Annotated in this window: 59 protein-coding genes, 3 tRNA genes and 2 pseudogenes (1 of these 64 running past the window's edge); 31 read left to right on the forward strand and 33 right to left on the reverse strand. The window is 61.6% G+C overall.

What is annotated here, in order from left to right; all coding sequences use genetic code 11:
- Positions 1-366: 366 nt before the first annotated feature.
- The 5 genes from J6497_RS21395 to J6497_RS21415 form a co-directional block, all read right to left on the reverse strand.
- Positions 367-948 carry an Hpt domain-containing protein gene (locus tag J6497_RS21395; protein ID WP_225706259.1) on the reverse strand — a complete coding sequence of 194 codons (582 nt, stop codon included), beginning with the start codon at positions 946-948 and terminating at the stop codon, positions 367-369.
- A 19-nt stretch (positions 949-967) separates the two neighbouring features.
- Entirely contained in the window at positions 968-1513 is a 546-nt protein-coding gene (locus J6497_RS21400) for a response regulator (protein ID WP_130228218.1), read from the reverse strand.
- A 93-nt stretch (positions 1514-1606) separates the two neighbouring features.
- Positions 1607-2386, reverse strand: coding sequence for an NAD kinase (locus J6497_RS21405; protein WP_225706260.1), 780 nt, complete (start codon positions 2384-2386; stop codon positions 1607-1609).
- Positions 2387-2569: 183 nt separating this feature from the next.
- Positions 2570-4774 carry an adenylate/guanylate cyclase domain-containing protein gene (locus J6497_RS21410; RefSeq protein ID WP_225706261.1) on the reverse strand — a complete coding sequence of 735 codons (2205 nt, stop codon included), beginning with the start codon at positions 4772-4774 and terminating at the stop codon, positions 2570-2572.
- Positions 4775-4960: 186 nt separating this feature from the next.
- A complete protein-coding gene (locus tag J6497_RS21415; protein WP_225706262.1) occupies positions 4961-5629 on the reverse strand; it encodes a hypothetical protein in 669 nt (222 codons plus the stop codon).
- 296 nt (positions 5630-5925) lie between these two features.
- On the opposite strand from J6497_RS21415, the gene J6497_RS21420 reads away from it, so the two are divergent.
- Positions 5926-7515: a S10 family peptidase gene (locus tag J6497_RS21420; protein ID WP_225706263.1), complete on the forward strand. Its 1590-nt coding sequence runs from the start codon at positions 5926-5928 to the stop codon at positions 7513-7515.
- Positions 7516-8548: 1033 nt separating this feature from the next.
- On the opposite strand, the gene J6497_RS21425 is transcribed toward J6497_RS21420, so the two are convergent.
- Positions 8549-9088: a tetratricopeptide repeat protein gene (locus tag J6497_RS21425; protein ID WP_225706264.1), complete on the reverse strand. Its 540-nt coding sequence runs from the start codon at positions 9086-9088 to the stop codon at positions 8549-8551.
- Positions 9089-9368: 280 nt separating this feature from the next.
- Between J6497_RS21425 and J6497_RS21430 the strand changes: the two genes are divergently transcribed.
- The 4 genes from J6497_RS21430 (at position 9369) to J6497_RS21445 (ending at position 11638) form a co-directional block, all read left to right on the forward strand.
- On the forward strand, positions 9369-9644 hold the full coding sequence (locus tag J6497_RS21430; RefSeq protein ID WP_225706265.1) for a His-rich protein BRANT: 276 nt from the start codon (positions 9369-9371) through the stop codon (positions 9642-9644).
- A gap of 216 nt (positions 9645-9860) precedes the next feature.
- Complete coding sequence (locus J6497_RS21435; RefSeq protein WP_225706266.1) at positions 9861-10286, forward strand: hypothetical protein; 426 nt, start codon at positions 9861-9863, stop codon at positions 10284-10286.
- Positions 10287-10551: 265 nt separating this feature from the next.
- Positions 10552-11265: an outer membrane protein gene (locus tag J6497_RS21440; RefSeq protein WP_225706267.1), complete on the forward strand. Its 714-nt coding sequence runs from the start codon at positions 10552-10554 to the stop codon at positions 11263-11265.
- Between the two features lie 133 nt (positions 11266-11398).
- Complete coding sequence (locus tag J6497_RS21445; RefSeq protein ID WP_225706268.1) at positions 11399-11638, forward strand: hypothetical protein; 240 nt, start codon at positions 11399-11401, stop codon at positions 11636-11638.
- On the opposite strand, the gene J6497_RS21450 is transcribed toward J6497_RS21445, so the two are convergent.
- The 7 genes from J6497_RS21450 to J6497_RS21475 form a co-directional block, all read right to left on the reverse strand.
- On the reverse strand, positions 11615-11920 hold the full coding sequence (locus J6497_RS21450) for a hypothetical protein (protein WP_225706269.1): 306 nt from the start codon (positions 11918-11920) through the stop codon (positions 11615-11617). The two genes, J6497_RS21445 and J6497_RS21450, sit on opposite strands and share 24 nt — an antisense overlap.
- 323 nt (positions 11921-12243) lie before the next feature.
- A complete protein-coding gene (locus tag J6497_RS21455; protein WP_225706270.1) occupies positions 12244-12666 on the reverse strand; it encodes a hypothetical protein in 423 nt (140 codons plus the stop codon).
- A 422-nt stretch (positions 12667-13088) separates the two neighbouring features.
- Positions 13089-13262 carry a hypothetical protein gene (locus J6497_RS21460; protein ID WP_225706271.1) on the reverse strand — a complete coding sequence of 58 codons (174 nt, stop codon included), beginning with the start codon at positions 13260-13262 and terminating at the stop codon, positions 13089-13091.
- A gap of 92 nt (positions 13263-13354) precedes the next feature.
- Positions 13355-13483 carry a hypothetical protein gene (locus J6497_RS41270; protein ID WP_283844700.1) on the reverse strand — a complete coding sequence of 43 codons (129 nt, stop codon included), beginning with the start codon at positions 13481-13483 and terminating at the stop codon, positions 13355-13357.
- A 91-nt stretch (positions 13484-13574) separates the two neighbouring features.
- On the reverse strand, positions 13575-13727 hold the full coding sequence (locus J6497_RS21465; protein WP_225706272.1) for a hypothetical protein: 153 nt from the start codon (positions 13725-13727) through the stop codon (positions 13575-13577).
- Between the two features lie 102 nt (positions 13728-13829).
- Positions 13830-13904, reverse strand: a tRNA-Thr gene (locus J6497_RS21470).
- 120 nt (positions 13905-14024) lie between these two features.
- Positions 14025-14480 (reverse strand): hypothetical protein, encoded by a 456-nt coding sequence (locus J6497_RS21475; RefSeq protein ID WP_225706273.1) that lies wholly within the window; start codon positions 14478-14480, stop codon positions 14025-14027.
- Positions 14481-14698: 218 nt separating this feature from the next.
- Between J6497_RS21475 and J6497_RS21480 the strand changes: the two genes are divergently transcribed.
- From J6497_RS21480 to J6497_RS21490, 3 genes are all read left to right on the forward strand, one after another.
- A complete protein-coding gene (locus tag J6497_RS21480) occupies positions 14699-15394 on the forward strand; it encodes a HoxN/HupN/NixA family nickel/cobalt transporter (RefSeq protein WP_225706274.1) in 696 nt (231 codons plus the stop codon).
- A 160-nt stretch (positions 15395-15554) separates the two neighbouring features.
- A complete protein-coding gene (locus J6497_RS21485; RefSeq protein WP_225706275.1) occupies positions 15555-16028 on the forward strand; it encodes a hypothetical protein in 474 nt (157 codons plus the stop codon).
- Between the two features lie 32 nt (positions 16029-16060).
- Entirely contained in the window at positions 16061-16492 is a 432-nt protein-coding gene (locus J6497_RS21490; RefSeq protein ID WP_225706276.1) for a hypothetical protein, read from the forward strand.
- Positions 16493-16563: 71 nt separating this feature from the next.
- Here the strand turns inward: J6497_RS21490 and rlmB are convergent, their stop codons facing one another.
- Entirely contained in the window at positions 16564-17388 is an 825-nt protein-coding gene (gene rlmB, locus J6497_RS21495) for a 23S rRNA (guanosine(2251)-2'-O)-methyltransferase RlmB (protein WP_225706277.1), read from the reverse strand.
- A gap of 204 nt (positions 17389-17592) precedes the next feature.
- Here rlmB and J6497_RS21500 point away from each other — a divergent pair.
- Positions 17593-17678 (forward strand) — tRNA-Tyr (locus tag J6497_RS21500).
- A gap of 263 nt (positions 17679-17941) precedes the next feature.
- Here the strand turns inward: J6497_RS21500 and J6497_RS21505 are convergent.
- A complete protein-coding gene (locus tag J6497_RS21505; RefSeq protein ID WP_225706278.1) occupies positions 17942-18988 on the reverse strand; it encodes an LLM class flavin-dependent oxidoreductase in 1047 nt (348 codons plus the stop codon).
- Positions 18989-19277: 289 nt separating this feature from the next.
- On the reverse strand, positions 19278-20021 hold the full coding sequence (locus tag J6497_RS21510) for an IclR family transcriptional regulator (RefSeq protein WP_225706279.1): 744 nt from the start codon (positions 20019-20021) through the stop codon (positions 19278-19280).
- Positions 20022-20305: 284 nt separating this feature from the next.
- Between J6497_RS21510 and J6497_RS21515 the strand changes: the two genes are divergently transcribed.
- From J6497_RS21515 to J6497_RS21530, 4 genes are all read left to right on the forward strand, one after another.
- Complete coding sequence (locus tag J6497_RS21515) at positions 20306-21526, forward strand: ABC transporter substrate-binding protein (RefSeq protein WP_225706280.1); 1221 nt, start codon at positions 20306-20308, stop codon at positions 21524-21526.
- A 123-nt stretch (positions 21527-21649) separates the two neighbouring features.
- Positions 21650-22081, forward strand: coding sequence for an aldehyde dehydrogenase family protein (locus J6497_RS21520; protein ID WP_225706281.1), 432 nt, complete (start codon positions 21650-21652; stop codon positions 22079-22081).
- Complete coding sequence (locus tag J6497_RS21525; protein WP_225706282.1) at positions 22078-22632, forward strand: SDR family NAD(P)-dependent oxidoreductase; 555 nt, start codon at positions 22078-22080, stop codon at positions 22630-22632. The genes J6497_RS21520 and J6497_RS21525 overlap by 4 nt, the downstream gene beginning before the upstream one ends.
- Positions 22633-22804: 172 nt before the next feature.
- Positions 22805-24088 (forward strand): cystathionine gamma-synthase family protein, encoded by a 1284-nt coding sequence (locus J6497_RS21530; RefSeq protein WP_376708252.1) that lies wholly within the window; start codon positions 22805-22807, stop codon positions 24086-24088.
- Positions 24089-24213: 125 nt separating this feature from the next.
- Here J6497_RS21530 and J6497_RS21535 read toward each other — a convergent pair whose 3' ends face one another.
- The 8 genes from J6497_RS21535 to J6497_RS21570 form a co-directional block, all read right to left on the reverse strand.
- A complete protein-coding gene (locus J6497_RS21535; protein ID WP_312010345.1) occupies positions 24214-25530 on the reverse strand; it encodes a CapA family protein in 1317 nt (438 codons plus the stop codon).
- A 218-nt stretch (positions 25531-25748) separates the two neighbouring features.
- A complete protein-coding gene (locus J6497_RS21540) occupies positions 25749-26576 on the reverse strand; it encodes an SDR family NAD(P)-dependent oxidoreductase (protein WP_225706284.1) in 828 nt (275 codons plus the stop codon).
- A 206-nt stretch (positions 26577-26782) separates the two neighbouring features.
- A complete protein-coding gene (locus J6497_RS21545; protein ID WP_225706285.1) occupies positions 26783-27739 on the reverse strand; it encodes an MBL fold metallo-hydrolase in 957 nt (318 codons plus the stop codon).
- A 90-nt stretch (positions 27740-27829) separates the two neighbouring features.
- Positions 27830-29035: an NAD(P)/FAD-dependent oxidoreductase gene (locus J6497_RS21550; RefSeq protein ID WP_225706286.1), complete on the reverse strand. Its 1206-nt coding sequence runs from the start codon at positions 29033-29035 to the stop codon at positions 27830-27832.
- A gap of 560 nt (positions 29036-29595) precedes the next feature.
- The gene (locus J6497_RS21555; RefSeq protein WP_225706287.1) at positions 29596-30549 is read right to left on the reverse strand and encodes a helix-turn-helix domain-containing protein; all 954 of its coding nucleotides are present in this window, start codon (positions 30547-30549) and stop codon (positions 29596-29598) included.
- Between the two features lie 245 nt (positions 30550-30794).
- Positions 30795-32114: a sensor histidine kinase gene (locus J6497_RS21560; protein ID WP_225706288.1), complete on the reverse strand. Its 1320-nt coding sequence runs from the start codon at positions 32112-32114 to the stop codon at positions 30795-30797.
- Positions 32115-32128: 14 nt separating this feature from the next.
- Positions 32129-32545: a response regulator transcription factor gene (locus tag J6497_RS21565; RefSeq protein ID WP_225706289.1), complete on the reverse strand. Its 417-nt coding sequence runs from the start codon at positions 32543-32545 to the stop codon at positions 32129-32131.
- A 46-nt stretch (positions 32546-32591) separates the two neighbouring features.
- Positions 32592-33293 carry a response regulator transcription factor gene (locus tag J6497_RS21570; RefSeq protein WP_376708253.1) on the reverse strand — a complete coding sequence of 234 codons (702 nt, stop codon included), beginning with the start codon at positions 33291-33293 and terminating at the stop codon, positions 32592-32594.
- Between the two features lie 584 nt (positions 33294-33877).
- Here J6497_RS21570 and J6497_RS21575 point away from each other — a divergent pair.
- On the forward strand, positions 33878-34807 hold the full coding sequence (locus tag J6497_RS21575; protein ID WP_225706290.1) for a helix-turn-helix domain-containing protein: 930 nt from the start codon (positions 33878-33880) through the stop codon (positions 34805-34807).
- A 75-nt stretch (positions 34808-34882) separates the two neighbouring features.
- On the opposite strand, the gene J6497_RS21580 is transcribed toward J6497_RS21575, so the two are convergent.
- On the reverse strand, positions 34883-35809 hold the full coding sequence (locus J6497_RS21580) for a catalase family peroxidase (RefSeq protein ID WP_225706291.1): 927 nt from the start codon (positions 35807-35809) through the stop codon (positions 34883-34885).
- 399 nt (positions 35810-36208) lie between these two features.
- Between J6497_RS21580 and J6497_RS21585 the strand changes: the two are divergent.
- The 5 genes and pseudogenes from J6497_RS21585 to J6497_RS21605 all read left to right on the forward strand — a co-directional run bounded on the left by J6497_RS21585 (position 36209) and on the right by J6497_RS21605 (position 39040).
- Positions 36209-36818, forward strand: a pseudogene (locus J6497_RS21585) (sigma-70 family RNA polymerase sigma factor).
- Between the two features lie 138 nt (positions 36819-36956).
- The gene (locus J6497_RS21590; protein WP_225706292.1) at positions 36957-37907 is read left to right on the forward strand and encodes a c-type cytochrome; all 951 of its coding nucleotides are present in this window, start codon (positions 36957-36959) and stop codon (positions 37905-37907) included.
- A 109-nt stretch (positions 37908-38016) separates the two neighbouring features.
- Positions 38017-38184, forward strand: a complete 168-nt coding sequence (locus J6497_RS21595; protein ID WP_225706293.1) for a hypothetical protein — start codon at positions 38017-38019, stop codon at positions 38182-38184.
- 168 nt (positions 38185-38352) lie between these two features.
- Positions 38353-38811 (forward strand): host attachment protein, encoded by a 459-nt coding sequence (locus J6497_RS21600; protein ID WP_225706294.1) that lies wholly within the window; start codon positions 38353-38355, stop codon positions 38809-38811.
- A gap of 55 nt (positions 38812-38866) precedes the next feature.
- Entirely contained in the window at positions 38867-39040 is a 174-nt protein-coding gene (locus J6497_RS21605; RefSeq protein WP_225706295.1) for a hypothetical protein, read from the forward strand.
- A 39-nt stretch (positions 39041-39079) separates the two neighbouring features.
- Here J6497_RS21605 and J6497_RS21610 read toward each other — a convergent pair.
- Positions 39080-39277 (reverse strand): annotated as a pseudogene (locus J6497_RS21610) (MBL fold metallo-hydrolase); the annotation flags it as partial.
- Positions 39278-39461: 184 nt separating this feature from the next.
- Between J6497_RS21610 and J6497_RS21615 the strand changes: the two are divergent.
- Positions 39462-39674, forward strand: a complete 213-nt coding sequence (locus tag J6497_RS21615; RefSeq protein WP_225706296.1) for a hypothetical protein — start codon at positions 39462-39464, stop codon at positions 39672-39674.
- Positions 39675-39828: 154 nt separating this feature from the next.
- Here the strand turns inward: J6497_RS21615 and J6497_RS21620 are convergent, their stop codons facing one another.
- Together J6497_RS21620 and J6497_RS21625 are read right to left on the reverse strand one after the other, a co-directional pair.
- Complete coding sequence (locus tag J6497_RS21620) at positions 39829-40200, reverse strand: BA14K family protein (RefSeq protein WP_225706297.1); 372 nt, start codon at positions 40198-40200, stop codon at positions 39829-39831.
- A 443-nt stretch (positions 40201-40643) separates the two neighbouring features.
- On the reverse strand, positions 40644-41039 hold the full coding sequence (locus tag J6497_RS21625; protein WP_225706298.1) for a YciI family protein: 396 nt from the start codon (positions 41037-41039) through the stop codon (positions 40644-40646).
- 217 nt (positions 41040-41256) lie between these two features.
- Here J6497_RS21625 and J6497_RS21630 point away from each other — a divergent pair, with 217 nt between their 5' ends.
- Complete coding sequence (locus tag J6497_RS21630; protein ID WP_376708254.1) at positions 41257-41577, forward strand: addiction module antidote protein; 321 nt, start codon at positions 41257-41259, stop codon at positions 41575-41577.
- Between the two features lie 239 nt (positions 41578-41816).
- Here the strand turns inward: J6497_RS21630 and J6497_RS21635 are convergent, their stop codons facing one another.
- The 4 genes from J6497_RS21635 to J6497_RS21650 all read right to left on the reverse strand — a co-directional run bounded on the left by J6497_RS21635 (position 41817) and on the right by J6497_RS21650 (position 45351).
- The gene (locus tag J6497_RS21635; RefSeq protein WP_225706300.1) at positions 41817-42944 is read right to left on the reverse strand and encodes a hypothetical protein; all 1128 of its coding nucleotides are present in this window, start codon (positions 42942-42944) and stop codon (positions 41817-41819) included.
- Between the two features lie 625 nt (positions 42945-43569).
- Positions 43570-43643 (reverse strand) — tRNA-Gly (locus J6497_RS21640).
- A 782-nt stretch (positions 43644-44425) separates the two neighbouring features.
- Positions 44426-44863 carry a hypothetical protein gene (locus J6497_RS21645; RefSeq protein WP_225706301.1) on the reverse strand — a complete coding sequence of 146 codons (438 nt, stop codon included), beginning with the start codon at positions 44861-44863 and terminating at the stop codon, positions 44426-44428.
- 98 nt (positions 44864-44961) lie between these two features.
- Positions 44962-45351 carry a hypothetical protein gene (locus J6497_RS21650; protein ID WP_225706302.1) on the reverse strand — a complete coding sequence of 130 codons (390 nt, stop codon included), beginning with the start codon at positions 45349-45351 and terminating at the stop codon, positions 44962-44964.
- Between the two features lie 69 nt (positions 45352-45420).
- Between J6497_RS21650 and J6497_RS21655 the strand changes: the two genes are divergently transcribed.
- From J6497_RS21655 to J6497_RS21690, 8 genes are all read left to right on the forward strand, one after another.
- Positions 45421-46494, forward strand: coding sequence for a sensor histidine kinase (locus J6497_RS21655; protein ID WP_225706303.1), 1074 nt, complete (start codon positions 45421-45423; stop codon positions 46492-46494).
- Positions 46495-46550: 56 nt separating this feature from the next.
- Entirely contained in the window at positions 46551-47204 is a 654-nt protein-coding gene (locus J6497_RS21660; protein WP_225706304.1) for a response regulator transcription factor, read from the forward strand.
- Positions 47205-47362: 158 nt separating this feature from the next.
- A complete protein-coding gene (locus J6497_RS21665; protein WP_225706305.1) occupies positions 47363-47728 on the forward strand; it encodes a hypothetical protein in 366 nt (121 codons plus the stop codon).
- Position 47729: 1 nt separating this feature from the next.
- Positions 47730-49457, forward strand: a complete 1728-nt coding sequence (locus J6497_RS21670) for an OmpA family protein (RefSeq protein WP_225706306.1) — start codon at positions 47730-47732, stop codon at positions 49455-49457.
- Positions 49457-49963 (forward strand): ADP-ribosylation factor-like protein, encoded by a 507-nt coding sequence (locus J6497_RS21675; RefSeq protein WP_225706307.1) that lies wholly within the window; start codon positions 49457-49459, stop codon positions 49961-49963. Before J6497_RS21670 ends, J6497_RS21675 begins: the two co-directional genes overlap by 1 nt.
- A gap of 201 nt (positions 49964-50164) precedes the next feature.
- A complete protein-coding gene (locus J6497_RS21680; RefSeq protein ID WP_225706308.1) occupies positions 50165-50440 on the forward strand; it encodes an MscL family protein in 276 nt (91 codons plus the stop codon).
- 17 nt (positions 50441-50457) lie between these two features.
- Complete coding sequence (locus J6497_RS21685) at positions 50458-50718, forward strand: hypothetical protein (protein WP_225706309.1); 261 nt, start codon at positions 50458-50460, stop codon at positions 50716-50718.
- Positions 50719-50919: 201 nt separating this feature from the next.
- On the forward strand, positions 50920-52242 hold the full coding sequence (locus tag J6497_RS21690; protein ID WP_225706310.1) for a glycosyltransferase: 1323 nt from the start codon (positions 50920-50922) through the stop codon (positions 52240-52242).
- Between the two features lie 64 nt (positions 52243-52306).
- Here the strand turns inward: J6497_RS21690 and J6497_RS21695 are convergent, their stop codons facing one another.
- On the reverse strand, positions 52307-53077 hold the full coding sequence (locus J6497_RS21695; RefSeq protein ID WP_225706311.1) for an IclR family transcriptional regulator domain-containing protein: 771 nt from the start codon (positions 53075-53077) through the stop codon (positions 52307-52309).
- 106 nt (positions 53078-53183) lie between these two features.
- Here J6497_RS21695 and J6497_RS21700 point away from each other — a divergent pair, with 106 nt between their 5' ends.
- On the forward strand, positions 53184-53675 hold the full coding sequence (locus J6497_RS21700) for a MaoC family dehydratase (RefSeq protein ID WP_225706312.1): 492 nt from the start codon (positions 53184-53186) through the stop codon (positions 53673-53675).
- Between the two features lie 12 nt (positions 53676-53687).
- A protein-coding gene (locus J6497_RS21705; RefSeq protein ID WP_225706313.1) for a MaoC family dehydratase crosses the window boundary here: on the forward strand, positions 53688-54119 show its 5' portion. Its footprint extends 18 nt past the window's final position; the window shows 432 of its 450 coding nt (coding positions 1-432); the start codon lies at positions 53688-53690; the stop codon falls past the right edge of the window.

Genomic DNA, 54119 nt, shown 5'->3' on the forward strand with positions numbered 1-54119 from the left:
ATGATGACCGTGCCACCCATGGGCCGAACAAACAGCCGTTTTGTAGATGGGTCTCATCCTCAGGGCTTCCTCGCCGCAAGCATGCGGAATGTGGGTCCGGACCACACCAGTCCGACCGGATATGAGGTGATGCAGTGAGCTGCAGAAATCTTCGGAAGCCAATCCTCGCCCGGAACACGGTCGGCGCGCTGCGCTACGCATGGCTCCGCGCGCCGCCCTCGCACCGTGCCAACCTCACTCAAGCCAATCGAAAGGCCTTGACTCACAAATCCCCATATGAGGGTGGGCAAAGCGAAGCGTGCCCACCTTCTCTTGCACCGACCGTGAATGGTGGGCACGCTTCGCTTTGCCCACCCTACGGCGGCGTTACTCCGCCGGTGCGATGCTCGGCGCGAGGATGGCTTCGAGATGCTCGGGACGGTCGCGGTTGACCTTGAGCAGGAATTCATCCGCGATGCCGCGGAGCTGCCGGCTGAGCGCGCCTGCCATCACCGCGGTGTCGAGCTTGGTGCGCTCGCGCACGATCGCCTGGATCGCGTTGATGTGGTGGGCGATCAGCTCCGGCGGCACCTGGTTGAGATCGGGGGCATGCTCGATGATGCGGCACAGGCTTTCGGCGGCGGCGCCGGCGGAGGGGAATCCGAAGGTCGCGGCGTCGCCCTTGATGTCATGGGCAGCGCGGAACAGCTCTTCGCGCGTCTCGTGGGAGAAGCCGCGGCGCAGCACCATCGCATGCGCGGCCGAGAGCCGGTCGGCCTCGATCGTCATCCATTGCTTGAATTCGCCGGAGAGATCTGCAAGCGCCTGCTCGGCGCGCGCGACCGGATCGTCGTGGTCGATGTCGGGAGGGATGCGGCGCAGTACGTTGCGCAGCGGGTTCGGCTGCGTAATCACATGGTGCGTGGCGAAGGTCTTGATCTCCACCGAGCCCGGTTTCTCTTTCGCCATGACGACCTCCTGGTGCCGCCTAGATAGCGGAACGTGCCTTATCGAGCAGCGACGGCTGTTGCATCACTTCCATCTCGCCGCCGACGCGGCGCTCGGGCCCGATATAGGTGTTGCTGGTGTTGCGGCGGCGGTCCGGGCCGAAATAGGTCTTGGTCTTGATGAAGGGGCGGGGATTGGCGACGACGTTGAGGATGCGCTGGTAAAGTCCCTTGGCCGAGATCGGCTTGGCCAGGAATTCTGTGACGCCGGCATCGCGCGCCACTGTGACGCGGCGCTTCTCCGAATGCGCGGTCAGCATGATGATCGGCGCATAAGGATTGGCGTTGGATTCCGGCTGCCGGATCATTTGCGCGAGCTCAAGCCCGTCGAAGATCGGCATCGACCAGTCGGTGATGACGATATCGGGGACGTAGTGGGTGTACATTTCAAGCGCAGTGGCGCCGTCTTCCGCCTCGTAGACTTCGCGCGCGCCGAACGAGTGCAGAAGCGTCCGCAGGATGCGGCGCATGTGCGGATTGTCGTCGCAGATCAGAAACCGCAGCTTGTTGAAATCGATGCGATACATGTCCCGCCGGCCCCAACGGCATTGCCCACCGTTAACCATATCGCCATGCCGGTTAAGGAAAGGTTTCGTGGCGCGGGGCCGGGCCGACCAGCTTTAGTACCCGAACTGCTCGCGCAGGATGCGCTCTTCCAGACTGTGGCCGGGGTCAAACAGCATCCGCATCGAGATGGTCTTGTCGGTCAGCACCTCGACACGGCTGACGTCGCGCACTTCGTCATGGTCGGCGACCGCCGCCACCGGGCGCTTTTCACCCTCGAGCACCTCGATCACGACGAACGCCGAATTCGGCAACAGCGCGCCGCGCCAGCGCCGCGGGCGGAAGGCGCTGATCGGAGTCAGCGCGAGCAGGGCGGCGTTGATCGGGATGATCGGTCCCTGCACCGAGAGGTTATAAGCGGTCGAGCCGGCAGGCGTCGCGACCAGGATGCCGTCGGCGATCAATTCCGACATCCGCTCGTGCTCGTCGATCAGGATGCGCAGGCGCGCGGCCTGGTAGGTCTGGCGGAACAGCGCGACTTCGTTGATCGCGTGATGCAGGTGCACCGCGCCATGGATGTCGGTGGCGCGCATCAGCAGCGGGCTGATCAGGGATTCCCGCGCCTCGGCCAGCCGTTCGCGCAGATTGTGGGTCGAGTATTCGTTCATCAGGAAGCCGACGGTGCCGCGATGCATGCCGTAGATCGGCTTCCCCGTTCGCATGTTGGCGTGCAGCGTCTGCAGCATCAGGCCGTCGCCGCCGAGCGCGACCACGACGTCGGCGTCTGCCGCACTGCAATTGCCGTAGAGCCCGGCCAGTTGCGCCAGCGCAGCCTGCGCCTCGGCGCCGCCGCTCGCGACGAAGGCGATCTTCTCATAACGCTCGGGAATGGTCATTGCACGACAAGCTCGGCCCTGGTTGCGCGCGGTTCCGCGCCGCGCCCGTCTATACAGCTTGGCCGCGCTTGTCGAGATCAGAAGACCGGCATTTCGGGGTCACAAAAGGGGTTGGGCGGCGGTCCGACGCGGTCGCCGCGACACAATTCCGTAGTGATCAAGGTCGGCCCGGCCCTGCGACCATCACTTCTCCTGCAGGGTGCGGATCGGCTCCCAGCCTGTATCCAGCGGCTGCGCAGCCATCTGCTCGGCGCGCTCCTGAAACAGGGCGGCCGGCTTGTCGGTTGCAGCCGAGCGGCTGAAAGCCTCGGTGGCGAGGTGGAATTTGCCGGCGCGCCAATGCGCGAGTCCGTCACCATAGGCCTTGATCAGCCCCTGCTGCGCCTCCGACAGCTCGTCCGACCGCGCCACGAGCTCATAGATCTTCAACGCCTGGTTGCGTCCCTTGACGCGGACTTCGTCGAGCTCGCGCCAGGCAAAACCGCTGCCCGCCAGCGCCACCGTCGCATCCGAGGCGATGATGGTCGTACCGTAGAACTTGTTGGCGCCTTCGAGCCGTGAGGCGAGGTTCACTGCGTCGCTCATCACGGAGTAATTGAAGCGCCGCCGCGATCCGAAATTGCCGACCAGCGCCTCGCCGGAATTGATGCCGATGCGCTGCGTCAAGGGATGCTCGCGGAAGACTGGCGAGGTGGCGTTGAGTTCGGCAAGGCGCGTGCAACAGTCGAGCGCCGCGCGCGTCGCGTTTGCGGCATGATCAGGATCGTCGGCCGGCGCGCCGAACACCGCCACGATGGAATCGCCGATATATTTGTCGACGTAGCCGCCCTTGGCCTCGATGACATCGGTCATGTCGGAAAGATATTCGTTCATCAGCGACATCAGCCGGTCCGGCGGCATGTTTTCGGCGATCGCGGAAAATCCCGCGATGTCAGAGAAGAACACCGTGACCTCGCGCGTCTCGCCGCCGAGCTCCGGCAGCTTCTTCGACGACAGCATGCGGTTGATGACGTGCGGGGCGAGGTAGAGCGCGAAGCTCTTCTGCAGGAGCCGGCGGTCGCGGTCGGTGACGGCGAAGCGAAGGCCGACCATCGCGGCAAGCGCAGCCATGCCTGCCGTGAACGGCTCGACCAGCGGCAGCGCCAGCGCGTGAGTGAAGGCAAAGGTCGCGCTGGCGAGCCCGAGCGCGCTGACGGCTGCGAAGGAAAGGACGGCGGCGAGCGGCCTGAATAGGCGTGCCGCCGTCGCAGCCAGCGCGGCGAACAAAAATGCGATCAGGAACGTCGGCAGCCGGCCGAGCTCGATTGCCGCGTTGCGGGTGATCAGATTGTTGACGGCGGTCGCGTGGATATAGACGCCCGCGATGGTGCTGCGCGCGATGCTCGGGGCGGCCGGCGGACTGACGTCGGGTGCGCAGCGCGGGAGAGGGCGCCTGCCGTTGCCTGCGGTGGCAAATCGTTTGGATGTCGCCTGGCGGTCTTCGATGTCGAGCACGGTGCCGATCAGGACGACCTTGCCGTCAAACCAGCGCCGGAAATAATCCTTCTCTCCCTTGGCTGCGCAGGCGCGCAGGTCGGCGAAGGAGAAGGTCGGGATGTCGTCCGAACCGCCGGCAAAATTCAGCGTCATCGTGTTCGTCACCGGGCTCGGAATCCGGTAGCCGGCCAGCGTCATGTTTCCGCTGGCGTCGATGTCGGGTGTGGCGCCCTGCGCCCGCGATGCCAGTTCGAGCGCCATGCCGGAAATCTTTGCGTCGCCGACGATAAAGGTCAGTGGTATCCGCCGCACCGTGTCGTCACTATCGGCATGAACGTTGAGCGGACGGATGTTCTGCTGCTGGCGCACGGCGACGCGCTGGCCGGGGGAGGGAAGGATCGGCTGGTCGCCGCGCAGGATCTCACCGAGCACGACCTTGCCGGATGTGGATGCGGAGGCAAGCGCACGCAGGAAGTCGCGATCGAAGCCCCGGACCTTTTCGCCCAGCACGCCCTCGCCGAACGGAATCTGCGACAGCTCGATCGAGGTCGGGATCACCAGGTCGAAGCCGACGACCCTGGCACCGCCATCGATGATAGCGCCGAGTACGCGCCCGATCTCGCCGGTCCAGGTCAGCGTGGGCGATCCCTTGAACGGCGCCGCGCGATAGCTTTCCTCGTCGATCGCGACGACGACCGCAGGCGAGGCGGCAGGATCTGGCGCACTCGCGAACATCTTCCAGCGCAGCGCGGTCAGGATGTCGAGCGACAGGCCGCGGATCGGCTCGAGCGCGGGCGAGAGCGAGATGGCGGCGCAGACGAGCGCGATCGCGGCGACCGTCATCACCTCGCGCGCGGTGCGCCCGATGCTCAAGGTCGTGGGCCCAGGCTGGAAGATCGGGACGAATTGCATCCGCAATGGATGCTGTGCTCCCTCTCCCGCTTGCGGGGGAAGGCGGGGCGGGGGTGTCTCCGCGATTCACGCTGTCCGAGCGTGGGGAGAGAGCCCGCACCCGGCGCTACGCGCCGACCTCCCTCGCAAGCGGGAGAGGTGAACTGAGTTCGTGGCGGGACCGCTTCAACCAAATGACGTCAAGCTCTAATTCATCCGCAGCAGGCGGCCGACGATTGGTGTGGCGCCGGGTTTGGCTTGCGCGTCGACGCGGAACACGATCTGCGACGACTTGAACGTGGCGGCGTAGAGCCCGCCGGGGACCAACGCGCCGTTCTCCCGGGCGAAGTCGAAGAACCTGCCCTTGAGCTGGGTGCCGCCGAGATCAACCTGCTGACGCTCACCGGGCACATCGAGACGCCGCACGATCAGCCTGCCGCGTCCTTTCGCCTCCACGAACGGTGAAGCGCCGTAGAGGGTGAGCTGCGGCTCCGGCAACGCGGTCTTGCTGGCATCGACGCTGCGCAACACGGTGGCGGCAACGGCGCTGGTCGCCTGCGTCGTGGCATGCGTCTGATTGGAATCGCAACTGATCTTCTCGCCCTTGACGTCGGCAAGGTGCACGACGCTCTCCTCGGTGCCGACGATCACGGTGCCGATCCCGGTGATGGTTTCGCGCCGGCAGGATGTCATATAGCTCAGCACGATCGAGCCGCCGTCGCCGATCTTGATCACGGTCTTCGGGACCACATAGTCCATGAACTCGGCGCCGGTGACCTTGCCTTGCACGTCCTCGACGACGGCCACCGGCGACCCGGCCGCGGCCGGCGAAACCAGCGCCAACAGGCCGACACAAATGGCAATCGCTCGTTTCATTTCGGGAACCCCTCGAACGGTAGAATTTCGTTAGTCGCGGCGGCACGGTTTTTGGTTTCGCGGGATCGAATAGTTGGGCTGGCAACCTTGTGGAGGTGACGGATATCACTCAACCGTCCTCGCGGACAACCTGATTGGCGCCTATTGTCGCAGGCCTGTCGCATTCATCGCGGTGCAAACGGCTGGCGCGATTGTGATTTCCACACCATTCCTCCTGTTGTGTACGACGCCGGCCTGTCGCGGTTTGTGGGTAGAACCCCGCGACAGTCTGATTGCGGGACTTGAGGAGACGAGACATGGCAAGCCGGGTCAGAACGGAGCGCAGCGCGCGCACGCGTGTGATGGTCGCGCTGCTCGCATTTGCGGTCGTGAGCGGCGCGTGGGCGCAGGATGCGAGCGATAACCCCAAGCCGTCATCACCGTCGGCTTCACCGACAACAGAGATGCCGGCTGGCCGGAAGGGCGGCGCAGACCGCACTCCGGCAGGCAATCCGCCCTCGGCGTCCGAGCAGCACCGCCTGCCGCCCGACTCCACGACCAAACAGACCTTGGCGCTGCCGGGACGTACCTTGGAATTCACGGCCACCGCGGGCTCGATCCGCCTGTTCGATCAGAAGGGCGAGCCGCAGGCCGATATCGCCTATACCTCCTACCAGCTCGACGGCACCGATCGGACGAACCGCCCGGTCACCTTCCTGTTCAACGGCGGGCCGGGTGCATCGTCGGCCTGGCTGCAGCTCGGCAGCACCGGACCGTGGCGGATTTCGCTGGCGGGCGAGGGAGCGGTGTCGTCGGCATCGCCCGAGCTGCTGCCGAATGCGGAGACCTGGCTCGACTTCACCGACCTTGTCTTCATCGATCCAGTCGGCACCGGCTATAGCCGTTTTGTCGCGACCGGCGACGACGTGCGCAAGCGCTTCTTCTCGGTCGACGGCGATGTCAATGCGATCTCGCTGGTGGTTCGCCGCTGGCTCGAGAAGCACGGGCGGCTGCTGTCGCCGAAATATGTCGTGGGCGAAAGCTATGGCGGCATCCGCGGGCCGAAGATCGTGCATAACCTGCAGACCGAGCAGGGCGTCGGCGTCAAGGGATTGATCCTGCTGTCGCCGCTGCTCGATTTCCGCGAATTCCAGGGCACGAGTTTGCTACAATATGTCGCGAGCCTTCCGACCATGGCGGCGGTAGCGCGGCAGAGAAAGAGTCCGGTGACGCGCAGCGATCTTGCCGATGTCGAACAATATGCGCGCGGCGATTTCCTGGCCGACCTTGTCAAGGGTCAGGCCGACGGCGAGGCCACGACACGGCTCGCCAACAAGGTCGCGGCCCTGACCGACATCGATCCAGCGGTGAGCCGCAGGCTCGCGGGGCGTTTTGGTGTCTCCGAATTCCGCAGGGAATTCGATCGTCGGAACGGCAAGGTGACCGGGCGCTACGACGCATCCGTCGCAGGCTTCGATCCCAATCCGGATTCGAGCGTATCCCGCTTCGGCGATCCTTCCGGCGATCCGCTGATTGCGCCGCTGACGAGTGCGGTGGTCGACCTCACCAGAGGCAGGCTGAACTGGCAGCCGGACGGATCCTATCATCTGCTCAACGGCCGGGTCGCAGGCTCCTGGGATTTCGGCCGCGGGCCAAATCCGGCCGAGTCGGTCTCGCAGCTCCGGCAGATTCTCGCGCTCGATCCGAAGCTGAAACTCCTGATCGGCCACGGCCTGTTCGACCTTGCTACGCCGTACTTCGGCTCGGCAATGGCGCTCGACCAACTGCCGGCCTTTGCGAGCCCGGACCGCGTCAAGCTCGTCGTCTATCCCGGCGGCCACATGTTCTACTCCCGCGACACCTCGCGCCAGGCATTCAGAGGCGAGGTCGAAGCGGTGATGAAGTAGGCGAGAGCCTGCCAGCAGTCCAACGGCGTGGACCCTCATGGTGAGGAGGCGCGAAGCGCCATCTCGAACTATGAGGCCCCGATCTCGCCCGTGGCCCATCCCTCGTGACGCCGCGCGGCTCCTCGGGATGAGGGTCGTGTTTCTTGTCACGCAAAGGAAGTGACGATATTTCGCGGCTTACTTGAAGTTGCCGATCTTGCGCGACCCGACAGCGATTCTGTCGCATGATGCGCATCATTTCGATGATGCGAAGCTCACGTTTTCCAGAGCCGTGATTGAACCTGACGACGTCTGCACTGACTAATTCAGTGCTGGGGATTTCAGGGCCCAGTGACTACCAACGCCACCAAGCATTTTCCATTGCGCTTCGGTGGCGTTTATTTTTGGCGACGCGGGTTCGCCACCCATCGTCCTTCCTCGGCGCGACGAGATCGCCGCCTTTTCCCTCATTCAGGGATGCGGCCGTAAGGCGCAGGCCCGGTTGACCTGTAGTCCTACCCCAGTGCTTTTTGTTGCACGGGGCCCACGGGTGCGACCGGCACCCGGCTTTCCCTGCGCCCTCTGCGATCGAAGAGGGTGGAAAGTGACGCAAAGCTCGGGCAGCACATGCCGCGAGAATGCGGACTCACATCCTTTCCTCACACTCCAACGTCATGCCCGCGCAGGCGGGCATCCAGTATCCGGCAGCCTTTCGGCTCAAGCACAGCCGTCTCTAGAATACTGGATCGTCCGGTCGAGCCGGACGATGACAGCGGAGAGCTGTTTGAAAATTGAATCAGCACTCTTGTCGTGTGCTCCGCTGCAACCGCTTGCTCGCGCCACAACAACCGCCTGTGGTTGGGTCCCTTGCTTTCGTGGGGACGACAGTCGTAGCATGGGTAGAGCGCAGCGAAACCATCATTCGCGCCGCTCGCCTCGTTGCGATGGGTTTCGCTGCGCTCTACCCATCCTACGGATCATCCTGTAGAATCAGAGAAAATGGTGGGCACGGCGCCAAGTGCACCTTTGCCCACCCTACACGGCAGCGTCCGCCTCAATACACGAGCCCGGTGCCGGGCGGCTTCTCCAGCGCCGCGGAGAGCGAGCGGTACTCCTCGCTGTTGGTGCCGGCGAGCTGGGCGATGCGGTTGAGATGATACTGCGCCTGGTCGCGGTTGCCCTGTTCGACCTGCCACAGACCGTAATACTGCCAGGTCTTGACGTGGTTCGGATCGGCTTTCAGCGCGCGCTCGTACCAGACCTGCGACAGCTTGTAGTCGCCGAGCTTGCGATAGGAATAGCCGATCAGGTTGGCAACGGCGGCGGTGTCGTCGTGGTGCAGCGCCTTTAGCTGTTCGATCGCATTCGCATAGTCGTGGCGGTCGTAGATCGTGGCATAGGCGGCGCGATAGCCATTCTCGAACGCGGCCTGTTCGACGCTCGGGCGGATCTCCGACTTCTTCTTCTTGCCTTTGGGCGGCGGCGGGGGCGGATCGCTATCCGGGTTGGCGTAGACCGCGGTAACGACGGGCGCTGCCGCAAGCGTTAGCGACAGCATGGCGAGCATCAACAGCCTGATCGCGAAATTCTGCATGCCTCTCTCCTGATAGCCGGCCCGGCAATCCTATACCGCGGCCTGTTTCCTTGAACACCCGGTGCTCGGAAACATTCCCGCTTCAGCACGCCGTTTTGAAACTCACGCCTCGCAGACGCGAAGCATTGGCGAACATGACCAGGATGTCATGGAGATGAACGAAAGCCGTCCGCGCGTTTCAGGATGGGTTCAGCCGCGCCCACGTAAGGTCACCTCTACTGATCGGCGAGCCCGGCCATCCGACCGGAGGTCTCAGCGATCCCTCGAAGAGGAGACAACCATGCTCAAGGCGATTTCCGCGGCGCTGCTTGCGGTTTCCGTGATGGCGGCGCCCGCATTGGCCGGTACCTATGGCAAGACGGCGCACGCGCCGGTGATCAAGTCCGAGCTGGCGAAGTCGAAGGCGTTGAATGCCAATGCCAGGATGGTGCGCCAGCACAAGCACCATCGCTACATCAGCCACCACCGCAACCGCAAGCACGTCGGTGTGATCAAGACGCATGTCGCACCGAAAGTCGCGGTCAAGCACTTCGTGCGACCCGCCAAGCGCGGTTGAAGCCCGATCTTCACGACTGGTCCGTCCGCCGCGGTTCTTTGATCCACATTGCCCCACCGCGCCGGCGGATATCAGGCCCACCCACGGCCATTGCATCCCCAATGGCCGTGGGATGGTGCATTGGTCGAGGCCGAGATCCGAATTCCCTTTCACCGCGGGCCGGTCTAAGAAACCGATGGGACACACCGAACTATTCGACTTTGGGGCGAAGGGAACTTGGGGACCAAGGCAAGATTTACGGCGATCCTGCTGTTGCCGGTCGCACTCGCGGCCTGCGCGTCGAGCAGCGACGACAGCAAGCCGATCAGCTTCACCGACGACCGCGGCGTCTCCGACCAGCCGTATCCGAAGAATTACCGCGCCGAGACCGTGGCCTTCATGCACACCTATCTCAACAACCCCACCGGCGTGCAGGAGGCGGCCATGGCCGAGCCGGTGCAGCGGACGGTTGGCGGGCGGCTGCGCTACATCACCTGCCTGCGCTTCAGCGCCCGCGACTCGGACGGCGGCTACCGGCCGGCGCGCGAGCGTGCGATCGTGTATGTCGATGGCCGGCTCGACCGCATCATTGAAAATGCCGGCGAGCCTTGCGCCGGCGCGACCTACGCGCCATTTCCTGAATTGGAGAAGATGTCGCGGTAGCGGCGGTTCGGTGGCGGGAGGGTTACCCGGATCGGATCACTTTTCGGCGACGGTTGAACCTCGGCTTAGTCAGATCCGACATCCGTTCTGGTGGCTGGCTCCGGTTAACCGGAGAGAAAATTCTTCCATGCAATGGAACCAACGGGTGACGTTGCGGCGCTGTCATAGTTACGGACACGTGATGCTCTGGCGGTGCCCCAAAGCAACCTAATTGAAGTCACGTTGTTTGGATTGATGTCGCGACGTGAGTAAACGGGGAACTAACATGAAGAAGACTTTGCTCGGCGCAGTTGCCCTGGCCGCATTCGCAGGCCCGGCTTTTGCGGCTGACATGTCGGCACGTCCCTATACCAAGGCACCGCCCCAAACGGCGCCTGCGTTGGTTTACAATTGGACCGGTTTCTATGTCGGCGGCCATGTCGGCGGCGGCTTCACTGACGGCACCAATCTGCTCGGCAGCGACGCGCGCTTCCTGGGCGGTGTGCAGGGCGGTTTCGACTATCAATTCGCTCCGAACTGGGTGGTGGGCGCCGAAGCGCAGTACTCCTGGCTGCCGGGCAACAGCAACAACGGCGTCGTGTTCCCCGGTGGGACGGTGGTGACGGGCAATACCGACCAGCTCGGTTCGGTGACCGGCCGGCTCGGCTACACCTGGGGCCCGGCGCTGCTCTACGCCAAGGGCGGTTACGCCTGGCGCGACAACAGCAATATCGGCGTTTCCTTCGCCGGCGTGCAGCAGCCGTTCACGACCGACGGCAACCGTAGGGACGGCTACACTGTTGGCGCGGGTCTCGAATACATGTTCGCGCCGAACTGGTCGGCCAAGGCCGAGTACCAGTATTACAATTTCGGCCACACGACCTTCACCTCGGGTCCGGCCGAGATCGTCGGCTCCCGCTTCCGGGACGACGAGCACACGGTCAAGGTCGGCGTGAATTACCGCTTCGGCTGGGGTGGGCCGGTCGGCACCAAATACTGATCGCGGATGCGAGGGCCGGCTTGCCGCCGGCCCCTTTGCGACCGACACCGCGCAAAATAATTTTTGCGGTGCACGGAACTTTCACGCTCGATGGTATATTATGCCGGCCGCCGGGCCAGGTGGACACACGAACATGCGTGCTTTTGCGTTAGGGTTGATTTTCTCTGCGGCGGTATCGCCATGCTTTGCCCAGGCCGTGCTGAAATCGGAGCCGCTGATTCTCGCGCCCTACGAGGTCGCCTTTGTTCAGGATCCGTCTTGCGGGGTTGGCAAGGTGCTCAAGGTCACCGGCGCCATCAGGGGACTGCACCGGCGCAAGGTGTGCGTGACGCTGGCCTCCGAACAGGCCTCACTGGTGAGCGCGACGCCGTAAGGCTTCCTGAGGCTGGGGCGGCTCCTCGGGCGGTGAGAGCTGCGGTTCGATCCGCGCTTCGCGTTCGGCATCGGCCTTGTTCTTGGCGGGGTCCTCGTTCGGCTCCGCCTGGCAGGGCCTGATCTCGTAGTTATTGTCCAGGACCGGCCTAGGTGCAGCCTTTTCGTCGTCCGTCGCCACGTCGACGACCAAGCCGCTCTTCCTGGCGACCTTCCAGACATCCGCCTCGGTCGGATAGGCCTTGCTCAGCTTGGCATCATTGGAAAACAGCGCGTAGGGCATCCTTACTCTTCGCTCCACAAAGGCAGTCAACGCCAACCTCGCCCCTAAGGTTTCAGCATTGCAGACCGCGGCTTGGTTCACGCCCGGGTGAGGGGCGGTCGCCACCCCGCCTTGAGTCTCTAACAAGTGGTGAATCCCGCAAAAAAGAATCCCCGAGACTCCCGCGCTAGAATCGCCCGATGGTTCGGGCCATGACAACGGTCCTGCACACATCCCGCGAACGCGTGCATGTCGCCCTTACCGTGGCGCTGTTGGTCGCCTCTGCCGCCAATATGCTGCTGGTATGGGCCTGGCTCTGACGCCACCGTGTGGCAGTCGGGGTTCTATTCGGCGGAGCGAGGCGGCTCGGTGCCCTCGCTCAGCGTAGCGCGAACCTTGGCCATGGTTGCCCGGCAATATTCCTCGCGCTCCCGCGTGAATCGCTCCTGGTGCGCGCGGAAGCTTGCGACCCGAGCCCGGATCTCGGACTGGAAATCGGCGGGGAGGTCGAGACCGGCCACTTGAAGCGGCTTTGCCTGGGACAGCTTTGCTTCAGGAGATGTCGTCTGGGGCGGCCTTGGCCGGACGGCGACTGGCGCCGGTTCGGCCAGCACGGCTTCGACGTTAACCACGGTTGTCGTCACGGTCGCGCGGGCGGCATCAGTGGCGGGCGACAGCGACGCGGCGTCGGGCTTCTTGCCCGTCACCGATTGCACGAACGCCATTGTCTGGGCGATCAGAAGATCGCGTTCTTTCATCCACTTCATGGCACACCTCGGCCGTAATCGACTCCAGCAAAGGTTGTCTCCGGAATCAAGCATCCCACGTTACGGCAGTCCCAATTTCCGCTGAGGTGACAAAAGAGTAACACCGCGTCAAGTGAAAGAGCCCGTTTACCATAACAGGGCGACAGCGCCGCGCTTGCGGGCGCAGCGGAAACGACGGCAATTCCCTGCTGATCGCTCAGATGAGAAACGTCGAGTTGAACGCCAACGGTCGCCGTAAGCACGACGACGAGGGCTGGAAAGATGAGCGAACGCGCCGCGCAGAGAAATCGGCGATCGAGAAGGTGCCAGTATCGCCCCTCGTCAGAATGCCGGTCCACGGCGAGACCGCCAAAGCGGACAGGTCTCGTCGCTGCATCACGCATCAAGGCTTGGTGGCTCGCTGCAGCATTCGTGACCAGCGCCTAGCGCTCGCGAGGAATGGTATTCGGGACGAAGGGATTGCCGACCACGCGGACGGATGTCTGATCGGGAGGATAGATCGGCCTTCTGTCGGCGACCGGTGCGGACGTCGGCGCCAGCAACGAGACGCCACCCGCAACCGCAGCGCTGACGAGCGTGACGACGAGCAGGACCATGTTGCGGTTTTCTTCCCGGATTCTCATGTGGAGAAAAACGGGAGGATGCGCAGGGTTGGTTCCTCTGTCCGGCTTGCCGCCGGCTGGCCAATTCAGCCTGCGGTGGTCTCGGCCAGCCGTTCGGCTGCCTTCGCATCGATCAGATCAGCGTAGCGGCGATATTCATCGGCCATTTCGAGCAGCTTTTCGCGAACCTCTGAATCAATGACCTGGTAGGCCAACCGCTTTGCTTGCTCGGATTGAAACCGGTAATGTTGTGTGTCGGACATGTTGCACCTCGAACGTATGTCCGGCACGGTGCGCAAAGGTTCATCAGGCCGCAGTGGGCTCCCTGTCTTGTCGAATCTCAACGTCGAACCAACCCATCTCCTTGAGTTCGTGCGCCTTCTTCAGCGCCACATCCTCGCTCTCGCGCTTCAGGATGATCTGCCCGGTGCCGTCGCGAGCGTAGATGAAATAAGTCATTCCTAAAATCCTGTTCGGCTGAAATACGCACGCCGTCTGCTTCCGATAACGGAAGTGATCTGAAATGATCTTGGCGCGAAACACGGCGCTTTGATGTGCGGATGGTGCCGGCTGAGGGGATTGAACCCCCGACCTTCGGTTTACAAAACCGCTGCTCTACCGCTGAGCTAAGCCGGCGATTTTTGCCGCTCGCATATCAGACTTGTGGGCCCAGGGCCAGAAGCTGAGGGGAGCCGAGCGAGATCGTGCAAGAAAAAGGCGGCCGATCGGCTGCCTTTTTCCCAACTCGTCGTTGCGTTACTGGCAGATGTGTCGGCGGCCATCTTCGCCGCGGAACCAGGTGCCGGGCGTGCAGACGAAGCCATTACGCTGCGCGTAAGTTTGTCCGTAGTAACCGCCCCGGTAACCGTTATCGAAGGCCGCAAATGGCGCTGTTGCGACCGCGGCCGCGGTGCCGACGGCTCCACCGACAACTCCGGCCGCGACGTCACCCGGCCCCGGCCCAAGCCGGCCGCGGCGGTCGTCCCAGCGAGCGTAGCTGTTGTTCCAGCCGCTGTTGTACTGATAGGCGGCGGCGCGACGCTGCTGATAGCTGCCGGTATAGGGATTTCCCGGTCCCTTGTTCTGGCAATTGGCGTTCGGATAGAACTGCGCACAATAGCCGGGATTGTAGATCACCTGTTGCGCCCCGGCGGGAGCGGCCAGGGCGGAGGCGAGCAGCGCGGCGGCGCCGGCGATAGCGAGTTGTCTCATGTGAGCTCCTCTCCTTGAGATCGCAACCGACATCAAGCGGCCCCCCGGCCGGGCTGTTCCAACGAACCAATTCACGCGATTTCAAACCCAGGTGATCGCATCAAGCGCACTGGAGGTGCGGTACCCGCGAACGTTGAGGCGCCATCCTTTGTTGAAGGAGCAGGCCTGACAATGGCCGCGACTTCGTGTCAAATGGGGGCATCGAGCGGACGGGGCGCATGTTTGGGATTTTGGGACTTGGTTTTCTGCTGGGCATGCAGCACGCGCTCGAGCCCGACCACATCGCCGCCGTTTCCAGCATCGCTGCGCGCCGCGCCCATGTCGGCGACATCGTCAGGCATGGGCTGACCTGGGGACTCGGCCATACGCTGACATTGTTCTGCTTCGCGGGCGCGGCGATCCTGCTCGGACACGCGATCCCCGAGACCGTGGCCCAGCCGATCGAGGCGGCCATCGGCATCATGCTGATCGGGCTTGGCACCCATGTGCTGTGGCGTCTGTGGCGCGACCGCGTCCATTTCCATCGCCATGGCCACAGCGACGGTACTGTGCATTTTCACGCCCACAGCCATGCTGGCGAGACGACGCCGCACCGCCCCGCCGCGCATGTCCACGCGCACGGCTTTCGTTGGCGCACGCTATTGGTTGGCCTGATGCACGGCATGGCCGGCTCTGCGGCGCTGCTGGTCCTTACGGTATCGCAGGCCGCTAACCCGATCGTCGGGCTGGGCTATGTCGCGCTGTTCGGGGTCGGCTCGATGGTGGGCATGGGCGCACTGTCCACGGTGATTGCGGTGCCGATCGCGGCATCCGCGCGCTGGCTCACCTGGGCCAATCGCGGCCTGCAGGGCGCGGTCGGGCTTGCGACTCTCGCGATCGGCGTCAACACCATCGTCGAGACGCTGCTGTCATAAGCCGCCGCATATGCGGCGTTAACAAATCCTGATGACGATCGTTCGCAATTGAGCGAGCCGGCAGGCTCACACGTTAGGCTTACCGGCAGTTTGGTGCGCCGCCTTAACCTTTGGCCGCGCGCATTCGATTAGGTTGCTGAAACAGACAGGACAGCAACCAATGCGCGTTGGCATTACAGCGGCGATCCTCTTGGTGATGACGTCGACGGCCTTTGCCGGCGGCGGCTCCGGAGGCGGATTCGACATCGTCGTTCCCTCTCGCCCGGGCGTGCCGATCATCATCAACGGCATCGACGTCTCCTATGCCGTGATCGAAGGCGAGTGGGGCCTCGGCAAGAACGTTCACGTGCAGCCGACCATCTATGGCGGCCGCTACATCGATCCCGAGCCGAATGTCGGCCATTATTATCCGAGCCTCGGCCACATGCCGAGCTATGGGCGATTGGAGATCGAGCCGCCGTCGAACCGGCGTCTGCCACAGCCGGCCGAGAGCTATCACCAATCCTGGTCCGCGCAGTCGATGCCGCTGCCGGCGCAATCAGGCCCGCCGGTCAATCCGCCGGACGTCATCTATGCGCCGCAGTACAACGAATTCCAACGCGATCATCGTGGGCCGCACAGAATCCCACGCTAACGCCAACAAGAACACACCAACAGGAGAGAGTAATGCGTCAGATGATTTCAGGAATGATCGCGGCGGTCGCGGTCATGGCCGCGGCACCCGCAATGGCGTGCGGGTACGGCTCGTGCTCGCCGTGCGGCTATTATGCCAGCCCCTGCGCGGCGCCGGTCTACGCTGCGCCGGTCTATTCTGCACCGGTTTCGAGCTACAACTACAGTTCCGGCTGCGGCGGCTGTGGCCCTGGCTACGGCTGGGTTACCGAGCGGCTCCCGGATCCGGAGCAGCAGTACTATTACGTCAATCAGGGGCCGACCTATACCGGTCCGGGCAATTGGGCGCCGGTCCCGACCTATCGCGAGGGCAGGGTCTCCTATTATCGTCCGTGGCGTCCGCGCTACTATCATTCGCACCGTTCGCACTATCGCTATGGGCCGCAATATTACCGTGGCCAGCGCGTGCTGCGCCGCTACTACTGACCTGACAGATGCGTCTTTGAGATCGGCGCCCGTTCGCGTCATGCGAGCGGCGCTTTCACTTGCCTTGAGTTCTACATCAGGCCGAGCCGGCTTGCGCCGATATAGAGCGCGAGCACGGCGGCGTTCGAGACGTTGAGACTCTTGATCTCGCCGGGCATGTCGAGCCGCGCTACCACGCTGCAGGTCTCCCGCGTCAATTGCCTTAGTCCCTTGCCCTCGGCGCCGAGCACGAGCGCGAGCGGCTGCCGTAGTGCGGCCCGGCCGAGATCCTCGCTGCCCTGGCTGTCGAGGCCGACAGTCAGAAAGCCGCGCTCATTCAGCGCGATCAGCGCGCGCGAGAGATTCTGCACGGTGACCAGCGGAACCAGCTCCAGCGCGCCGGAGGCCGATTTCGCGAGCACGCCGGTCGCTTCGGGGCTATGGCGGGCGGTGGTGACGATCGCCTTCACGGCGAAGGCCGCGGCCGAGCGCAGGATGGCGCCGACATTGTGCGGATCGGTGATCTGGTCGAGCACCAGCACGATGCCCTCGGGCTCGAGCGTGTCGATGTCCGGCGAGGGCAGGGGATCGGCCTCCGCCAGCAGTCCCTGATGCACCGCATCCGGCCCCAGCCGCTGGTCGATCACGTTCGGGCGGACGACCTCCGGCGTCACCCGGGTATCGATCCCTTCCTCAGTGAGCCGTCGGGCCGCATTCTCGGTCACGATTAGCTTGCGGATCCGGCGCTCCGGGTTGGCGAGGGCCGCTGAAACCGTATGCCAGCCGTAGAGAATCACCGGGCCGTCCGCGTCCGAATCACGGCTGCGCCAAACCGGCCTCCCAGCCGATTTTCGCCCTTTTTCGAATGGTTTAGCCCCGCCGCGGCGGAACGGGGGCTTGCGGTCACGGTTGCTCATCACGAGCGTTGTGTCACGGGTTCCTGACGATGGCAATTTGGGCGCAAAAGGATGCCGATCAGCGCTTCCATTGGTTGACTTTGCCACCGCCCTTCGCCCATAAACGCGCCGGCCGCGCACCCCGACGGGTCGCGCGGTCGCCAGCGTCACCGATTGAGCTGTCCGCCGCCACCTCGGGCGGGTGGCGTCCGACGCTGTTGGGACGGGGGAGTGTCCCGAGTGGCAAAGGGAGCTGACTGTAAATCAGCCGCCTCATGGCTTCGCAGGTTCGAGTCCTGCCTCCCCCACCATCAAGCAACAGACCGACAGATCAGATCAATCTCGGATCCTGATAGTTGGGTGATCCGTGCCATGCGACCGGTTATGAAAGGGTCGCATCGCATCCATGCGGCCGTTTTGATTTCCTTGCAGGTAACGTTCCTGGCTCCGCAGACACTATCCATGGCCGCTTTCGCGACGTTCGGAGTAGCCTTCCAGGGCAAAGTATCGGACGAATCCGGCCAGCGATCCTTGCTGTTGCAATTGCCGACGAGGAACGTGCGCCTCTTCGCGATTATGCCGCAACAATCTCCCTTGGAAGATCTCCCATGATTGCGGACTGAATTGCCGTCGCCGTGTAGAGCGAAGCATCTAATGGCAGATTCCCAAACGCAACTTGGCACAGGAGATAGTTGGCGCCTGCCGTTGCTACCTGATTGAGAAGGTCGTTTCGGACCGAGGCCGCCGTGCCGACCACACACAATTCGCTTTCGACTGCGGCGTCGAACGTCAACGGAAGAATTGGCGGAAGAGCAAGACCATTGAGATCGTAAAGATACTTGAAGCTCGTTAGCCATCGTTCATAGGCAGACGCGGCGAGCGAGACGGCATAGTCGTGAGATTCTGCGATCACCACCATGCGCACGATTCCGAGGAATGGGCTTCGATCGTCCGCGTTACTGGTCTGGGCTCGATGTAAACGGAACGCATCAGTAACTCCGCGCACCGAGGAGGCTGGTCCCACGCACGCGATATTGGCGTCGTTTGCAGCCGCCCAGGCGGCCGACTCGGGCCGGTTGGTGGCAATCCACATCGGCGGATGAGGGCGCTGCTTCGGAAGCAGGGTCAACGGAACATCGTTCAGCTCGAAATAGCGCCCTTGATGAGACAGTGTGCCGCCTCTCATGGCCGCGAAGATGATCTCACTTGCCTCCACATACCGTTCCTGCGCTGTGTCCGCACCAACCCCAAAGTAGCCTAATTCGGCGGGAAGAGAGCCGCGCCCTATACCCAGTTCGAGCCTGCCGCCGCTCAAATGGTCAAGCATGCAGATCTCTTCGATCGCTCGTAACGGGTGGTAGAGGTTAAGCAACATCACCAGCGGGCCGAGGCGAAGGCGCCTTGTACGCTGAGCAACGCTCGATAAGAATAGGTTCGGTGACGGACCTCGCCCATGCGGCGTGCAGTGATGTTCCGCGATATGGTACGCATAGAAGCCGAGGCGATCGTACGCCTCCGTCAACGTCAGGCGATCTGCATATTGCTGGGCGACATCACGGCCATCATCGTCCAAGTGATCAAAGACACTGACCGTCAGCCTGGAAGGAAAGTCGTTTGCCACTGAGGGTCTCCTGTGCCGGCCGCAGCAGAACCCCGCGCGCGCAAGCGCTGTCCAATGGTCGATAGCCGCGTCTAACTAAATCTCTCTCGAGAGATATAGTCCTCCTGTTCGTGCATTCCTTGGGCACTCTCGTCACTATTGATTGAACCGTCTCATTCGCGTTCTCAAATTAAGGAGACGTAGGATCTGACCTGTACGCAAAGCAATTCCAACTGAAAGCGCATCCACGTCACAGGATTGGTGAGGCGAGCCGGAGCAGCGCTCACCGAGCTCGAATTCTGACCTTAACTCAACTGGATTCCAGATCGGACGCAAAGCGGAGCAAGGCTCGCTGCATCGTTGCCGCCGTCATTGGTCTTCGCTCCAAGCATCGAGAGGTCGGTCCGGCAACGACGATCGAGAGCTGCCGTGAACTGAGCGGAAGAGACAGCGCGACACCTGCCAGATCGGGAATGTACTCCGACGAACTCTGGTGATACCCGCGCTTGGCCGCGGCCTCGAGTTCAGCCTCCACTGCCTCGGCGCTCATGGGAGTGGTGTCGGAGAACTTCTCGAATTTGATCTTGCGATAGATGGCCCGACGCTCGTCGGGGGAATGCTGCGCCAGGATGGCTCTTCCTACCGAACTCGCATACACCGGCACCCGGTCGCCGACTTGAGCGAAGTAGCGGACCGAGTGACCTGATTCTTCCACATGCAGGAAGATTGCGGAGGTGCCCGCCAAGCCTGCGATCGCCGTCGTCTCTCCGGTTTCGTTGGCAATTTCTGCCACGAGTGCATAAGCGGCCTCCGGAAGCGGGGCAGCGTCCGCAACGGCCCGCGCCAGCGTTAGCCAGCGGGGGCTCGGATAGTAACCGCTTCGCGCCCGCGTCTCGTAGAGCCATCCCTTTTCGACGATGGTGCCGACAAGATTGAAGGTGCTGGAGCGCGGCCAGCCCAGATCGTCGGAGATTTCAGCCAGCGTCGCCGGTCGTTTGCGGCGAGCAAAGTACTCCAGCAATTCCAGAACGTTGGCTGCCTGCCTCACCAACATACGAACCCCGCAATCTTCCCGCGAGGGTTGCCCGTCATGTCGAACAACAACTCTCGCTTACTTTGACCGCCGATCGGCCACTGCCACGGTCATAGCATCATCCGCGCAGCCGCAAGCTCCTGGGCCAGAACTTGAGTCGCCGCTTCCGGAGACTCGGCTCCAAAAGCCGGATCGAAGCGTCTTGATCCGAAATTCATATACGCGCCTTATAAATTCACAATCAAGAATTTTGCTGAAGGCTGGGGCTGCCACCGTCAGCGAAAGCCCACGGGGGAGGACCTTTCATGGCTGCATTCAGGAACTTGCTCTCATCGGCGGTGGCGTCGGTTTGCTTGATGACCGCGTCGGCGGCTTTGGCTCAGACCAGCGTCAAGCTCGGTGTGCTCGCCGACATGTCCGGCATTTTCTCGGACATCGGGGGCATGGGCGCCGCCGAAGCGACCAGGATGGCGGTCGAGGATTTCAAGAAGCTGCCGGGATCGGACAAGTTGAAGATCGAGGTTGTCACCGCTGACGCGCTGAACAAGCCAGACGTGGCGCGGGGCATCGCTCGCAAGTGGTTCGACACGGAAAATGTCGATGCGGTCGTGGATCTGCCGACGAGCGCGATCTCGCTGGCCATCGCACCTCTCGTTCAGGAGTTGAACAAGGTCGCGCTGTTCACCGCATCGGGCACGTCGGATCTGACGGGCAAGGCCTGCACGCCGAACTCGGTACACTGGACCTACGACACCTGGGCGTTGTCGCACGGCACCGCCGATGCCATCACCAAGGCTGGCGGGAAGACCTGGTTCTTCGTCACCGCCGACTTTGCTCTTGGCCATTCGCTGGAGCGCGATGCGACTGCTGTCGTCAACGCGAACGGCGGCAAGGTCGTTGGCAGCGTCAAGCACCCGACCGATTCGAATGACTTCGCGTCCTTCCTCCTTCAGGCGCAGGCATCGCGTGCGGAGATCATTGCGCTTGCCAATGCCGGCGGCGATACGATCAAGGCCATCAAGCAGGCGTCTGAATTCGGCATCATCCAGGGCGGACAGAAGCTCGCAGGCATGCTGCTGTTCATCTCGGACATTCACTCGCTTGGCTTGAAGACGGCACAGGGCCTCCAACTGACGACCGCGTTCTATTGGGACCTGAACGACAAGACGCGGAGCTTTGGTGAGCGCTTCGCCGCCCGGAACAACGGGCGCTATCCGTCGATGAACCAGGCCGGAGCGTATTCCGCGACACTGGCCTATCTGACCGCCGTCGCAAAAGTGGGATCGCCGCGTGATGGCGCCGCCGTCGTCAAGGCGATGCACGAGATCGGCACGTTCGACGATCCTCTGTTCGGAAAGACTTCGCTGCGTGAGGACGGTCGCGTTCTTCACGACATGATGCTGGTTCAGGTCAAGATGCCCGGCGAATCGAAGAAGACCTACGACTACTACAGGATCATTTCGACCATCCCGGCCGAAGCGGCATTCCGTCCGCTCAAGGACGGCGGTTGCCCCCTTGTGAAGTGAGTCTCTGGCTCGATCGAACGCGAGCGAGCCGAAAATTCAAAGCAAGGCCGTGCCTCTCCTCTCAGCGAGGCGCATCGCAAGAACCTTTTGACTTTTCGCGTTGACCTGTGGAGGACCAATCCCGTGCTGAAATCCGATCGTCTCACCCGCTACGATCATCTTTATATCGGCGGCTCGTGGGTGGCGCCTGAAGACGGTGGTTTTCTCGAAAGCATCGACCCGTCCACGGGACGCCCTTGGGCTCGCGTTGCGTTTGGCGGCCCTGGTGACATTGACCGTGCCGTCGCGGCCGCGCGGGAAGCGCTGAACGGTCCGTGGGGGCGCATGCCCGGGCATGAGCGCGCTGCACTGCTGCGCAAGTTCGCCGACCTCTATGCGCAGCGCGCCGCTGATCTTGCCGTCTTGGAGACAAGGGATTCCGGCCGCGCGCTGCGGGAGTCCCGTGCCGATATTGGCGGCCATACGTATGGCTATCACTGGTGGGCGTCACTGGCAGACAAGCATTCCGGCCGCACCATTCCATTCGACGACAGCGTGCACTGCGGCGGTCGGTGAACGATGCGGCGGCGTTGCTCGGCGGCATCGACGTGATGTGGGCTCATGCCGGAATTCCCGGCCCGGCCGGCGTGGAGAACCTTGATCTTGCGGCCTACGAAGCCGCGATGGCGCTCAATGTGACGTCCGCCACATTGGCGGCAGGTGAAGTGATTGGGCACATGCGCAAGCGGGGCGGTGGATCGCTGATCTTCACGGCGTCCGTCTCGGGCCTGGTCGGTTCGATGTTCAGTCCGGTCTATTCGGCTGCGAAATTCGCGGTGGTCGGGTTGACGAAGTCGCTGGCGCAACGCTTTGCCGCGGACAATGTGCGCGTCAACGTCGTTTGCCCCGGGCTGGCGGATACGCCGATGAAGACTGGATTCACGGGGCGTTCGGGTGATCCTGCCGAGGCCGCCGCCAATCAGGCGCGCCTGCTCGCATCTGTCCCGATGGGACGGCTCTGCAAAGCGGAGGAAGTCGCGCATGCGGCTCTTTGGCTGGCATCGGATGAAGCTTCATTCGTGACCGGCGTTGCTCTTCCGATCGATGGCGGATTCACGGCCCGCTGAGTTCTGACGATCAGGACAAGGGCGGATGGTCTTGCCGATTGCGCCATCCGCCGAATTAAGCCCGCGTGGACGGGCTCGATCTGGCCATTCTCGCGTTATAACCTTGGGAGACTTTATACGGCTGTAGACAGGCACCGGGTAAGATGTTCCCTCCAGAGGAGCGAGACAGGCCATGGCCATGGTGAAACCGTCGAAGACCCGCATTGGCAACCACACCCTGCACCCGGAAACGCTGATGCTGAACTACGGCTACGATCCGCAATTGTCGGAGGGAGCCGTCAAACCCCCGGTCTTCCTGACCTCGACGTTCGTCTTCAAGACTGCCGAAGATGGCAAGGACTTCTTCGATTTCGTCGCGGGGCGGCGCGAACCGCCGGAGGGGATGGGCGCGGGCCTGGTCTACTCGCGCTTCAATCATCCCAACAGCGAGATCGTGGAGGACAGGCTCGCTGTCTATGAGCGGACCGAGAATTGCGCGCTGTTCTCGTCCGGCATGGCGGCAATTTCGACCACGATCCTGGCGTTCGCGCGGCCCGGCGATGTGATCCTGCATTCTCAACCGCTGTATGGCGGGACGGAAACGCTGTTTGCAAACACGCTTGCGAAGCTCTCCATCGGCGCCGTGGGCTTCGCCGATGGTGTCGACGAGGCCGCGATCAGGCACGCGGCCGAGGAGGCCATGCGCAGCGGCCGCGTCGCGATGATCTTCATCGAAACCCCGGCAAATCCCACCAATGGCCTGGTCGATATCGCGATGATCCGCGGTATCGCCGAGCTGATCGGCCAGGTCCAGGGCTACACCCCGGTCATCGCATGCGACAATACCCTGCTCGGGCCGTTGTTTCAGCGGCCGATCGAGCACGGGGCCGATCTCTCCTTGTACTCGCTGACCAAATATGTCGGAGGCCATTCCGACCTGATCGCCGGCGCTGCACTCGGCTCAAAGGCCATAATGAAGGACGTCAAGGCGTTGCGAGGCGCGATCGGCACCCAACTGGATCCCCATTCCTGCTGGATGATCAGCCGGTCGCTCGAAACCTTAAGCCTGCGGATGGACAAGGCTGACAGAAACGCGCGGCTCGTGGCGGACTACCTCCGCGATCATCCCAAGGTGGAGAGAGTCCACTATCTTGCCCATCACGCCGAGGATTCTCCGGCCGGCCGTCTGTTCGCGAGGCAATGCAGTGGAGCAGGTTCGACGTTTTCTTTCGATATTGTCGGCGGTCAGACCGCTGCATTCAAATTCCTGAACGCCCTGCAGATCCTCAAACTGGCGGTGAGCCTGGGTGGCACCGAGTCGCTGGCCAGCCATCCCGCAACCATGACTCACTCGGGCGTTCCGGCTGACGTCCGTCAAAGGATAGGCGTTCTCGACTCCACGATCCGACTGTCTGTTGGCATCGAGCACCCTTCCGATCTGATCGCGGACATCGCGCAAGCTTTGACCGAGGCATAGGTGCGGCTTGCGCGGGCCCTGATGCTCATCAGGACGATGTCGGCCTCCATCTTCTCGCTGCAGTCCGATGTCTCGATTGCGTACTTCCACGCTTTGCCCTCGTTGCTTTGCTCTCCGCGACCAGGTCAGATGGAGAGGGTGGTCGTGCCGGCGCCGAAATCGAGATGCGTACCGAATGTCTTCGAGAGCATCGCAAACCGGCTAAGGATGCATCGTGCCTGTTCGCCCTCGGCAAGACGCGGGCGGCCCCGGAGATGTCGCCGTTCGCCGAGACCGAGCGAGACGGGATGAATCTCAAGGCCAGACAATCGTCCATCCTTAAAGCGGCAGATTGGAATGACGGTTTCCCAAAAACGACGGTCAGCAGGAAAGCCCTTGCGGTCACAATCGGTACGCTGCCAGTACGCCATCCCCGGTGTGAGCTGCGGATCGACGCGAAAGCGTTCGTAGGAATCGGCGGGCAGGCGCGACACCAGCTCGTTCTGTCCGATGAAATTGCCGAGACTGTAGAAGATCGGGCTGTCCTTGTAGAGCTCCATGCCCCGCAGCAGATGCGGACCGTGACCAACGACCAGGCTGGCGCCTTCGTCGATCATGCGGCGCGCGAACACCGGGACGAACTCGGCCGGACCCTCCTCGTACTCGCCGTATTCGTGGCTATGGATGCTCACCAACACCACATCGCTGAGCTCGCGCGCCTCGCGCACCCACCGCGCAATGCCCTCGACGTCGTCCGATCTGGCGTGCGTGCGGATCGCCGGCCGTTCCGCCGCGCGGAAACGCAAGTCCTTCAATTCGACCAACGCAGGGTCATCCGGCGGAAAGCCGAATCCGAGCTGGATGATCTTCTGGCGCATACGCTCCAGCCCGAGCTGCTCGGCGATCTCTGCAAGCGAAGAAAGCTGCTGTGGCGTGACTTCGTAGACAGTGGTGTGACGCAATGGATTGAGGCCGGGCCGGCCCGGCATATCAGGTCGTTGCGCGCTTGCCTCCTGACCTCTGGCAAAGGTGGTGGAGCATGAGAGCAGGGCGACCGTTCCGTTTGGATGCGTATGGTAGGCCGGACGACGCGCCTCTTCGAGATTGCGTCCGATGCCGGCGTAGCTCAGCCCCCTTTGTTCCAGGGCTTCGATGCCTCGGAGCAGCCCAGAGACGCCATAGTCGAGGGAGTGATTGGTCGCTGCCGCGAATAGATCGAAGCCCGCTTCGGTCAGTTCATCCAGCACCCAGGCGGGCGCGCCAAAATGAGATCCTCCGCTCTCAAGCACTGGATCACCGCCGAAATGATTCGGCACGACCTCGAGATTCGTGAAGGATATGTCGGTGTCACGGATCAGGTCGAATAGCGGACGCAACATCGCGTCTTGTCGCGTCAGTAATCGCCGTTGGAGGATACTGTCTCCGGTCAAGGCAAGGCGCAGCTCGGATCGAGTTGTCATCATGGCCTCCCCCAAATGGAGGAAAAGGTGCAAGAGCGTGGTTCATGGCCATGTTGCGATGTTGGGCGCTACGCAAGTATTTCCGGCTTTCAGATTAATGTTTCAACTGTAACTCAGCTCGAATAGCTGACCTGTGAAGTGGGCTGCACGACCAGTCCCACTCGAATCAGATGAGTGGCTGCTAGAGCTTCGGTTCTGATTTAATCAGAACCGACCATGCTCTACGCCAGTGCCAAGCCGCCATCGACCGCGAGCACCTGGCCCGTCAGCCATTCCGAAGCGGGACCGGCAAGCCGCACGATCCATTCTGCCACGTCGTCCGGAACGCCGCGCCGTCCGAGCGGTATGCGCTCGCGCTCCTGTTCTTTGATGGCTGCAGCCTGCTCCGGGGACAGCCCCATCATGCCGGTCAGAGCACCGGATTCCGTGGGCCCCGCCGCGACCGCATTCACGCGTATGCCGAGTGGCGCAAGCTCCAGCGCCCAGCAGCGGGTCAGGTGCTCCAGAGCAGCCTTGCTGGCTGCATAGTGGGACAGTCCAGCCGCCGGCTTGTGGCCGAACGTGCTTGAGATGTTGACGATCGTGCCCTGTGTTTCCCTCAGGTGAGGGAGAGCCGCAGCGGCGAGCAGACTTGGGCCGAGCACATTGACGGAGAAAATGTCCATGATGCGATCGGCTGTCGTCTCGGCAAGCGGAAGGATGGCGCCGGCGCCCGCGTTATTGATCAAGGCATCGACTCTGCCCCAGGTATCGACCGCCTTGGCGATCGTGCGCCCGGCATCCTCGGCGGAGGCGGCATCAGCCGCCAGGCCAATGATGTTGGCATGCTGGGCGACCGTTTCTTCAATGGGTGCGGAACGGCGACCGGTGACGAGCACCTTGTCACCTTGCCTGGCGAAACGCAGTGCGGCCGCCCGCCCGATGCCCGAGCTGCCGCCCGTCACGATAACCACCTTTTCACTCTGCATGTTCGATCTCCTTCTTACTGTGCAGTCCAGCCGCCATCGACCGGGATCGCGATGGCGTGTCGTCTGGATGAGGATGCCCACCACCTCGCAGTCGATGATCGCGCTCCCAGCACCCGATTGCCTCCTTCCCCGACGCACCAGCCAGGCAGTTGGACATCGACCAAGAGTTCGGTGCGATCAAAGCGGGCATAGACTATCGCGGCCAGTGGCTGCGAAGTGTTGAGCTAGGGCGTGAACTCTTTACGTTATGAGCACGCGCCCTAGTTCGGATTTAAGCCAACAAGCGGTCAGTAGTCCCAGAAGGCCGGTACCCAACGAAACGCGTCGCCGTCCACCGCGACCCGACCGACAGACGGGAATGGCAGGTGAGTGGCCACCAGCATCTCACCGGTCTCAGCCAGCTCCCGCAAAAGACGGACCCGAACGCGCGTCGCCTCCTCGGGGTCGTGCTCGAAACCGTTGTGCCAGTCGGGTTGCTCGAACCCGACCGTAAACACGGCGTCGCCGGCGAACGTCAGCGCGTCGCCGCCGGACGCCAGGCGGACCACGCTGTGCCCGGGGGTGTGGCCGCCGGTGCGGCGGACGACGACGCCCGGCGCCACCTCGTGCTCCTCATCGAACTGCCGCAGCTGGTTGTGGTATTCTTTCGTGAACCGCTTGGCGGCCGACCGAAGCGCGTCCGGGAACCCCGGCGGCATTGCGGTGTGGGAGAAATCGGGCGACTCCCAGAATTTGACCTCGGCGGCCGCCACGTGGATCAGCAGGTCCGGACGCAGCCGGTCCTTCACCCCGTCGACGAGCAGCCCGCCAATGTGGTCCATGTGCATGTGGGTCAGCACCACGTCGGTCACGGACGCAAGATCGATGCCGGCGGCGTCGAGTCGCTTGATCAACTGCCCGGCCCGCGGCAAGTGCAAGTCCGGGTCGCTTCCTAGTCCAGCGTCGATGAGGATGGTTCGATCGCCGCTACGCACCACGACCGCGTTCAGCGCCCAGTCGAAAGCGTCCGGCGGCAGGAACATGTTATTCAGCCAGGCCGCCCGCATGGCCGGGTCGGCATTGTGTCCTAACATTTTGGTGGGCAGCGGTAGTACCCCATCGCTGACCACCAGCACGTCAATCTCGCCGACCTTCAGCGCGTAGCGCGACGGAACCAATTCGTCGGGCTTCGATCTAACGGGGTGCGCGGTCGTGTCTAAGCTCATGTTCGTCTCCTGCTGAGTGTTGCGGATCATCTGGTTCATCTTTGAAAACTCCTGCGTTCGATCTTGGCGCTCGATCCTGGGCGGGGCGTGCTTCCCGCGTGGAAAGCCTGGTTAATGCTGGTGAGGTGTTCAGAGGTCAGTGACACGCTCCGGATCGGCCGACGCCAGCGCAGCGGCGCGCTCGGGCCGCGGCGGATAGATCCAAACAGTGTTGATCTCCTGCTTGGTCTTCTTTGCCGTCTCGCCGACCATCTCGACCTTCCGCTCCCAGCCTCGCGTGAAGAGTGCGCCGGCTTCTCCAAGGTCGAGGCAGGTGACGTAGGCTTTCTGGTGATAGGGTTTGGTTGGAACTCCCAACAGTTCGGCGGCGGCATTGTTGCCGGCAAAGGCGCCCATCCGCGTCGCGTGCTGGCAGGACATCAGCGCGTAGTTGCCGACATCGTCGCATGCAGCCCTGGCGGCGTCGCCCGTCGCAAAAACGCCAGGCACCGACGGCACGCGCAAATCGCGGTCGACAAGCAGGCGGCCGAAATTGTCGCGCTCGGCAGGGATCTGCTGGGTCAACGGGGCGGCGCGAATGCCGGCGGCCCAGATCACGGTTGCGGCTTCGATGTGTTCGCCGTCGGCAAGCGTGACGCCGGATTTGTCCAGCGCCGCGACGCCGGCGCCAAGCCGGGTCTCCACACCGCACTTGCGCAGTGCGTCCTCAATGACGGGGCGGGGACCTGCGCCCATATCCGGGGCGATCGCAGTGTTTCGATCGACGATGATGACGCGGGGCTTGGCTTCCTTGCCGAGGATCGCACGAAGGCGCGTGGGTATCTCCGTGGCCGCCTCGATGCCGGTGAACCCGCCGCCGGCAACGACGACCGTGTCGCGCGCCTTCGATGCCGGCCGATCGGCCAGAGCGTGCAGGTGCCGGTCGAGGGCGATCGCGTCCTCAAGCTGGTCGACGCTGAACCCGTGCTCGGCGAGGCCAGGAACATTCGGACGGAACAACCGGCTGCCGGTGGCCACGACCAACCGATCGTAGGGGAGCGTCTTTCGTGCGCCCTTGGCCGTGACGATCTGCACGGTGCGAGACTTGGTGTCGACGGTCTCGACGCTGCCCTGTACATAGACGACATCGATCGCGTTGAGGACATCCAGGAGAGAAGCCGTCAGAGTCTCCGGCTTGGATTCGTAAAGCCGAGGGCGAACCACCAGCGTCGGCTCTGGTGAAACAAGCGCGATCTCGAGCTGCTCGGGCGAAACGCCCTGGATGTCGCGCAGGCGGGCTGCGGAAAGTGCGGCGTACATGCCGGCAAAGCCGGCGCCAATGATGACAAGTCGCATGTAATCTACTCCTGTGGTTAGATTTTCCCAGACGTACGCGCGCGCCGCCGCCGCTCGTCGTTGGCGGTGAAGCTTCTTGCGATCGATGACGACGCGAAGATGTGAAACGAAGACTGTCCGACCCCCTACGGAGCGGGGCAGTTCAGCGCTGACGACATCGGCATGGGGAACTCACATGCCGGGCGACAGCCCCTCGGACCAATTGGCCAGCCATGATAAGAGGCAATCGGCTGAGCGATCCCCGGAGGCCAGTTCTTGTAGAGGACTTGGGCGCTATCGTTGATCATGATGGAAGTCATGGCATTGGCGCCTTGAGCGGCCGGTGCCGGAGCTTCAACTTCTTCGCCCGCTGCTGAAGTGAAGCGAACGGTTAATGAAAGCCCGTATACGAGTGCGGTCGCGATGACTCTGCGTCGTCGTGTGATTGCAAGGGAGCTGCCGAAATTCGTCCAGGTCATCGTTTGTCTCCGTCCGTTTGTAGGCGTGGGCACCGTGATGATGTAACGAACTCGATCTGCGACTGCCCCAGAGCGATTGACGTACCTGCAGAGCGATTGCTGCTAACGCACGCGTCGTCGCCAATCGCTCGGGGTTTCGCCGGTCAGCTTCTTGAACGCCGCAGCGAAGGCCGTCTGGGAGGCATAGCCAAGCGCCGCGGCGACCGACACGACAGATGCGTCGGTGTCGCGCAGCATGTTCATGGCCTGCTCGAGCCGGTACTGGCGCAGCCAGGCATGAGGCGAAAGCCCTGTGCTTTCCTTGAAGGCGCGGCAGAAATGGAAGCGTGACAGGCCGGCGTCCGAGGCAAGCGCAGCGAGAGAAACGTCCGCGTCGCTGTCCGAGCGCAAGCGTTCGATGGCACGAAGCAGGACCTTCGGCGACAGCCCACCCATGGTCGGCTGGAACGTGGTCAGCGAGCCGGTGTGCGCAACCAGGAGGCGCGTGGCGAGGAGCTCCGTCAGCTGATGCCTGAACAGCGTATCCAGAGCCCCATTTCCCTCCAGGACATCGGCTGCGCTCAAGAGCAATCGGGATGTAATGGGGTCGGGATGCGCCGTTCGCTCCAGCAGCTCGGTCGATGCGGCGGTGTCGGCTTCGTCGGCAACGCGCTTCAGCGTTGCGTGAGGAAGATAAAGCTGAACGACATCAACAGGCTTCGGAATATCCCATCGGGAGCTTGATCCTTCCGGAATGATTATCACAACCCCGGGACGAAACGTCCCAATCGCAACCGATCTTCCCGACCGCCGCTCCATGCGCTGTATCGAGCCGTTGTAAGCCATGACGACGTGGTGGCTCATGGGTTCGACGACGTCGTGTAGTGGTTCATGTTTCCAGTAGGCAATCCCGGCACCGGAGTGGTCCAATGCCATGCGAGATGGTTCGGTCCTGAGCACACGGGCCATTTCCACATCGGCAGGACGCCCATCGGCAATTGGCGCGTTGTTTTGGCGCGCCTCGGCTGCGCCTGGCGGATCCTCCTGCAAAGGATCGCGCAAGATCGGCTTATTCATGGGCGTATGCTCGAATTCCGAAGGCCATGCGCTCATCCGGTGCAAGCCTATAGTGGGCCAATGAGGCGTGGAGCCGGTGCCTCTCGTGTGCTTCCAATGATGTTGGAAAATGCGGCATAAGGGTATCTTGTAGCGAGTCTAGTCGCGCAGGTTCAGCGGATAGACTGACCTGTACTTTGGGATAGTAGGCGGGACATGCGCTACCGCTATCGCACAGACGATCGCGCAAGTGAAGCGAGGGTCCGTTAAATAGGCTGATGCGTTTGGCGCGTGAAGTCGACAACACCAGAATCGGTCCCGGCAACCGTTGGCGCTGGAAGCGTGAAGCGAAAATGCGCGCCGCCATTCGCACGATTTGAACCCGAAATGCTGCCGCCGTGCGCAGTGATGATCGACTGGCAAATGGCGAGGCCGATGCCAATTCCTGCATCCTTAGTGCTGAAGAAGCTGTCGAAAATATGTTTCAGGTCCGCTTCCGCAATCCCTGGTCCATTGTCAAAAACGGAAAAGACAACCGAACCTTCTTCATCGATCGAAGTCTCGATATCGATCCGACGCGTCGGTTGTCCCGACTGCGTAATCGCCTGGACGCTGTTGACCAGCAGATTGATGATCACCTGCTGCAACTGTATCCGATCGCCCATCACGCGCGGGAGCCCGGGGCGAAATGTTGTTGAAAGGGTAATCAACTTCGACTCGATGTCATGCCGGATGAACAGGAGAGCCTCTTCAATGATCTCATTGAGCTCGATGAGGCGCTTCTCGGATTCTTGCTTCGCTGCCATGCCTCGTATGCGGTGAATGATCTCACTCGCACGACGAGCGTTCGATACGATTCTGGAAGTGAGCTCCGTCACTTTTTCCGTATTTTGATTGGGGCGCGCCAGCCACCTCAGATTCGTCTCACCGTTCATAACGATTGCGGCAAGCGGCTGATTGATCTCATGCGCGATCGAGGTCGCCAGTTCACCGAGCGTTGCGATGCGTCCGGCATGCGTGAAGTCAGCCTGCAATTTTCGTAGCTGCTTCTCTGCATTCAATCGTTCACTGATGTCCTGCATGGTTACGAAGGTTGTGTCCAATTGCTCGGGCGGCCTCGGATATGTGACCGTGAACAAGACATCGATCATTGTTCCGTCGAAGGTGAGAATCCTGGTTTCCTCGATGAAATTCCGCCGGCCTTCGAAGTGTGCAGCCATGACCCGCTTGGCGAGCCCAGGGGCGGCGGCAAAAAGGTACTGAATGGGCTTTAAGAGATCGGCGGGATTGTTGGCGCGAAACAGCGATACGGCGTCCCGATTCACTTCCGTCACATGCACAACATGGCCGGCGTGCCTGACAAGGTCCCGGTTCTGGTCAAGGTAGGCTGCGATATCGCGTACGCCGCTTGCCTTCAACTGGTCAAAGATCGCGGTCATGCGACGGGAATCAACCTGCCATAGCGCAGTCGGCAGATATTGGATCAGATTGCGGTATCTCTCCTCGCTCGCCCGCAGTTCACAGGATGCGCAATCGGTCGATCCGGACGTTGCTCCTGCTTTCCGTCCGAATTCAACGATGTCCATGACTGCATCTCCTCTCAATCAACGTTAGAGGAGGGACCTACCCACCTCAGAGCGGACTGCAGATGACTAAGAAGCGCTGCACCGCTTACGGGCTTGGTCAGATATGCATGGGCGCCGCCACCTATCGCGCGCAGCCGCGTCGTCGGATTCGTGTCGGCGGTAACGATGATGACCGGCATCGAGGAGCCGATGCTCCGCAGCCGCTGCAGCAGGTCGAGCCCGCTGTGGCCGGGCATGCTCACATCGGTAATGAGGCAATCGAACCTGCCTGGGACGTATTCCGCCATGAAAGCCTCCGCTCGATCGAAAGTGCGACACGGTAGATCCAGCACAAGGAGATCGGAAAGGGCCTCTCGGACAGCTTCGTCGTCATCTACGATCGCGACTAGGGGCGCTTTGGACAAACGGATGTCTCTCGCTAGAATGGCCACCCCTCATCTGGCGCTATTGCTGGCCCGATCGTAACCATCCTTTGGTCTAGGCTGACCTCTCCTGTCGAACCTGCGCAGGTAACAGTTCCCAGATGCGAATGAGCTGACCAATAGATGTGGCCTGCATTTTCCGTGTCACGTTGCCGCGGTGCAGCTTGACCGTGATCTCGCTGATGCCCAGATCGAACGCGATCTGTTTGTTCAGGCGCCCCCTTACCACTTCGCGCAGGACTTCGCGCTCGCGCGGCGTCAGCTTTGCGTAGCGGTCGACGTGTTGTTTGACGAGCCGGGCCGCGGCTCTTTGCGAAACATCTTTGTCGATTGCAGCCGCGACCGCGTCAAGGAGCGTCTGGTCCCTCACGGGCTTTGTCAGGAAGTCAACGGCTCCCGCTTTCATCGCCTGGACCGTCATTGCAATGTCGCCATGGCCGGTGAGGAAGATGATCGGCCTCCTATTACCGTTCGAGGTGAGATGCTGTTGGAGATCCAGGCCGCTTGCCCCCGGCATGCGAACATCGAGGATCAGACAACCGGGCCGCTCCGGAAGGTCGGCATGCAACAGTTCTTGCGTCGATCCAAAGCAGCATGCATCGATTCCCACCGACAGCAGCAATTCTCGGAGCGCGGAGCGGATGTCCTCGTCATCGTCTACGATCAAGACAAGCGGGCGGTCTGTATGGTCGGCAGGTGTATTCATGGGAGCGCGGGCTAAGCGTGGTAAGGCAAAGGAGTCGGCGAGTGCAGTCATCCCAACCATTGCGTTGCCTCCTTATCGCTTCTGCTCGCTGGTCTGTCGCCGCTTTGTGGGTCTTGAGTGTTCGGTGCGTGTTTTAAGCTCCGTAAATGTCCGGTGTCTTTCCTAAAGCGGTCATGTCTTGTCCGAACCTGCTCCAAGCGTGTCGTTGCGACAGACCGCTTGGACTTGTGATCAAGATGACTGAACGACGCAGTAAGCGCACCCCGCATGCGACCAAAGTCGTAGCCAAGCATGGCGACCACCGCGGCTTGTCGAGCGAGTTCGCGGGTAGAAGAGATCAAGCGTGATTTCAACGCGCGGTTGAAGGCGTCATCCGCCTTTTCGTAAACGCACGTTAGGATCGAGCAGCGATTGTTTGACTGGCTAAGCGAAATATTTTTCCGACCGGTCCGTGACGGCGAATCAGGTTGAAATCGCTCTGGAATTCATTTTTGCCGTAGTCGGTCTGGATGCTGTCAGAACAGCTACGCATTCGCCCGGCGAGCGTGGACAGCCGCTCACTGATCCCCGATAATGGAACTGCGACCCGTGGGACGACAGCCTGCCGGTCCAATTCCACCGATGGGTATACCGATATGGCACAAGCGGGCGTCTACGGACGGAGGCTCGGGCGGCGCTTGCAGTTGAAGGATGCGCCTTCGCTGATCACGCGTTCACTGCGTAGCGCCGAGCTTGCGGTCACCGAGACGCGGAACGATGATCCCGTGGAGGGTCTCTCTGGCTCGTTTCCCTCCGAGGATGCCTATCTCGTCAGCCTCAAATTTCGCGATTACCCGGACTGCGAGTGCTGGGAGCGCGGTCGATGCGTCATCAAGACGGATGTCCATGGCGGCGCAACCTATCTCTACGACTTGAAGCGCGATCCGCGCTACGTGATCGACAAGCCGTTCCACTCCATTTTTTTCTATCTGCCGCGCTCGGCGCTCGACGATATCGCCAGACAGGCCGGCGCATCACGCGTTGGCGAGCTTGCCTATGAGCCCGGCATCGGCCATGACGACGCGGTCATCCGTCACCTCGGTGCGTCGTTCCTGGAAGGACTGCGTCGCCCGGACGAGACCAACCAGCTTTTTGTCGATCACATGCTGCTTGCGCTCACCGCGCATGTCGCCCAGACCTATGGCGGACTGAAGCGCGCCACCGAACCGACCCGCGGTGGTCTGGCCCCGTGGCAGGAAAAGCGCGCCTGCGAGAGGCTCGAATCCGACCTCGCCGGAAAGACTTCATTGGAACAAGTCGCGGCTGAGTTCGGCCTCTCTGTCAGCCATTTTTCACGCGCGTTTCGGATCTCCACCGGCCTGCCGCCGCACCAGTGGCTGCTTCGCCAGCGCGTGAAGGCGGCCAAGCAGTTGATGACCGTGCGCGACTTGCCACTGTCCGAGATTGCGATATCGGCCGGCTTTGCCAATCAAAGCCACTTCACGCGGGTGTTTTCGACCGTGGTCGGCGTCAGCCCGGGAGCGTGGCGCCGCGAACAGGTCGGCGCCGCGGAAAGCGAAACGTGATTCGGCTTTTCGCTTGACGCGTTTTCTTCACGCGAACCGGTTCCCACTGCTTGAAGACGCTCTGTGCTTGTCCGATCAGCGACGCTTCGCCAGTGAGATCGTGTAGGCGGCGTGGCGCGCCGCAAAGACCTCGTCCGGCGGGTGACCGATACCTTCGGCGAGATTTGCTGGATCGAAGATGGACGCGTCGCACGCATCGTTCGCTTCAACACCGGTGATGACGATCGTGCCCAGCCGCACGGCTTCGCGATTGTCCTCATCCGGCCACCGGATGGTCACGTCCATGGTGGGGTCGCCGGGACGGTCGAGCAGCGCCATCACGTTGAATCGGACATCGCCTGCAGCGATCCGCTTTTCGAGATCCTCGTGCAGGAAGTCGGCAGACTTTATTCTAGCCTCGTTCTCGGTCAGCTTGACGTCGCCGCCGACCGGAACGACCTTGAACTTGATGAACCGGGTCTCGCCTTTCGAATTCGTTGCGGGGAAGGCGTGCACTCCCCAATAGGTCGTGCCGGCAAAACTCCCGGGCAGCGGACGCGCGGCGAGGTAGCTTGCCTGATGCAGCGTTTCGGGGTTGGCGGCGGAGAATGCTTTGACTTTCGCCGCATCAGGCTTGCCTTCCGGTCCCGGAATGCGCGCCTTGAGGAAAGCCAGCATCTGGTCGAGCGTCCTCGCAAAATGCACCGGAGCGTTTTGCATGAGAATGTGCGAGCGATGGCGATCGTCGCCGAGCTTGAAGCTGAAGCCACGCGGCACGAGATTGTTGGTATCTGTCACCTTGGGATTGCCGCCGCCCATCGAGAAGCGCGCCAATACGCGCGATGGCCTTGTGAAACTCCGGGATTTCGTAATCTCCTCCGCCCAATCCGAGGGGACGTAGGTGCCACGCACGCATCGGCCCTTGGCAAAGCTCGCGCGCACTCTTGGCGGATCACCAGCCACCGCTTTCAGCACGTCGACGATGGACGCGGGCGTGGCGGCGCCGGTTGGGAACCGGGACATGGCGGAACCTTGGCTTGAGTGATGAGTCCGGGTTCTAGGCTGGGTAGAGGTTCGGTGTCTTTCCTAAAGCGGTCGTGCCTTGCCCGATCCTGCTGCTAGTCGCCATCGCTTTCGTGATGGCGGGTTCGCGGCGGCATCCCACCGTCCGGTTAATTCACCCTAGACCAGGAGATTAGAAACACGGGCCCCTCGTAGGATGGCGCGAACGACGCCACGCGACGCATCCTTATGGCGTCAAGCAAAGTGGAGAGGACGATGCTCATCGGCGAGCGACGACAGGGAGAGAGACGTACTCGATTGCGGCGTCGGGAGAGGAGTCTTTCGTCCACCCCAACGGCGATGATCTTTGCCGGCTGTATCGACAAAGGTCGAAATCCTTTGCCTGCGCGGTCCGATGCGATGGACGAGGGCGAGCTGGCCTATGCCGTCCGCCGTGCGACGGAAGCGGAGGAGTGCGTTTCTGACGAGAGGCTCTTAAGGCGCGTTGCCGAGGGCGACAAAGCCGCAATGCACATTATGTTCGCTCGTCACCGCGTAAGAGTGTTTCGCTTCATCCACGGCATCGTGCGTAATGCGGCGATTGCGGACGACCTGGTCAGCCAAGTGTTCCTTGACGTTTGGCGCTCCGCAAACAAGTTCGAGGGGCGCGCGCGAGTGTCGACATGGCTATTCTCGATTGCCCGTTTCAAGGCATGGGGTGCGCTGCGAGCACGGACAGATGAGACCATTGATCAAGAGGATCTGGCTGGAATCGTCGATGATGCAGACACGCCGGACGTAGCGCTTGATCGCAAGCAAACCAATGCCATCCTGCGCGCATGCATAGACAGGCTCTCTCCAGTTCAACGCGAAATCATCGACCTGGTCTACTATCACGAAAGATCGGTCGCTGAAGTGAGCGAGATTGTCGGCATTTTCCTATGCCACCGTGAAAAGCCGGATGTTTTACGCGCGCAAGCACCTTGCAAAAATGCTTGTGAACGCCGGGTTCGAGGCAGCAGCCGTCTGAACAAATACCTGCGAGAGAAGAAAGCTCGTCTTGCGGGTTACATCTGTAACACGATAGGCCAGTCTCGAAATCATTTCGTATCGCGCTCCCCATAGCGTCCGTTGACGTCTAGTTCATCGATTTTTGGGGCGATACAGGATGTTCGAATTGATCGAGCCCGCGATGTCGATCGTCATCGCGGGATTGCTGGCTTGGTCAAGCGTTCGTAGCTGGCGATCGAAAAATCCAATCTTCAAATGGGGCGGGACGGGTCTTGCGGCTTTGGCGTCCGTCATTGCCGTCTCGATCAGCGTGCTGCTCACGCTCGGGCTGTTCAAGCTGCACGCGCGCAGCGCGCCGAGCGTCGACTTGAAGGTTGTGGGGACCGCGGAGCAGATTCGGCGCGGCCGGGCCATCTCGGACAGCTTTTGCAGCGGCTGCCACACCAGGACCGACACGCTCACCGGCGGTATGGACGTCGGCAAGGAAATCTCCTTGCCGATCGGTTCGTTCGTAGCCTCCAACCTCACACCGGCTGGACAACTACCCCGATGGTCGGACGGCGATATTTTCCGCGCCATTCGCAACGCGGTCGATCCCGACGGTCGTTGGCTGGTCATCATGTCCTACACCAACGCCGGAAAGCTGAGTGACGAGGACACCAAAGCCGTGATCGCCTATATCCGCAGTCTGCCCGCTGCAGGAGAAAAGACGATAAGTCCGCCCGATCGTCTCAGCCCTCTGGGCATCGCGATGCTGGGCGCCGGCATGCTGCCAACGGGAAAGCCGGTCTCGACAGAACTTGTCACCGCGCCACCAAAAGGTCCCACCTCGCAATACGGCGGATATCTCGTCTCCTATCAGGATTGCCGCGAATGCCATGGCAAAGATCTCACCGGCGGCAAACCCGGTCAGCTCGCGCCGCTAGGGCCCGACCTCAATGTCGTGAAAGGCTGGAAATTGGAGGGATTCGTCACCACCATGCGGACTGGCGTCGATCCGAATGGTCACACCCTCGGCAATCAGATGCCGTGGCAGCCGCTCGGCAGGATGGAAGATGAAGACCTTCGTGCCATCTATGAGTATCTGACGCATCTGCCGGCAGCCTGAGCGACACGGTCCGGCGCTCGCATCCCGGCATCGCTCGCGTCCCGTATGAAGGCTAGTTCTTCGGAGTTGAGTCTGCGCCCAACAATTCGCCGGTCTTCCGGCTGAGAAAATGCAGTCGCGTGCAGGCGGGGCAGCTTACCGCCGTGAATTCGTTCTGATTGGTATCATCGTCCTCATCCAGGCTGTGCTGAACGTTGAGGCGGGTATTGGGGCAGACGAAGATGAAGTGTCTCATCCGTTCTTTGTCGAAGATCTGCAATCCGAGGATTTGATCTAGCGCAAGGTTTTGGCCGCGGAGGCGGAATGCCCCCACGGCGCATCAAGTTTTTCCGCTGCAGTTCGCCCCATAGTAGGCGCCCTGACAAGTCTCGGAATCCCCGCAGTTGATCGGGATCAACCCGCCTTTCGCGCCGTTCAGCAAACTAGCTAATATCGGAGGTAAATCATGGCCAAACTCAAGATTCCGCACGACGCCATCGTATTCGTGGGCGATGGACGGAAGGCGCTGTTCCTGCGCAACGAAGGCGACGAGAAGTTCCCCAATCTCAAGACCGAGCAAGTCTTCGAAGACCTAAATCCCGCGACCCATGAGCAGGGCAGCGAGCGGCCGGGACGCGTCAGCAAACCGGATTCGGGTCAGCGAAGCGCGGTTGAGACGGCGGACTGGCATGATCTCCAGGAGCAGCGGTTCACAAGGCAGGTTGCGGCCGCCGCCGAGCAGATCATTCGCAGCGGCAAGGCAAAGGCCCTCGTTGTCGTCGCCCCGCCGCGAACCCTGGCCGAGCTTCGAGCTGCCTTTCATCCCGACGTGAAACGGCATATCCTGGCCGAGTTCGATAAGGATCTCACGAGGCACCCTGTTGGCGAGATCGAAAGACATCTGGTTGGGACGATCCGCGGGTGATACTCGCTGACTGTGGCGCCAACGATCTATTCTGGTGCGGCCGCGGGAGGAAGTTATGTCCTCTGTCCCTCGAAAGCGACGTGGCGAACCCGCCGATCAAGCCGATGAGGCGCCCGGCTTGATCGATCAGGATCAGGTTGACGTCGAGCGCGACGAGCCGCTCGGCGAGAATGAGCCGGTCGAACGCGATCCGCGCGAAGCGCCGGACTCTCCGTCGTTCAAGGAGTAACGGACGTCGCAGCGCCGCTGCCGTCAGCTTGTCACCCGGTTAGTCCTGCTCGAGCGCTCGTCTCAGCTTCCGGATGATCACTCCGCGCGCACGATCGTCGGCAGCGGCTTCTACGCGTGCATTGATGTCGAGGATCAGCTTTGACATGTCTTTGTGCCAATCGAGGTTCACAACGGCTTCGGGCGCAAGCCTGCGTCGCTGGCCGACGTCAATTGACGTGGGCGCCGCGGTCGAAAGCCGTCGTGATCCAGCGCAATTTTCCGAAAATTCCGTCAGGCTCTGGCGCCGCCGGGCCCCGCGCCGAGCAAGGACCCGTGCTGCAATTTCAAATCAGGTCACCGTCCGTGCCGGTTTGCGCGAGATCAACGCGAGATCTTCCAGGCTGGCTCAGCTAGCGCACGATAAAGAGGGAGCTATGCGGATGCCGCGCTTCATTGCCCGATTTTACAAACATGTGCTCGGAGAGAACGGTCAGGTCGGCGAGATCTGCCAATGCACGGTAGACCTGGACGTCCCGAACGACGCCAAGGCATTGGAAGTTGCCAAGCAGAAATTCAGCGAAATGCATGGGGTCCACGATTGGACCCTGCACGCCGACCGGCTTGAGGTGAAGCCGGCCGATTTTCCGTCGTAAAGGATGCAAGGTTCGGACGGCATCCCTCGGCTGGCCGTCATTCCGGGGCGTGTGAAGTACGCGAAGCCGAAATCCATTTCACCACCTGCACAGGCGGCGAATGGATTCCGGGCCTGCACATCCCGGAATGACGTTTGTATTTAGCTAAGGCTCGTTACGGACAGGGATGACGATAGCCGTCGGTACCGAGATAGGTACCCGAGGCGGGGTCATAGGAGCGGAAGCGTTGCGCGCAGTAGGCTTGGGCGTTTGCTGCTTGGGCCTGGCTGGATGCGATCGCACCGCCGATGATGGCGCCGGCGGCGAGTCCGCCAAGCACGGCAGCGCCGGTTCCGTATCCACGGCCATACCCGCGCCGGTAACCGTAGTGGCGATAACCGGGACCACCATGCCAACGGCGGTATTGCACCTGCTGTGCCGCAGGCTCTTGCACCATCGGGGACGGCATCATGGGCGCAGCCCGAACAGGTAGGGACGCCGATATCGTCAGCGCAGTGGCGGCGGCCATCAAGAAAATCCCACGCATGTTCACGGCTTGCTCCTTTTCTTGTTACGTTGGGAACACAACGGCGATGTAGCCGAAGGGTTCCCCGGGGTTCCCACCCGACGTCCGAAGAGTCGGCGATGGGCCAGTTCCCAGTACAGGATTCCGGCCCTGCGGTCATCCACAAGATCGGCCTGCCGGTTTGACGTCGACTAGAAACGGCCTCGAGTTCGGTTGAGGTCGCTGCAACTCACGCGAGAGTGGGAAGAACGCCGACGCGCCTCTGCCGTGTGACCTGCTTCGGATTCGGATTAGGCCGGAAAACGCCGATATTTGCCGAAACTTTCGGGGATGGATGTTCATCCCAGCGAGCGGCGGAAGAGGCCGGAAGGCTCGCCCTCGCGGAGTTTCTTGTTGCCGTCGCTTCCCAGCAGAAGCGAGGGTGAGACGAGCGAGGCGGCGAGCTTGCTTTTGTCCAACTGAATCTAGTCGCCGTCGCTTGCAGCTTCCGTCCGCGGAAAGCCTGTGCCCGGAAGAAAGACCATGATCGGCCGGATCTCGTACACCGCCGTCGGATTGACCCGACGCAGGTCGCGCGCGGCTTCGATCGCGGCGTCCTCGCTGGCGCAGTCGACGACGTAAAAGCCGAGCAGTTGCTCCTTGGTCTCGGCAAAGGGGCCATCGATCACGACCCCTGCGCCCGGACCGCGCAGGGTGCGTGCTTTCCCGGTCTCGCCGAGCCGCGCCGCTGGCCCGAGGCGGCCTTGCTTGGTCAAGCGGTCATGGACCTTGTGCAGGTCGACCATCAGCGCGGCATCTTCCTCCGGCGTCCAGGACATGACCTCCGTTTCGACATGATAGGCGAGGATGGCGTAGAGCATCGGTACCTCTCGTTGCTGGATGGCAGACAAAGGACGTCTGGGGAAAGCTGAATCCGACAAATTGTCGCGGCAAGCGCGGGCGACCGGTCAACCGCTTCTGCGCCGCGACCGGCGCTTCATGGCCGCCTTCTTCATGGCCGCCTTCAATGTCGTTCCGTGCACGTGAAGCACGACGCAATATTTGGATATCATCGTTGGAGTAACCGCCATGGTTAGAGTGAAAGACTTGAGGAAGTTCGACCCTGCCGAATACCTGGTGACGCCAGAGGCTCAGGCGGAATACATCGCCGCCGTCCTGGAGGACGGAAGCCCCGATGAAATCCGCGAGGCAATCAAGACTGTGGCCCGCGCGCGAGGCATGGCGGAAATCGCGAAAGCGGCGGGGATCACGCGCGAGGGTCTTTACAAGGCGCTGGGCGACAGCGGGAACCCCGAGTTCAGTACCGTGCTGTCCATCATGCGAGCCATGGGCATGAAACTGACGGCCAGTGCCGCCACCAAGAAGCGGCCGCCACGCAAGCGCGCGAATGCCGCGTAGCTCAGAACGAAATATCGTCATTATCTGGCGGTGGCTATGTCGGGGCTGCGTCTGGCGCTCCTATCGCTGTTGGCGAGGCGCGTCATCATCGTATCCGCCGCCCGCGCGCTGGTTATCGTTGCTGCCTTTCGGCGTCAGCGTCTTCATGGACCGGTGGTTTGCCTGATTGCGAGGAAGACGAAGCAAGGTTCCACGACCAAATCACTGGGCTGGCTGAAAAGTCTACGAGATGCCGCGTGCTATGGTCGTGGAATATACTTTGGTGGCACGTCATCCTCGACAACAAGATCAAAACGGTTCGCGTTGATCATCGCGAGATAGCAAAATTCACCGAACATTGACATCGGCACTTCTGGCGAGCGGCCGGAGCTTTGCAGCATCAGGCTTCGGGCCAAGTGATATGCATGTATGTCTGCCAGTTCGAGCAGTGGATGGCTCCTAGGCGCTAGAAACTCTGGAGCCGGGACGTGGTTGCCATGACATAGCAGTTCGTGAGCAAGATAGTGACGCGACCCTAGGAAACTGTCTCGTGACCATCCCTCGATGTGCGGAAAGTGCCTCACCTCCTTGACAGCTTCCAAGAAGAATCTCGGGATCAGACCGTTCCCCGTGCCATGGAAAATAGCAGACGAGAGCAATGCCAAATGCGCGATTCTCTTGGCATCCTTTCTGGCGTGCCTTTCTGCGTCCTGATCAGTCATTCGCTTTCGAAATCCAAAGACAGCCGTATTCGACGAATAGCGCTGTGCATTCTTAAATATCTGCGCACAGTTGCAGAAGAACGTGTGGACATCACCTTCAGTCAAATCGGAGAAGCGCTCAGATTCTGTCCGCCACCTACGGTTTGCGAGTTTTGTGCAATGAACGGTCCATGTCGCTGGGTCTAAATCCGGCAATAGCTTGCACTTAGCTTCCTTTAATCCATTTACGAGGTCCCGAATGACACCGTTAGTGCCTCCGACAAGCGTGTAGCATTCCACAGCATATCCCTGAGTTTCCCTATTGGCTTCGTCACCGTACAGCCACAGGATTCCTCGCGGAGGTTTTGGGTCGAGCGGAATGCTAACCTTGCTGCCGCATTCGCAAGTTTGAATAACGCTCTGCTGAATCCAGGCACCTTTTTCAGCTGGAGTATTGTCCGAAAAGATCGGACCAAAGGGTTCTTTGTGACGCCTCCACAAGTCCGCCTTTACCCGGCGCCCACACCCACAAGGTGCTCCAGCATCTGCTACAGCCGCCGGAAGAAAGGGAGGGCCGAGGTCAGCGACCTGCTTGCGCGAACGGTTGCTACTCATGCCCCCAACCTTCTCCTTCGCATTTTGCTTGGTCTCTTTCGTTGCTTCTTCCTTGCTTGCTTCGCTTTCCATTTGTCGCGCCGAGCCGGTGCAGGACCAACCGCCCTCGAGGCCGTGCTCGTGCTCGAAAAGACAGCTCGAGTTTTGTCGGTCATGGCGCTGAGCGGACTTAACGCTTTGATACAGGACACGACGGTCAGCTGTAATCAACCTTGATGTTGCCGGCCCTCTCCTCGCGCCTGATGAAGTGTCCCCCGCTGGCAATCAAAGCGATTTCGACGACACCATTCCCGCGCCAACTGGACAGCACACTTGGCCCCACGGACAAGGCCAAGGAATGCATGGTTGCGGTCGGGTGTAACAGGCCAAGCGAATTCTTCGAGAAACTACCAGATAAACCCAAACGGGACCGCGATGCCGGTGCCGGTGATTTGCGAGAATTGCGATTCGTAACAATAGTGCTCGAGTGCGGAGGGAGTGTACCATCGGCGCAGAGCGTTACGAACATGCCTGAGCTGGCCTATAGACGAGCGAACCTCAACCAGTCACACGTAGCTGTAATTCAGGCACTACTTGCGGCCAAATGCTTCTCGCAAACCCGCCCTATGTGCGCCCGAAAGCGCACCAGACAAGCCGCGCGCGGGGATTTGACTGCATCCAAGATGTTGTTTTACCATGATTTTTTACGGGCAAGAGCTGGAGCGGGTGAAGGGAATCGAACCCTCGTATTCAGCTTGGAAGGCTGCTGCTCTACCATTGAGCTACACCCGCGCGCGGACGATCCACTATCATGCCGGGAGGGCGGCCTCAACCGCCCTGAGCCGTTACAAACAGCCAGGTTCCAGCCGATTTGCCTTTGCGGCCTTAACAGGCGCGGATCGGCTGCCTATATTCGGCGTCCCATCAACAACGAAAGGAGGTGATCCAGTGTCTTATCTCAAGCGCTGTCACCTCGCTGGGATCGCCCGCTAAGCAGTCCAAAGCTTGGCATCGGGGCGCTCTCAGCCCTGGACCAGCGAGCACGAGAATCGGACGCGGCGGGAGTAATCCCGCCGCGTCTTTGTTATTGGCTTATTGACCCGGCCTTGGATGCGTCTGGATCCTCGTGAGGTTGGTGCGCGGCTTTGTTTCGCGCGCTGCGCATCACTTACTTCGTCGATGGCGGCTTCAGCGGCCCATCGACCCAGCGCCGGGTAGTCGCAGATTTCAAGGGATCGGGTTCTTCGCAACCTGTACTGCCATGCTCGACACAGTTGCTTGGCTTGGCCGTATCATGGATTGCCCTCGCAGGTTTGTCACGTGCGGGACCAGGCTTCCTGCTCACGATACACTTCAGCATTTCCAACATGGTCTTGCGTCCAATCTTTCTGCACGGCGAAACCGAGCGAGCAAGTTTGGTGGCGAGGCCGCGACGGCGGCCGCCGTTCTCGTCACTGGACATTGAGGTCTTTGCCAAGGCGACGGAAGATGAGATTGGTCATGCGCATCCGTGCAATTGGTCATCACCCTGTAGATCGCGACGGCGACGTTCAGGGCTGAACTTGCCGCGTGGATCAAACGGAGCGTCGGCCGGCAGCCGCATCGCCATTGTCTTGCGAAAGCGCGGCCAGATATCTGCGAAGCTCGTCGATTGAGCGGAATTCAAACGTCTGGCCGGACAAGGTCGCAACGATCGTCCCATCGGCTCGCAGTTCGTAGTCCATGTTGTTGACGGTGCCGGCCCGGATGACCGCAAAGGCCTGCCGGGCATCTCGGGCGACAGTTTCTTTCGGCTTGATCAGACCTGCAGGGGACGGACGCTCCAGTATCGCGGTCGGGATGACCGGAATGGCCTCGGCGGTCGCCGCCTTCGGCTTCTCAACATCCGCCTCCAGGGCGTCTCGCATGCTGTTGAGTTGCCGGATCACAAGACGCTGCGTCCCGATCATGAATCCGGAGGAAACGAAGATCAGTCCGCCGATCAGCAGGGAGCTTCCGAACTGTGTGTCCAATGCCCGAAATCCGAACAAGACGGCGGCCAAACCGGCTCCAATGAATGTCAGCGCAGCAGTCCAGAGTGTGAGCATGCACCCTCGCATTCGCTTCACCCCTACGTCTGCTCTGAATAGATTTTGCGCCCACGCTCGGTGGCCGTCGCAAAGCGCATCGTCGTGCTGAGTGTCAGCAGACCTGTGCGCGCGAGTGACGCGACGGCTCGCCGCGAATGAAACGGTCCCGATTTGCTCGTGGCATATCCGCGCGGATAGAGCTGCAAGCGTCCCGCGAGTGCGGCGTTCAGTACGGCTTTCTGGCTCGCGCTCAGGGAATGACGTTTCGGCGGGCTTGCTCTCTCGGCCATATCGCCTTGTCGTATGCGCGACGATTTTTGCGGCGCGATCTTCATGGCTTTCCCCGACTTTGCACTTTCGCCGACCAGAAAGCGCATTTCGAGGAGTGGAAGCATCTGGCGAAAGTCAGGATCGATCGTGACGAAAGTCATATTTGTTTGCGATCGGCGTGGGCGTACGCCAAAATGGCCGACCTCGCTTGGAACTGGTTTGAGCAACGAATGATCGACCTCAACGCGGAGTTGCTTCCGGCCGCAGAAGCCGACGTCATAGGGCTTGCCATTGTCGGAGCCGACAGGACGATGCTCCAGAAAACCGGACGGTTGGTCGAATGGCTTCCGGCGATCGGTGCGGACTGCTGCCAGTGCATGCTGCTTGTCGGGATGGAACCCGAATTGACCGCCTTGGCTGAGGGGCAGCGGGAGGTGCTCGCGCTGGCCGGCGTGCGTGGCGCCTCACCGGGGCTGGACCATCCGGTGACGGCGGTCTTCCTTTGGAACAAGGATCGTTCGCATTACCTTGTGATCGCGATGCTTGATTTTGCGGCCCGTCAGGTCGAAGTCCTGCTCGGAAGCGAGCGCCGCGCCCGACGCCTGATAGAGCAACAGCTCGAGGCCGCAAGTTCGGAGGTGCGCTTCGCCTCGCTTGCGCGGACACGTCTGCGCCTGGCGCGCGACCTTCACGACACGCTGGTGCATTCGATCATGGCGCTTCTGACCCAGATCAGATTGACCCGGCACTTTCTGTCAACCGATCCCGCTCGCGTGTCTGATGGCCTTGCGACCGCTGAGGAAGCGGCGATCAACGGCCTGGCGCGTGCGCGCGAAGCCATTGCCCGCCTGCGGATCCCCGATGAACCTGAGCTTGCGCCGGACGCTGAAGGCATGCTGTCCGACTTCGCGGAGCGCACCGGCGCCGAGGTGTCGGTGCACATCGAAGACGGAGCTCGCGAAGGACTGCGCACCTACGGGACGACGGTTCAGCGCATCCTCATCGAGGCGCTGCGTAACGTCGAGGCACACGCGAAAGCACGGCGAGTTGCGTTTCGCGCGAGCGAAGATCGGACTGCAGTCGCCCGGAGACTCGTTGTCGAGATCAGCGACGATGGATGCGGTTTTGATCCGTCCGTCTCGAAGCCTGGACATTTCGGGTTGATCGGAATGGTTGAATTTGCTGAACTCGTTGGCGGAGAGTGCTCGGTGGAGAGCTCGCAGGGAGCGGGAACGCTGGTTCGGATATCGCTGCCAGTGGCCGGGCTGCCGGTTGCGCCGTCTTCAGGCACGTTGACCGATTGAGCAACTTGGCGCCGCATGCGGCGTGCAGCATCTTCACAAGGACCAAGGATCGCCCTGTGAGCAGTATCGAAAAGATTCGGGTGCTGATTGCCGAAGATCAGGCGCTGATCAGGGAAGGTCTTGCTACGCTCCTCGCGCAACAGAACGACGACTTCGAGCTTCTCGCGGGCGCGGCCGACGGCGAGCAGGCGATCGAATTTGCGCGTCGATATCGGCCCGACGTCATCCTGATGGATTTGCAGATGCCGCGCGTCGATGGCATCATGGCCATCCAGAGGATCCTCCGCGAGTTCCCGCAGACCAACATCGTCGTTCTCACCACTTTTGAGACAAATGATTTGATCTTCGAAGCCGTCAGCGCAGGTGCGAAGGCATATCTGCTGAAGGACGCGAGGATCGATGAGATCGCAACGACGATCCGGGCGGTGATGAACGGTCAATCGCGGCTTTCGCCAGGAGTTGCTGCGCGAATTCTTGGCGAGTTCAAGCGGCTGCGTCGTCCGCTCGCCACGGCGAAGCTACCCGTTCGGGATGACTTGACGGCGCGTGAGAATGAAATTCTCAGGCTGATCGTTGAGGGCAAGAGCAACACCGAGATCAGCGAGCAGCTGCACTTGGCTGAAGGTACGGTAAAGAACTATGTCAGCGTCATCCTGGAGAAATGCCAGGCAAAGAACCGAACAGAATTGGCAATAAGGGCAATAACTTAAACGCAGGGGAGCGGCGGCCGACATCTGGCAAATCATGAATTTGTCCTCTTCCGATTGATTACTTTTTCTGGGCCGAACGGCTTTTGGCTGTGGCGTCGCTTTCAATTTGCTTTTTCCGGATGGCGGCAGACTTGGGTAGCGTCGGACAAGGAGTAACTATGAAGGGTATCGAGCAGCAGGGAAAAGGGACGAGCCGAATTGCAAATTCGGCGGTCCCGACCAACGGGGCCGAAGCGACTTCGCAGGGCGAGGCGACGATCGATCAGGTCCGTGCTCTCCTGTTTGGCGGAGCGCAGCGGTCGATCGAAAATAAGCTGACTGACTTGCGCGAAGAGCTGCAGGCATCCCTCAAGCAAGTCCAGGCTGACCTGGCGAAGGAACTGGCCGCGGTTCAAGCAAAGGTCACGGAACTCGAGCGGGATACCGAGGTGAAGCGGCTCGCCTCGCTGAGAGATGTCGGCACGGCGATCTCGCAGCTCGGTGCAACCATTAGTGGATTGGGATCCGGTCTCACGGGAAAATAGTATGGGAGCTCCCGTCGGCCAGAACCGGGAGATCGAGCAGCTCAAGACATTGCTGTTTCAACCGGAGGCGTCGCGTCTTCAGGAGCTTGAAACCAATGTCGCTCGCCTTCAGCAATATGTGGGCACTGCGGACCGACTCGAAGCGGCAACGGCAGATGTATTGGTCACGGCGTTGGAGCGGGCGGAAGTCAGCCGGCCGCGGGAGCTCGCCAACGCAGTCGCGCCCCTGGTGATTTCTGCGATCAGGAGCGAGATCAGAAATTCGCGCGACCTGATGGTTGATGCGCTCTACCCCATTACCGGCCGGCTGGTTAGTGCCGCGGTCGCAAATGCCTTCAAGGAACTGGTGGCGTTTCTGGAACAGCGCATCAGCGCGCTGACCTCCGCTGAACTCTGGATCGGGCGCATCAAGTCGCTGGTGACCGGCCGTCCGATCAGCGAGTTCGTCTTGGCCGACAGCAACCCGCCCCGAGTGAAACGGTTGCTGCTGCTCGAGCGCGGCAATGGACGGTTGATCGCGGCCTGGAAGCGCGACGAGTCTCCGGACGAACGCACGGACCTGCTCAGCGCAATGGTGGCCGCGATTCTGGAGTTTTCCCTTCAGGCGTTAGCTGGAGAAGGCAACCTGCAAACGCTCGATTTCGGCGGAAGGGAGATCGTGCTTCGCGCATCGCCGCAGTTCGTCCTCGCAGCAGAGTGCATCGGTCCGCTTCGCCCCGCCGATAATGCCAAGATCAATTCGCTTTTCTTCGACACGATCGAGCGCATTGACAGCGGCGCGAACTGCGATGCGGCAATGCTCGCCTCATTGGCGGCTTCCATCGAATCCGGTCATTTCTCGCGCAAGAAGAGCCGGCGGGGAAGGGTCGTTCTGTTCATCCTGCTTGCCCTCTGTGCTGCGGTGCTCGTCTGGCTCGGTGGAATATGGGTGACGAGGAGCATGCTGGAGCGCAGGACGAATGCGGCACTGGAGCAACTTGTCGACGAGCAGCCGCTGCTTGCGTCGTTTCCGCTTCGGCTGGACTTTGATCATCGTAATCGAAGTTTCTCGGTTTCCGGCATCGCGCCCAGTCAGCTCGATGTGTCGCCGTTGACCGACACGCTGGCCAAGGCCGCAGCTCCGTACCGGCTTGTCAACCGGATTGGTGTCGTGCCTGGGCTGGAGCAGTCGGCGGCATTGCATTCCTCCGTCGCGACCGCGCAGCAATCCCTTGCGCGTGCGCAGGCGCGTATCGACGAAACGCTTGTAACGATCGCCGCTGAATCGAAATCCCGAAACGAGGAATACGCCAAACTGCGGGAGCAATACGCCAGGCTGAGCGAGCAATATGCGAAGCTGCAGTCCGTCGTCGACGGCCCGGCCTTGCGCCTTCAGGGCTTCATTGCTTCGACGGCGATCTTCTTCGGCAATGAGGACGAATTTCTCGATAGTGGGCAGGCCGAGCAGCAGCTTCGAGACCTGGCCGAGTTGCTGGCGAACAACGACTTGCGAATTCGAATCGTCGGATATGCGGACGAGAGCGGATCGGACGCCACCAACCGGACGCTGGGCCGCAAGAGAGCAGAGCAGGTGATGCGGAGATTGACGTCGCTCGGGGTAGAGCCTTCGAGGCTATTTATCGTTTCGCGCTCGTCGTCAATGCCGATCACCGACCGGGTCGGCGCGGCGATTGGCGGAAATCGCAGGGTCACTTTTGAAAACGCGTTCCGAGCCGAAGTTCGCCGCTGATGCTTACCGCAAAAGTCATGCTGCTCGGCGATATGGGTGTCGGCAAGACCTCGATCTTGTACCGCCTCGTGTACGATCGTTTCGAGGGGCAATACAAGTCGACGCTAGGCGTCGAGGTTCTCAGCCATGACGTCGCTCTCGCACCCGGGAACGGGAGCGAACCGATGCGTCTTGTGCTCTGGGACACGGACGGCGATTTTGGAACGCAGATTTTCGACACCGTCTACGTGACGGGTGCGTCAGCCGCGATCATCGTATCGGACATAACGAGGCCTCAAACGATCACGCGGATGATCGAATTGGTGCATGGCTTCGAGACAAGGTTTCCGGGAAGGCCGTACAAGGCCCTGGTAAACAAGATCGATCTCCCGGAAGCGGCAGGAAGCGCCGGACGTATCGGCGAGCTTGCGAAGTCGAGCCTCAAGCTCGTGAGCGCGAAGACCGGCGACGGAATTGCGGAAAGCTTTGCCGAGCTGACCGAAACGATTCGCCGCCGACAGCTCTAGCGAGCGTGACTTCGTCGGCCGCCCCGGCTGCGGGTGGACTTCGTTGGGTGCCGGGGCGGCCGCGTTCGCCGCGCTCGGGGGACACAGCGAACTGTCAATCTGAACCACGTCGTTCGACCTTCCGAAAGTGACGGAAGTCATCTTCCGCCTGCAGATCGGCCAGCCGAGCGTCAGCGGCATCGCGGAAGCAGAGCAGATGCCATGTTCGAAGGACTAAGGAAATCCGCACGAAGGGGTGGGGCAGTTGACGGCACGATCGGCATCATTGCCGGCGGCGCCTTTGGCGTGATCGTGTCATCGATGGTCAGCGATTTGATCACGGTCGTGGTCGCATTCGTGGTCATCGGGGTACTTAAACAGGCGGCCAGGACTTTGCGCGCCGCGCGCACACTGCAAATTGATCGAAACGGGAGGCCGGTGTATCAAGCTGCGGAAGATTTTGTTCGCAGGAAACGGAAATGGCGGCAGGGGATTTAGACGTTCTGATTCGGTCGATGGCAAAAAAGCAGGTCAAGGCCTTAACCGATGCCGCCAGGAAGCGGCACGGCCATCTCATGGGAATGGCCGCCAAGGCCAAAGACAAGGAGACCAGGGATCGCCATAAGCACCTCGCCAAGAACACGCTCGCGTCGGCAGCGGCGGCGGCGAGGCGGCTGCAAATCACGGCGGAGAATGTGGCTGACAGCTATGCGCGATCGATAAAGAAGGCCGCCGAAGAAAAGCCGCCGGCAAAGCCGGCCAAGAAGAAAGCCTGATGCCGCCGGGCGCGTGACATCGCCGGCCCGCGAATGCGGCGCGGGTCGCGCTCCGCTGACACAAACCCATTTCATCCGTAACCATTCTTTCGCTGTTCGAAGCCGAAGCGTAGCGATGCTTCGCCAAGGTCCTCCTTGAGCCGGCCGGTCCTTCTCGAGGCGAGATGGTCTTCCGCGCCGATGTTCACGCTGGAGGATGACATGAAAGTTCTCATCGCTTGCACGCCTGCAACCGGGCATCTCAATCCGCTGCTTGCGGTCGCCCGCGGCCTTATCGACGAGCGACACGACGTTACATTCCTGACCGGCAGCGTGCTGCGGCCGCGGGTGGAGGCCATCGGTGCAGGCTTCCGGTCGCTTCCCGCCGGTGCCGATTTCGATCTGCGGAAGATCGATGAGGTCGCGCCGGAGCTGAAGAATATCGAGCCTGGACTGGAATGGCTGCGCGTCGCTATCGAGCGTTTCTTTGTCGAGACCATGCCGCCGCAATATGCCGGACTGCAGCAGCTGGTGCACGAAATGCAGCCCGATGTCATCGTGGGCGACGACATGTTCTTTGGCGTACTTCCGATGCTGCTCGGTTCGCGTGCGAATCGGTCTCCGGTGGTGCTGTGCGGGACTTCGGTGCTGCACTCGGCCCGTGATGATGGTGCGCCGCTCTTTCTTGGACTTCCGCCCGCAACCACCCAGGGCGAGCGCGACAATTATGCCGTTATCGCCAAGGAATATGACAGTGTGGTCAACGAGCCCGCAACGCGCCGGATAAATGAGCTCCTGGCAAAACTTGGCGCGCGGCCGTTGTCGACAGTGCTGTTCGAGTCCGTCGTGGAATTGGCCGACGCCTATCTCCAGCTTTCGGTGCCGAGCTTCGAGTTTCCGCGAAAGCTGTCGCCCACGATCCATTTCGTGGGGACACCTCCGATCATTCCGAACCAGGCGCCGCTGCCGCCATGGGCTGGTGATCTCGACGGCACGCGCAAGGTGGTGCTGGTGACGCAGGGGACGGTGGCCAATCATGATTTCGGTCTTCTCGTCGCGCCGACGCTCGCTGCCCTTGCGGACGAGCCCGATCTGCTCGTGGTGGCGACCACGGGCGGCCGTCCGGTCGACACGATCCCGGGCGTGATTCCGTCCAATGCACGCGTGTCCAGCTACCTGCCGTTCGAGTGGATCCTGCAAAAGGCGGATGTGTTCGTCACCAATGGCGGCTACGGCAGCGTCAATCAGGCCATGAGCTTTGGAATTCCGATCGTGAGTGCCGGGCTGACCGAGGACAAGGCCGACGTGAACGCGCGCATCGCGTGGTCCGGCGTCGGGATCAATCTGGCGACCAATCAGCCGGATCCGAAGGTCCTGCGCGGGGCGGTTCGGGCCGTGCTCGAGCAGCCCGCCTACCGCATGCGGGCCGCATCGATGGCCGATGAGTTCGCCAAACGCGATACGCGATCGCTGATCGTCCGCATCATCAACGAAGCGGCAACAGGAAAGAAAGCGCCTACCCGTCGCAAGGCCGCGGCGGCGTAGCTTCGCGCCGCATCCATTCGCTATCGTTCGGGGGATCAATGCTGAGCATTGATCCCCGATACCGCTATCGCGCGGAGACCATCTGGCTGCGAATGTCCTGCGCGGTCTTTTTCAGCGGGATCAGGTATCTCTTCTTCGCGGCAGCCTCGCTCATCGTGCCCGAGATCATGTTGATGCTGATGGCGGCGACGACGGCGCCGATCTGGTCGCGCAGCGGCACTGCGATGCCGCAGATCGCTGGGTCAAGTTCACCGTCGACCCAGGCGTAGCCTTCGGTCTCCGCGCGCGTGAGAATTTCGCCGACCCGCTGCGGATCGGTCACCGTGCGTGGCGTCACCGGCTTGAAGTCTCCGCTCGCAAGATAGGCGGCCCGCTTCTCGGCTGGAAGTGCGGCAAGCAGCACACGGCCGAGCGAGACGAGATGCGCGGGCAGGCGGCTGCCGATGCCAAGGTTGGTGGAAAGAATCCGCCGCGCAGGGAGCCTCAGCGCGTAGACGATCTCGCGTTCGTCGAGCACGGCGAGCGCGCAGGATTCCCCGATTTCGTTGCGCAAGTCCTCCAGCGCGCGCTGGGCATAGCCCCAATAGGGTAGCGCGTTGAGATACGACAGGCCCAATCCCAATGCCCGCGGCTTCAGCGAAAAATAGCGGCCGTCGGCAGCGCAGTAGTTCAGCGTGACGAGCGTTGCCAATATTCGCCGCGCGGTCGCTCGGCTGAGGCCGGCAAGCTGCGCGGCTTCGGCGAGGGTATGGCGGCCCGGAGGTTTTCCGAGCGCTTCGATGATCATGAAGCCGCGCGCGATCGAGCGCACGAATTCATCGCTGTCCTTGCTCATTGCGCATGCCGGGTTGGCCCTTGCCAGGTTCGGCCGGGTCGTTTAGGGATTGGTTCGTAAAACGAACGAAGAGTTCGCCAGACGAACAAATAGGGGAGTGGAGCGGATGGCGCAAGCGTCAAGCGTGCGAAGCGGAGACTTCGAGACCGATTTCTGGAAGGACGCGAAATCGCGAAAGGTCTGGGACGAGATCGTGCCCGGCGAGCCGCGCAAGACCCTGCCGTACAAGCTGACGCAGGAGGCGATCACCTTGTTCTGCAAGGCCGTCGGCGAGACCAATCCGCTCTATCTGGACGAAGCCGCGGCAAAGGCCGGACCTTATGGGGGCCTGGTCGCGCCGCCTTCGATCCACATCCTCTTGATGTTCGCCTGCACGCCCGCCGACGACTGGATGCGCAGCCCGGGCACCGTGAACGCCGGGCAGTCGTGGAGCTACAACATTCCGGCGCGACCAGGTGACACCATCACGCTGCAGGCGCGCGCCCTCGACAAGTTCATCCGGCGCGAGCGGCTGTTCGTGGTGCACGACAACGTCTTCTTCAACCAGCATGGCGACGTGATCTGTTCAGGTCGCGGCCAGACCATTCGTCCGGCGTGAGGAGTGCAGGCGATGACAGTCAGTTTCGATCAGCTCAAGGCCGGCGACGGCATCGAGGGGCCGAAGTTCGCGGTGTCGCGGGAGTCGATCCGGTTATTCTGCGACGCCTCGCTGGATTACAATCCGCTGCACCTCGACGAGGGATACATGAAGGGCAATTTCGGCAAGACCAATTTCGGTGGCATCATCATGCACGGCATGAATAATTTTGGTCTGCTCACGCGCATGCTGACCGACTGGGCGAAGCCGCCAGGCGCCATTCATCGTCGCCTCGAGACCCGCTGGCTCAAGCCGGTACGGCCCGGCGACACGATCCAGCCCACCGGCATCATCAAGTCCAAGCAGGTCACGGCCAAATCCCGCTGGGTGCTGATCGATGTGATGGTGAAGAACCAGAATGGCGAGCAGGTCGCGGTCGGTGAAGCCATGGTGGAGTTCCCCGTC

This window comes from Bradyrhizobium cenepequi, from assembly GCF_020329485.1.
Classification (GTDB): domain Bacteria; phylum Pseudomonadota; class Alphaproteobacteria; order Rhizobiales; family Xanthobacteraceae; genus Bradyrhizobium; species Bradyrhizobium cenepequi.

What these genes read in the sequence shown, in the direction of transcription:
- J6497_RS21395 (WP_225706259.1), bottom strand. Translation starts at nt 948, where the DNA reads ATGGCGAAAGAGAAACCGGGCTCGGTGGAGATCAAGACCTTCGCCACG.
- J6497_RS21400 (WP_130228218.1), bottom strand. Translation starts at nt 1,513, where the DNA reads ATGTATCGCATCGATTTCAACAAGCTGCGGTTTCTGATCTGCGACGAC.
- J6497_RS21405 (WP_225706260.1), bottom strand. Translation starts at nt 2,386, where the DNA reads ATGACCATTCCCGAGCGTTATGAGAAGATCGCCTTCGTCGCGAGCGGC.
- J6497_RS21410 (WP_225706261.1), bottom strand. Translation starts at nt 4,774, where the DNA reads ATGCAATTCGTCCCGATCTTCCAGCCTGGGCCCACGACCTTGAGCATC.
- J6497_RS21415 (WP_225706262.1), bottom strand. Translation starts at nt 5,629, where the DNA reads ATGAAACGAGCGATTGCCATTTGTGTCGGCCTGTTGGCGCTGGTTTCG.
- J6497_RS21420 (WP_225706263.1), top strand. Translation starts at nt 5,926, where the DNA reads ATGGCAAGCCGGGTCAGAACGGAGCGCAGCGCGCGCACGCGTGTGATG.
- J6497_RS21425 (WP_225706264.1), bottom strand. Translation starts at nt 9,088, where the DNA reads ATGCAGAATTTCGCGATCAGGCTGTTGATGCTCGCCATGCTGTCGCTA.
- J6497_RS21430 (WP_225706265.1), top strand. Translation starts at nt 9,369, where the DNA reads ATGCTCAAGGCGATTTCCGCGGCGCTGCTTGCGGTTTCCGTGATGGCG.
- J6497_RS21440 (WP_225706267.1), top strand. Translation starts at nt 10,552, where the DNA reads ATGAAGAAGACTTTGCTCGGCGCAGTTGCCCTGGCCGCATTCGCAGGC.
- J6497_RS21445 (WP_225706268.1), top strand. Translation starts at nt 11,399, where the DNA reads ATGCGTGCTTTTGCGTTAGGGTTGATTTTCTCTGCGGCGGTATCGCCA.
- J6497_RS21450 (WP_225706269.1), bottom strand. Translation starts at nt 11,920, where the DNA reads ATGCCCTACGCGCTGTTTTCCAATGATGCCAAGCTGAGCAAGGCCTAT.
- J6497_RS21455 (WP_225706270.1), bottom strand. Translation starts at nt 12,666, where the DNA reads ATGAAGTGGATGAAAGAACGCGATCTTCTGATCGCCCAGACAATGGCG.
- J6497_RS21460 (WP_225706271.1), bottom strand. Translation starts at nt 13,262, where the DNA reads ATGGTCCTGCTCGTCGTCACGCTCGTCAGCGCTGCGGTTGCGGGTGGC.
- J6497_RS21465 (WP_225706272.1), bottom strand. Translation starts at nt 13,727, where the DNA reads ATGACTTATTTCATCTACGCTCGCGACGGCACCGGGCAGATCATCCTG.
- J6497_RS21475 (WP_225706273.1), bottom strand. Translation starts at nt 14,480, where the DNA reads ATGAGACAACTCGCTATCGCCGGCGCCGCCGCGCTGCTCGCCTCCGCC.
- J6497_RS21480 (WP_225706274.1), top strand. Translation starts at nt 14,699, where the DNA reads ATGTTTGGGATTTTGGGACTTGGTTTTCTGCTGGGCATGCAGCACGCG.
- J6497_RS21485 (WP_225706275.1), top strand. Translation starts at nt 15,555, where the DNA reads ATGCGCGTTGGCATTACAGCGGCGATCCTCTTGGTGATGACGTCGACG.
- J6497_RS21490 (WP_225706276.1), top strand. Translation starts at nt 16,061, where the DNA reads ATGCGTCAGATGATTTCAGGAATGATCGCGGCGGTCGCGGTCATGGCC.
- rlmB (WP_225706277.1), bottom strand. Translation starts at nt 17,388, where the DNA reads ATGAGCAACCGTGACCGCAAGCCCCCGTTCCGCCGCGGCGGGGCTAAA.
- J6497_RS21510 (WP_225706279.1), bottom strand. Translation starts at nt 20,021, where the DNA reads ATGTTGGTGAGGCAGGCAGCCAACGTTCTGGAATTGCTGGAGTACTTT.
- J6497_RS21515 (WP_225706280.1), top strand. Translation starts at nt 20,306, where the DNA reads ATGGCTGCATTCAGGAACTTGCTCTCATCGGCGGTGGCGTCGGTTTGC.
- J6497_RS21530 (WP_376708252.1), top strand. Translation starts at nt 22,805, where the DNA reads ATGGCCATGGTGAAACCGTCGAAGACCCGCATTGGCAACCACACCCTG.
- J6497_RS21535 (WP_312010345.1), bottom strand. Translation starts at nt 25,530, where the DNA reads ATGATGACAACTCGATCCGAGCTGCGCCTTGCCTTGACCGGAGACAGT.
- J6497_RS21545 (WP_225706285.1), bottom strand. Translation starts at nt 27,739, where the DNA reads ATGAACCAGATGATCCGCAACACTCAGCAGGAGACGAACATGAGCTTA.
- J6497_RS21550 (WP_225706286.1), bottom strand. Translation starts at nt 29,035, where the DNA reads ATGCGACTTGTCATCATTGGCGCCGGCTTTGCCGGCATGTACGCCGCA.
- J6497_RS21555 (WP_225706287.1), bottom strand. Translation starts at nt 30,549, where the DNA reads ATGAATAAGCCGATCTTGCGCGATCCTTTGCAGGAGGATCCGCCAGGC.
- J6497_RS21560 (WP_225706288.1), bottom strand. Translation starts at nt 32,114, where the DNA reads ATGGACATCGTTGAATTCGGACGGAAAGCAGGAGCAACGTCCGGATCG.
- J6497_RS21570 (WP_376708253.1), bottom strand. Translation starts at nt 33,293, where the DNA reads ATGACTGCACTCGCCGACTCCTTTGCCTTACCACGCTTAGCCCGCGCT.
- J6497_RS21575 (WP_225706290.1), top strand. Translation starts at nt 33,878, where the DNA reads ATGGCACAAGCGGGCGTCTACGGACGGAGGCTCGGGCGGCGCTTGCAG.
- J6497_RS21580 (WP_225706291.1), bottom strand. Translation starts at nt 35,809, where the DNA reads ATGTCCCGGTTCCCAACCGGCGCCGCCACGCCCGCGTCCATCGTCGAC.
- J6497_RS21590 (WP_225706292.1), top strand. Translation starts at nt 36,957, where the DNA reads ATGTTCGAATTGATCGAGCCCGCGATGTCGATCGTCATCGCGGGATTG.
- J6497_RS21595 (WP_225706293.1), top strand. Translation starts at nt 38,017, where the DNA reads ATGCAGTCGCGTGCAGGCGGGGCAGCTTACCGCCGTGAATTCGTTCTG.
- J6497_RS21600 (WP_225706294.1), top strand. Translation starts at nt 38,353, where the DNA reads ATGGCCAAACTCAAGATTCCGCACGACGCCATCGTATTCGTGGGCGAT.
- J6497_RS21605 (WP_225706295.1), top strand. Translation starts at nt 38,867, where the DNA reads ATGTCCTCTGTCCCTCGAAAGCGACGTGGCGAACCCGCCGATCAAGCC.
- J6497_RS21615 (WP_225706296.1), top strand. Translation starts at nt 39,462, where the DNA reads ATGCCGCGCTTCATTGCCCGATTTTACAAACATGTGCTCGGAGAGAAC.
- J6497_RS21620 (WP_225706297.1), bottom strand. Translation starts at nt 40,200, where the DNA reads ATGCGTGGGATTTTCTTGATGGCCGCCGCCACTGCGCTGACGATATCG.
- J6497_RS21625 (WP_225706298.1), bottom strand. Translation starts at nt 41,039, where the DNA reads ATGCTCTACGCCATCCTCGCCTATCATGTCGAAACGGAGGTCATGTCC.
- J6497_RS21635 (WP_225706300.1), bottom strand. Translation starts at nt 42,944, where the DNA reads ATGGAAAGCGAAGCAAGCAAGGAAGAAGCAACGAAAGAGACCAAGCAA.
- J6497_RS21650 (WP_225706302.1), bottom strand. Translation starts at nt 45,351, where the DNA reads ATGACTTTCGTCACGATCGATCCTGACTTTCGCCAGATGCTTCCACTC.
- J6497_RS21655 (WP_225706303.1), top strand. Translation starts at nt 45,421, where the DNA reads ATGATCGACCTCAACGCGGAGTTGCTTCCGGCCGCAGAAGCCGACGTC.
- J6497_RS21665 (WP_225706305.1), top strand. Translation starts at nt 47,363, where the DNA reads ATGAAGGGTATCGAGCAGCAGGGAAAAGGGACGAGCCGAATTGCAAAT.
- J6497_RS21670 (WP_225706306.1), top strand. Translation starts at nt 47,730, where the DNA reads ATGGGAGCTCCCGTCGGCCAGAACCGGGAGATCGAGCAGCTCAAGACA.
- J6497_RS21675 (WP_225706307.1), top strand. Translation starts at nt 49,457, where the DNA reads ATGCTTACCGCAAAAGTCATGCTGCTCGGCGATATGGGTGTCGGCAAG.
- J6497_RS21680 (WP_225706308.1), top strand. Translation starts at nt 50,165, where the DNA reads ATGTTCGAAGGACTAAGGAAATCCGCACGAAGGGGTGGGGCAGTTGAC.
- J6497_RS21685 (WP_225706309.1), top strand. Translation starts at nt 50,458, where the DNA reads ATGGCAAAAAAGCAGGTCAAGGCCTTAACCGATGCCGCCAGGAAGCGG.
- J6497_RS21690 (WP_225706310.1), top strand. Translation starts at nt 50,920, where the DNA reads ATGAAAGTTCTCATCGCTTGCACGCCTGCAACCGGGCATCTCAATCCG.
- J6497_RS21695 (WP_225706311.1), bottom strand. Translation starts at nt 53,077, where the DNA reads ATGAGCAAGGACAGCGATGAATTCGTGCGCTCGATCGCGCGCGGCTTC.
- J6497_RS21700 (WP_225706312.1), top strand. Translation starts at nt 53,184, where the DNA reads ATGGCGCAAGCGTCAAGCGTGCGAAGCGGAGACTTCGAGACCGATTTC.